Annotated in this window: 52 protein-coding genes (2 of these 52 cut by a window edge); 31 read left to right on the top strand and 21 right to left on the bottom strand. The window is 68.7% G+C overall.

The window, feature by feature from the left end:
• Together AVL48_RS14990 and AVL48_RS14985 are read left to right on the top strand one after the other, a co-directional pair.
• A protein-coding gene (locus AVL48_RS14990) for a transglycosylase domain-containing protein (protein ID WP_082857659.1) crosses the window boundary here: on the top strand, positions 1-1,881 show its 3' portion. It extends 501 nt beyond the left edge of the window; only the last 1,881 of its 2,382 coding nucleotides appear in the window; its start codon lies off the left edge, out of view; its stop codon occupies positions 1,879-1,881.
• 158 nt (positions 1,882-2,039) lie between these two features.
• Positions 2,040-4,574 (top strand): transglycosylase domain-containing protein, encoded by a 2,535-nt coding sequence (locus tag AVL48_RS14985; RefSeq protein WP_061981702.1) that lies wholly within the window; start codon positions 2,040-2,042, stop codon positions 4,572-4,574.
• On the opposite strand, the gene AVL48_RS14980 is transcribed toward AVL48_RS14985, so the two are convergent.
• Positions 4,575-5,624: a Gfo/Idh/MocA family oxidoreductase gene (locus tag AVL48_RS14980; protein WP_074038275.1), complete on the bottom strand. Its 1,050-nt coding sequence runs from the start codon at positions 5,622-5,624 to the stop codon at positions 4,575-4,577. It lies immediately after the preceding gene.
• Positions 5,625-5,679: 55 nt separating this feature from the next.
• Between AVL48_RS14980 and AVL48_RS14975 the strand changes: the two genes are divergently transcribed.
• The gene (locus AVL48_RS14975) at positions 5,680-6,768 is read left to right on the top strand and encodes an ROK family transcriptional regulator (protein WP_061981700.1); all 1,089 of its coding nucleotides are present in this window, start codon (positions 5,680-5,682) and stop codon (positions 6,766-6,768) included.
• A 17-nt stretch (positions 6,769-6,785) separates the two neighbouring features.
• Positions 6,786-8,330 carry a glycosyltransferase family 87 protein gene (locus tag AVL48_RS14970; RefSeq protein ID WP_082857646.1) on the top strand — a complete coding sequence of 515 codons (1,545 nt, stop codon included), beginning with the start codon at positions 6,786-6,788 and terminating at the stop codon, positions 8,328-8,330.
• On the opposite strand, the gene AVL48_RS14965 is transcribed toward AVL48_RS14970, so the two are convergent.
• Both AVL48_RS14965 and AVL48_RS14960 read right to left on the bottom strand, forming a co-directional pair.
• Positions 8,287-8,634 (bottom strand): hypothetical protein, encoded by a 348-nt coding sequence (locus AVL48_RS14965; RefSeq protein ID WP_061981698.1) that lies wholly within the window; start codon positions 8,632-8,634, stop codon positions 8,287-8,289. The two genes, AVL48_RS14970 and AVL48_RS14965, sit on opposite strands and share 44 nt — an antisense overlap.
• 44 nt (positions 8,635-8,678) lie before the next feature.
• The gene (locus AVL48_RS14960; RefSeq protein ID WP_244162614.1) at positions 8,679-9,284 is read right to left on the bottom strand and encodes a hypothetical protein; all 606 of its coding nucleotides are present in this window, start codon (positions 9,282-9,284) and stop codon (positions 8,679-8,681) included.
• A gap of 17 nt (positions 9,285-9,301) precedes the next feature.
• On the opposite strand from AVL48_RS14960, the gene AVL48_RS14955 reads away from it, so the two are divergent.
• Positions 9,302-9,787, top strand: coding sequence for a hypothetical protein (locus AVL48_RS14955; RefSeq protein ID WP_061981696.1), 486 nt, complete (start codon positions 9,302-9,304; stop codon positions 9,785-9,787).
• A 75-nt stretch (positions 9,788-9,862) separates the two neighbouring features.
• On the opposite strand, the gene AVL48_RS14950 is transcribed toward AVL48_RS14955, so the two are convergent.
• The gene (locus AVL48_RS14950) at positions 9,863-10,642 is read right to left on the bottom strand and encodes a deoxyribonuclease IV (protein WP_061981695.1); all 780 of its coding nucleotides are present in this window, start codon (positions 10,640-10,642) and stop codon (positions 9,863-9,865) included.
• Positions 10,643-10,763: 121 nt separating this feature from the next.
• Here AVL48_RS14950 and AVL48_RS14945 point away from each other — a divergent pair, with 121 nt between their 5' ends.
• The 12 genes from AVL48_RS14945 to dnaB all read left to right on the top strand — a co-directional run bounded on the left by AVL48_RS14945 (position 10,764) and on the right by dnaB (position 20,663).
• Entirely contained in the window at positions 10,764-11,600 is an 837-nt protein-coding gene (locus tag AVL48_RS14945) for a hypothetical protein (protein WP_061981694.1), read from the top strand.
• A 123-nt stretch (positions 11,601-11,723) separates the two neighbouring features.
• Positions 11,724-12,617 (top strand): hypothetical protein, encoded by an 894-nt coding sequence (locus AVL48_RS14940; RefSeq protein ID WP_061981693.1) that lies wholly within the window; start codon positions 11,724-11,726, stop codon positions 12,615-12,617.
• A gap of 119 nt (positions 12,618-12,736) precedes the next feature.
• A complete protein-coding gene (locus AVL48_RS14935) occupies positions 12,737-13,624 on the top strand; it encodes a hypothetical protein (protein ID WP_061981692.1) in 888 nt (295 codons plus the stop codon).
• 102 nt (positions 13,625-13,726) lie between these two features.
• A complete protein-coding gene (gene rpsF, locus AVL48_RS14930; RefSeq protein ID WP_177242327.1) occupies positions 13,727-14,047 on the top strand; it encodes a 30S ribosomal protein S6 in 321 nt (106 codons plus the stop codon).
• Between the two features lie 17 nt (positions 14,048-14,064).
• Positions 14,065-14,574: a single-stranded DNA-binding protein gene (locus AVL48_RS14925; RefSeq protein ID WP_061981690.1), complete on the top strand. Its 510-nt coding sequence runs from the start codon at positions 14,065-14,067 to the stop codon at positions 14,572-14,574.
• Positions 14,575-14,662: 88 nt separating this feature from the next.
• Entirely contained in the window at positions 14,663-14,911 is a 249-nt protein-coding gene (rpsR, locus tag AVL48_RS14920; protein ID WP_005168122.1) for a 30S ribosomal protein S18, read from the top strand.
• A gap of 12 nt (positions 14,912-14,923) precedes the next feature.
• Positions 14,924-15,379: a 50S ribosomal protein L9 gene (gene rplI, locus AVL48_RS14915; protein WP_061981689.1), complete on the top strand. Its 456-nt coding sequence runs from the start codon at positions 14,924-14,926 to the stop codon at positions 15,377-15,379.
• A gap of 142 nt (positions 15,380-15,521) precedes the next feature.
• Positions 15,522-15,932: a hypothetical protein gene (locus AVL48_RS14910; RefSeq protein WP_061981688.1), complete on the top strand. Its 411-nt coding sequence runs from the start codon at positions 15,522-15,524 to the stop codon at positions 15,930-15,932.
• A complete protein-coding gene (locus AVL48_RS14905; RefSeq protein ID WP_061981687.1) occupies positions 15,932-16,525 on the top strand; it encodes a DUF3558 domain-containing protein in 594 nt (197 codons plus the stop codon). Before AVL48_RS14910 ends, AVL48_RS14905 begins: the two co-directional genes overlap by 1 nt.
• 3 nt (positions 16,526-16,528) lie before the next feature.
• Positions 16,529-17,884 carry a PPE domain-containing protein gene (locus AVL48_RS14900; protein ID WP_061981686.1) on the top strand — a complete coding sequence of 452 codons (1,356 nt, stop codon included), beginning with the start codon at positions 16,529-16,531 and terminating at the stop codon, positions 17,882-17,884.
• A 97-nt stretch (positions 17,885-17,981) separates the two neighbouring features.
• Positions 17,982-18,779, top strand: coding sequence for an ESX secretion-associated protein EspG (locus AVL48_RS14895; protein ID WP_061981685.1), 798 nt, complete (start codon positions 17,982-17,984; stop codon positions 18,777-18,779).
• A gap of 474 nt (positions 18,780-19,253) precedes the next feature.
• Complete coding sequence (gene dnaB, locus AVL48_RS14890) at positions 19,254-20,663, top strand: replicative DNA helicase (protein ID WP_016338295.1); 1,410 nt, start codon at positions 19,254-19,256, stop codon at positions 20,661-20,663.
• Positions 20,664-20,776: 113 nt separating this feature from the next.
• On the opposite strand, the gene AVL48_RS14885 is transcribed toward dnaB, so the two are convergent.
• The gene (locus tag AVL48_RS14885; RefSeq protein ID WP_061981684.1) at positions 20,777-21,886 is read right to left on the bottom strand and encodes an FAD-dependent oxidoreductase; all 1,110 of its coding nucleotides are present in this window, start codon (positions 21,884-21,886) and stop codon (positions 20,777-20,779) included.
• A gap of 69 nt (positions 21,887-21,955) precedes the next feature.
• Here AVL48_RS14885 and AVL48_RS14880 point away from each other — a divergent pair, with 69 nt between their 5' ends.
• Both AVL48_RS14880 and AVL48_RS14875 read left to right on the top strand, forming a co-directional pair.
• Complete coding sequence (locus AVL48_RS14880) at positions 21,956-22,636, top strand: TetR/AcrR family transcriptional regulator (protein WP_061981683.1); 681 nt, start codon at positions 21,956-21,958, stop codon at positions 22,634-22,636.
• 60 nt (positions 22,637-22,696) lie between these two features.
• Positions 22,697-23,890 carry a serine hydrolase domain-containing protein gene (locus AVL48_RS14875; RefSeq protein WP_061981982.1) on the top strand — a complete coding sequence of 398 codons (1,194 nt, stop codon included), beginning with the start codon at positions 22,697-22,699 and terminating at the stop codon, positions 23,888-23,890.
• Between the two features lie 28 nt (positions 23,891-23,918).
• Here AVL48_RS14875 and AVL48_RS14870 read toward each other — a convergent pair whose 3' ends face one another.
• Positions 23,919-24,347: a MarR family winged helix-turn-helix transcriptional regulator gene (locus tag AVL48_RS14870; protein WP_061981981.1), complete on the bottom strand. Its 429-nt coding sequence runs from the start codon at positions 24,345-24,347 to the stop codon at positions 23,919-23,921.
• A 123-nt stretch (positions 24,348-24,470) separates the two neighbouring features.
• Here AVL48_RS14870 and AVL48_RS14865 point away from each other — a divergent pair, with 123 nt between their 5' ends.
• Positions 24,471-25,247, top strand: coding sequence for a dioxygenase family protein (locus AVL48_RS14865; protein WP_061981682.1), 777 nt, complete (start codon positions 24,471-24,473; stop codon positions 25,245-25,247).
• Here the strand turns inward: AVL48_RS14865 and AVL48_RS14860 are convergent.
• Entirely contained in the window at positions 25,235-26,410 is a 1,176-nt protein-coding gene (locus AVL48_RS14860) for an MFS transporter (protein WP_061981681.1), read from the bottom strand. The two genes, AVL48_RS14865 and AVL48_RS14860, sit on opposite strands and share 13 nt — an antisense overlap.
• 91 nt (positions 26,411-26,501) lie before the next feature.
• On the opposite strand from AVL48_RS14860, the gene AVL48_RS14855 reads away from it, so the two are divergent.
• Positions 26,502-27,695: an ROK family transcriptional regulator gene (locus tag AVL48_RS14855; protein ID WP_061981680.1), complete on the top strand. Its 1,194-nt coding sequence runs from the start codon at positions 26,502-26,504 to the stop codon at positions 27,693-27,695.
• Positions 27,696-27,767: 72 nt separating this feature from the next.
• On the opposite strand, the gene AVL48_RS14850 is transcribed toward AVL48_RS14855, so the two are convergent.
• The gene (locus AVL48_RS14850) at positions 27,768-30,998 is read right to left on the bottom strand and encodes a beta strand repeat-containing protein (protein WP_061981679.1); all 3,231 of its coding nucleotides are present in this window, start codon (positions 30,996-30,998) and stop codon (positions 27,768-27,770) included.
• A gap of 221 nt (positions 30,999-31,219) precedes the next feature.
• Complete coding sequence (locus AVL48_RS14845; RefSeq protein WP_061981678.1) at positions 31,220-32,245, bottom strand: hypothetical protein; 1,026 nt, start codon at positions 32,243-32,245, stop codon at positions 31,220-31,222.
• A 279-nt stretch (positions 32,246-32,524) separates the two neighbouring features.
• On the opposite strand from AVL48_RS14845, the gene AVL48_RS14840 reads away from it, so the two are divergent.
• The 3 genes from AVL48_RS14840 to AVL48_RS14830 are packed head-to-tail and all read left to right on the top strand — an operon-like array spanning position 32,525 to position 35,549.
• Entirely contained in the window at positions 32,525-33,730 is a 1,206-nt protein-coding gene (locus AVL48_RS14840) for an AI-2E family transporter (protein ID WP_061981980.1), read from the top strand.
• A complete protein-coding gene (gene macS / locus AVL48_RS14835; protein WP_061981677.1) occupies positions 33,727-34,893 on the top strand; it encodes a MacS family sensor histidine kinase in 1,167 nt (388 codons plus the stop codon). The genes AVL48_RS14840 and macS overlap by 4 nt, the downstream gene beginning before the upstream one ends.
• Positions 34,890-35,549, top strand: coding sequence for a response regulator (locus tag AVL48_RS14830; protein ID WP_061981676.1), 660 nt, complete (start codon positions 34,890-34,892; stop codon positions 35,547-35,549). The genes macS and AVL48_RS14830 overlap by 4 nt, the downstream gene beginning before the upstream one ends.
• A 1-nt stretch (position 35,550) precedes the next feature.
• Here AVL48_RS14830 and AVL48_RS14825 read toward each other — a convergent pair whose 3' ends face one another.
• Positions 35,551-36,582 carry a hypothetical protein gene (locus tag AVL48_RS14825; RefSeq protein WP_061981675.1) on the bottom strand — a complete coding sequence of 344 codons (1,032 nt, stop codon included), beginning with the start codon at positions 36,580-36,582 and terminating at the stop codon, positions 35,551-35,553.
• Between the two features lie 84 nt (positions 36,583-36,666).
• Between AVL48_RS14825 and AVL48_RS14820 the strand changes: the two genes are divergently transcribed.
• Positions 36,667-37,332, top strand: a complete 666-nt coding sequence (locus AVL48_RS14820) for a DUF1707 SHOCT-like domain-containing protein (RefSeq protein WP_061981674.1) — start codon at positions 36,667-36,669, stop codon at positions 37,330-37,332.
• Here the strand turns inward: AVL48_RS14820 and AVL48_RS14815 are convergent.
• The 7 genes from AVL48_RS14815 to AVL48_RS14785 all read right to left on the bottom strand — a co-directional run bounded on the left by AVL48_RS14815 (position 37,329) and on the right by AVL48_RS14785 (position 45,050).
• Positions 37,329-38,750, bottom strand: a complete 1,422-nt coding sequence (locus tag AVL48_RS14815) for an MFS transporter (RefSeq protein WP_061981673.1) — start codon at positions 38,748-38,750, stop codon at positions 37,329-37,331. The two genes, AVL48_RS14820 and AVL48_RS14815, sit on opposite strands and share 4 nt — an antisense overlap.
• Positions 38,751-38,862: 112 nt before the next feature.
• Positions 38,863-40,497, bottom strand: a complete 1,635-nt coding sequence (ptsP, locus tag AVL48_RS14810) for a phosphoenolpyruvate--protein phosphotransferase (protein ID WP_061981672.1) — start codon at positions 40,495-40,497, stop codon at positions 38,863-38,865.
• A gap of 68 nt (positions 40,498-40,565) precedes the next feature.
• Positions 40,566-41,426 carry a ribokinase gene (locus AVL48_RS14805; RefSeq protein WP_061981671.1) on the bottom strand — a complete coding sequence of 287 codons (861 nt, stop codon included), beginning with the start codon at positions 41,424-41,426 and terminating at the stop codon, positions 40,566-40,568.
• A gap of 323 nt (positions 41,427-41,749) precedes the next feature.
• Complete coding sequence (locus tag AVL48_RS14800; protein WP_244162613.1) at positions 41,750-42,832, bottom strand: hypothetical protein; 1,083 nt, start codon at positions 42,830-42,832, stop codon at positions 41,750-41,752.
• Positions 42,833-42,928: 96 nt separating this feature from the next.
• Positions 42,929-43,855, bottom strand: coding sequence for a hypothetical protein (locus AVL48_RS14795; protein ID WP_244162612.1), 927 nt, complete (start codon positions 43,853-43,855; stop codon positions 42,929-42,931).
• Between the two features lie 312 nt (positions 43,856-44,167).
• Positions 44,168-44,485 carry a hypothetical protein gene (locus AVL48_RS14790; RefSeq protein ID WP_061981668.1) on the bottom strand — a complete coding sequence of 106 codons (318 nt, stop codon included), beginning with the start codon at positions 44,483-44,485 and terminating at the stop codon, positions 44,168-44,170.
• 25 nt (positions 44,486-44,510) lie between these two features.
• On the bottom strand, positions 44,511-45,050 hold the full coding sequence (locus tag AVL48_RS14785; RefSeq protein WP_061981667.1) for a YbaB/EbfC family nucleoid-associated protein: 540 nt from the start codon (positions 45,048-45,050) through the stop codon (positions 44,511-44,513).
• A gap of 190 nt (positions 45,051-45,240) precedes the next feature.
• Between AVL48_RS14785 and AVL48_RS14780 the strand changes: the two genes are divergently transcribed.
• Positions 45,241-45,612 carry a hypothetical protein gene (locus AVL48_RS14780; protein ID WP_061981666.1) on the top strand — a complete coding sequence of 124 codons (372 nt, stop codon included), beginning with the start codon at positions 45,241-45,243 and terminating at the stop codon, positions 45,610-45,612.
• 38 nt (positions 45,613-45,650) lie between these two features.
• Positions 45,651-46,367, top strand: a complete 717-nt coding sequence (locus tag AVL48_RS14775; protein WP_061981665.1) for a TetR/AcrR family transcriptional regulator — start codon at positions 45,651-45,653, stop codon at positions 46,365-46,367.
• Here the strand turns inward: AVL48_RS14775 and AVL48_RS14770 are convergent.
• The 3 genes from AVL48_RS14770 to AVL48_RS14760 form a co-directional block, all read right to left on the bottom strand.
• Positions 46,364-47,101, bottom strand: a complete 738-nt coding sequence (locus tag AVL48_RS14770) for an SDR family oxidoreductase (RefSeq protein WP_061981664.1) — start codon at positions 47,099-47,101, stop codon at positions 46,364-46,366. The two genes, AVL48_RS14775 and AVL48_RS14770, sit on opposite strands and share 4 nt — an antisense overlap.
• A gap of 89 nt (positions 47,102-47,190) precedes the next feature.
• Positions 47,191-50,046, bottom strand: coding sequence for a leucine--tRNA ligase (gene leuS / locus AVL48_RS14765; protein WP_061981663.1), 2,856 nt, complete (start codon positions 50,044-50,046; stop codon positions 47,191-47,193).
• Positions 50,047-50,216: 170 nt separating this feature from the next.
• Entirely contained in the window at positions 50,217-51,368 is a 1,152-nt protein-coding gene (locus AVL48_RS14760) for an esterase-like activity of phytase family protein (RefSeq protein WP_061981662.1), read from the bottom strand.
• A 65-nt stretch (positions 51,369-51,433) separates the two neighbouring features.
• Here AVL48_RS14760 and AVL48_RS14755 point away from each other — a divergent pair, with 65 nt between their 5' ends.
• Positions 51,434-51,865 carry an SdpI family protein gene (locus AVL48_RS14755; protein ID WP_061981661.1) on the top strand — a complete coding sequence of 144 codons (432 nt, stop codon included), beginning with the start codon at positions 51,434-51,436 and terminating at the stop codon, positions 51,863-51,865.
• On the opposite strand, the gene AVL48_RS14750 is transcribed toward AVL48_RS14755, so the two are convergent.
• Positions 51,862-52,443, bottom strand: a complete 582-nt coding sequence (locus AVL48_RS14750) for a YqgE/AlgH family protein (RefSeq protein ID WP_061981660.1) — start codon at positions 52,441-52,443, stop codon at positions 51,862-51,864. The genes AVL48_RS14755 and AVL48_RS14750 overlap by 4 nt on opposite strands.
• A 315-nt stretch (positions 52,444-52,758) precedes the next feature.
• Here AVL48_RS14750 and AVL48_RS14745 point away from each other — a divergent pair, with 315 nt between their 5' ends.
• The 3 genes in view from AVL48_RS14745 to AVL48_RS14735 are tightly spaced (at most 4 nt apart) and all read left to right on the top strand, a layout consistent with a single transcriptional unit that may run on beyond the window.
• A complete protein-coding gene (locus tag AVL48_RS14745; protein ID WP_061981659.1) occupies positions 52,759-53,367 on the top strand; it encodes a YbaB/EbfC family nucleoid-associated protein in 609 nt (202 codons plus the stop codon).
• On the top strand, positions 53,367-53,696 hold the full coding sequence (locus AVL48_RS14740; RefSeq protein WP_061981658.1) for a WXG100 family type VII secretion target: 330 nt from the start codon (positions 53,367-53,369) through the stop codon (positions 53,694-53,696). The genes AVL48_RS14745 and AVL48_RS14740 overlap by 1 nt, the downstream gene beginning before the upstream one ends.
• 4 nt (positions 53,697-53,700) lie before the next feature.
• Positions 53,701-57,671: the 5' portion of a WXG100-like domain-containing protein gene (locus AVL48_RS14735; protein WP_244162611.1), read on the top strand. 3,262 nt of this gene lie beyond the right edge of the window; only the first 3,971 of its 7,233 coding nucleotides appear in the window; it begins with the start codon at positions 53,701-53,703; the stop codon falls past the right edge of the window.

Raw genomic sequence — 57,671 nt, 5'->3', positions numbered from 1 at the left:
ACCAACTCCGGCTTCGACGTCGGCGGCATCCTGCGCGCGGTCTACAACAACGTCACCGGCGGCCAGGGCGGCGGTTCGACGATCTCCCAGCAGTACATCAAGAAGGCCACGGCCAACGAGGCGCCGACGCTCACCCGTAAATGGACCGAGCTGGCCAAGTCCTTCAAGATGAACAACCAGATGTCCAAAGAGGAGATCATCACCGCCTACCTCAACACCATCTACTTCGGCCGCGGCGCGAACGGCATCGAAGCGGCCGCGCAGGCCTACTTCAAGAAGCCCGCGAAGGAGCTCAGCTCCTCCGAAGCCGCTCTGCTGGCCGGCCTGATCCAGGGGCCGAGCCGGTCCGAGAACGACGCCTACGCGCAGCGGCGGTGGAACTTCGTGATGGACCAGATGGTGGCGAACAACTGGCTGCCCGCCGCCGAACGCGCGGCCGCGACCTACCCGAAGCCGATCCCGAAGGCACAGGCGAAGGCCGACGACGCCGGAACGCTGAGCCTGCACATCCGCAACCGGGTGATCGACGAGCTCGAAGCCCGCGGTTACGACCAGGACAGGCTCCACCAGGGCGGCTTCAAGATCACCACGACGATCGATCCCAAGGCGCAGAAGATGGCCGAGGAGTCCGTCGCCGAGGGGATGAAGGGCCAGACCGACGAGAACATCCTGAACGCGCTGGTCGCGGTCGATCCCAAGACGGGCGGCGTGGTCGCCTACTGGGGCGGCCCGGACTGGACGAAGAACGAGCAGGGCCAGGACGTGCAGGCCCACGACTGGGCGAACGTCCCGCACAACCCGGGTTCGGCGTTCAAAGCCTTCGACCTCGCCGCCTGGCTCAAGATGGGCAAGGGGCTCGGCGAGACCTTCGACGGGTCCAACAACCGGAAGTTCGACGTCGGCGGCGGCAACTACCGCACGATCAAGAACGCGGGCGAGAGCGCCAACTGCGGCACCCAGTGCACGGTCGCCGAGGCGATGAAGGTCTCCGCGAACACCGTGTTCTACGACATGGTGATCAACAAGACGAAGGTCGACCCGGTGGCGAAGGCCGCGAAGGAAGCGGGCGTGGAGACGGCGGACGAGGGCGGGACTTCGATCCTCTACCCCGACATCAACATCGCGCTCGGCGGTGGTCGCACGGTGACCACCGCGGAGGACATGGCCGCCGGATTCGCCACGTTCGCCGGTGAAGGCGTCCGGCAGAAGCAGCACTTCGTCGCCAAACTGACCAACTCCCAGGACGAGGTCGAGTTCGACGAGACGGCTCCCAAGGGCACCCCCGCCTTCAGCGATGACGCAGACAAGAGCAAGCAGATCGCCGGCAACGTCACGGACGCGCTCGAGGAGGTCGTCCCGTACTCGAAGCTGAAGTGCCCGTCGGGTCACGATTGCGCCGGCAAGACCGGGACCCAGCAGTACGACTTCAAGGACAGCGACCCGGCGAGCTATCGCGACCGCAACGCGCAGACCTGGATGGTGGGCTACACACCGTCCATCTCGACCGCGGTGTGGGTCGGCGGCGACGGCAACAAGCCGCTGCACGACAAGAACAACAAGCCGATCTACGGCCGGACGATCGCCGGCCCGATCTGGGAAGACTTCATGTCCCGGTACCTGACCGGGAAGCCGGCGGAGAAGTTCGGCAAGGTCAAGCCCATCGGCAAGGACGCCCGCACGGTGGTGACGACCACGGCGCAGAAGCCGCCGGAGAAGTCGACTCCTCCGCCGGAGACGACCTCGTCGACTCCGCCGCCGCCCACCTCCACCGAGCCGACGGAGACGACGCCGACGAAACCCACCAAGCCGACGAAGCCGCCATGGTCTCGTCCGGGGCCGGGAACCTCCGATCCGTTGTTCCCGAACACCGGGGACCCCTGACCGGGCGAAAACGACTGAAGAAGGTGTGCCGACCGAGCCTGGCACACCTTCTTTTCGCCGTACCCGATGAACCTGAACGGATCTGACACGTCTTCTCCAGAAGGAGACCTGCGACCGCAGGACCGCGCTCACCACGGAAAGGTTCGGAGGACGTCCAAGTGAACGACGATCCCCACGGCGGATGGCCAGGTCAGGACCCTGACCCCGCACGTCGTCCGCAACGCCCGGCCGGACCGCCCCGTCGTCCCGCGGGCCCGCCTCCGGGCCACGGACAGCGACCGGGCGCCCACCAGCAAGGTCCCGGGCAAGCGCCGTGGCAACGGCAGCAGGGGCCGCCCCAGCAGCCGCCGCCGCGACGTTCGCAGCGACCACCGGTCGCGCCGCAGCACGAGCCGGACCTCATCACGCATCACGAGCACAACGGCACAGAGCACCGGTACGACGCCGACCGCGGCTACGAAGAGCCGTACGACGACGACCGGCCCGGCCAGGAGACCGACGAGGACGGCAAGCCCGTCCTCACCCCGGCGCAACGCAAGAAGCGCAAGTGGAGACGGATCCGGCGGGTGCTGCTCGCGCTGTTCTGCCTGTTCTTCGTCATCCCGGCGATCGCGTTCGTGATCACCTACTTCCTCGTCGACGTCCCGTCGCCGCAGGCCGTCGCGGCCACGCAGGGCCAGGCGGTGACCTACTACTACGCCGACAACACCGAGATGGGCAAGGACGTGCCCAAGGGCGGCAACCGGCAGATTTTGACGCCGGAGCAGATCCCGGACATCGTCAAGAAGGCCGTCATCGCCACCGAGGACGCCTCCTTCGAGACGAACTCCGGTTTCGACATCGGCGGCATCCTGCGCGCGATCTACAACCAGGTGACCGCGGGCAAGGGCGGTGGTTCGACCATCTCCCAGCAGTACATCAAGGTCGCCAGCGGGGATGACGAATCGTCGCTCTCCCGTAAATGGACCGAACTCGCCAAGTCCTTCAAAATGAACCAGACGTACGAGAAGAAGGACATCATCTCGGCGTACCTGAACATCATCTACTTCGGGCGTGGCGCATACGGGATCGAGTCGGCCGCGCAGGCGTTCTTCGGCAAGCCCGCCGGCGAGCTGAACGCGTCCGAGGCGGCGCTGCTCGCGGGGCTCATCCAGCAGCCCGGCCGCTCGGAGAACCCGAAGGTCGCGAACGACCGGTGGACCGTGGCGCTGAACCGCATGGTGCAGAACGGTTTCCTCTCCGCCGCGGATCGCGCGAACCTTCAGTTCCCGACGCCGATCCCGCAAGAGGACAAGCAGCAGGCCGGGGTGGTCAACCCGTTCATCCGCGACAAGGTCAAGGAAGAACTGGCCGCGAACGGCATCACCGCCGACGTCTATTACCGGGGCGGTTACAAGGTCTACACGACCATCGACCCGAAGGCGCAGGCCGCGGCCGAGCAGGCGGTGGCCGACGGGATGAAGGGCCAGACCGACGAGAACCTGCTCAACGCGCTCGTCGCGATCGACCCCAAGACCGGGGGCGTGAAGGCGTACTACGGCGGCCCTTCCATCGTGAAGGGGCCCGACGGCAAGGATCAAAAGGGCCGGGACTGGGCGAACACGCCACAGAACCCCGGCTCGTCGATGAAGCCGTTCGACCTCACCGCGTACCTGCAGCTCGGCAAGGGCGGCATCAACTCGACGTTCGACGGATCCAACAACCGGCAGTTCGGGAAGCAGACGATCCGGAACGCCGGTCCCGGCAGTTCCTGTTCGGCACAGTGCACGGTGTCCGAGGCGATGCAGCGCTCGGCGAACACTGTGTTCTACGACATGGTCGTGAACGTGACCAAGCCGGGCCCGGTGGCGCAGGCCGCCAAGGACGCCGGGGTCAAACCCGCGCCCGACGGCGCCTCCGAACTGTTCGCCGACAACAACATCGCGCTCGGCGGTGGCAAGACGGCCGTCAGCCCGGAGGACATGGCCGCCGCGTACGCGACTTTCGCGGGCGATGGCCAGCGACGGGACAGGCACTTCGTCGCCAAGGTGACCAACTCGCAGGACGAAGCCGCGTACTCCGCTCCGGAAGAGGCGAAGCCCGCGTTCTCCGACGACGCCGACAAGAGCAAGCAGATCGCCGGCAACGTCACCGAGTCGCTCAAGGGGGTCATCCCGTTCTCGAAGCTCAAGTGCCCCAATGGCCACGAGTGCGCGGGCAAGACCGGGACCCAGCAGCACACCTACCGTCCGGGCGAGCCCGCGTCGGCGAAGGACTCGAACTCGCAGACCTGGATGGTCGGCTACACGCCGTCGATCTCGGCCGCGGTCTGGGTCGGCGGCGACGGTGACAAGCCGCTGAAGGGCAAGAACGGCAAGGCGATCTTCGGTTCGACGATCGCCGGGCCGATCTGGCAGAAGTTCATTTCCCTGTACCTGAACGGGAAGCCGGGCGAGCGCTTCGACAAGGTCAAGATCATCGGCGGGGACGACAACCCCAACAACGTCCCATCGACGCAAGCCCCGCCGGACGAAAACGAGGACCCGGGCGGCGAGACCGGTACTCCGTCGACCGGCCCGTCGACAGGGTCGTCTTCGCGGAACGAGGAACCGCCGTCCAGCTCGCGGAACCCACCGTCGTCCAGTGAGAACAACGGCGAAGAGAGCGGTGGCAACGGTCCCGGCCGTGGCGGCGGCAGAGGCGACAACGGATAGCTAGAGGGTGACGACGCGCTTTTCGGCACCGGAAAGGTGAGCGGCCTCGATGACCCGGAGCGCCTCCACGGCGGAGACGGGATCGACCGGGAAGCTGCCCTTGCCGAGAAGCGCGTCGCGCACCTGGGCGTAGAAGTCCTCGTAACGGCCGACCTCGGTGGGCACGGTCTCGACGTCGTCGTTCACGCCGAGCCGACCGGCGTCCGATGCCGGTTCCACGCCCCAGCCGGGATCGCCGGGCCGCAGCCCGTCCTTGATCTGCGGCTCTTGGACGTCGAGGCCGTACTTCGTGAACGTCGCCTTGTCGCCGAGCACGCGGAACCGCGGGTTCCGGGTTCCCGCGAGCGCCGACGCCCACAGGTGCGAGCGCACACCGTTGGTGTGGTGAAGGGCGACGAAGACGTCGTCGTCGACCGACACTCCGGCACGCCGCTTGTCGACCTCCGCGTAGACCTCGGCGACCGGTCCGAACAGCTGCAACGCCTGGTCGACGATATGCGCGCCGAGGTCGTAGAGCAGCCCGCCCGCCTCGGCGGGGTCACCGAACTCCCGCCAGTTGTCCCGCGGTTCCGGCACCCATCGGTCGTAGCGTGATTCGAAGCGGAAGACGGCGCCGAGGCGGCCGGCGTCGATGAGCTTTCGCACGGTGAGGAAGTCCGAGTCGAACCGGCGGTTCTGGAACACCGTCAAGCCGACGCCCTTGGCCTTCGCGGCTTCGACGACCTTCGCCGCTTCGGCCGCCGTCGGCGCGAAGGGCTTGTCGACGACGACTGGCAGCCCTGCTTCGATCGCCTGGAGTGCGAGCGGGCCGTGCGTGCGGTTCGGCGTGCTGACCACGACCAGATCCAGTTCACCGGCCTTCGCGAACAACGCGTCCGCGTCCGGCAGCACCTCCGCGTCCGGATAGTCGGCGCCTGCCTGCTCGACCCGTTCCGGATTCGAGGTGACGATCGCGGCCGGGGTCAGCCCCGGCGTCGCGTTGATCAGCGGGGCGTGGAAGACGCGCCCGCCGATGCCGTATCCGAAGATCCCCACTCGCAAGTCAGCCATGACACTATTAAACAACAGTGTTGCGTAATCGGCCACTCGTGGCAGGATGCGCGCTATGCCGGAGACCGGGGTCAATCTGCGCGGCCTGCGCCAGCACAACCGCGCGCTGCTGCTCACGCACATCCTGCGCGCGGGCGGCCTCAGCCGCGTCGAACTCGCCGAACGCACCCGCCTCACCCAGCAGGCCGTCTCGAAGATCGTCCCCGAACTGCTCGACGCCGGCCTGCTCGACGAGGAGCGCCAACCCGCCTCCGGGGTCGGCAAGCCGCGCACGCTGCTGCGTGTCCGCGCGGACGCCCGGCACGCGCTCGGCGCCCAGCTCGACCGCGACTCCTTCCGAGTGCTCAGGACCGACCTGACCGGGAAGATCATCGCGTCGGAGGGTGGCGGGCTGCCGCCGGGATTCAGCCCTGACCAGGCCGTTTCCGCACTCGCCGAAGCGACCGAAACGCTGCTTGACGGCGTCGAGCGCGAACGCGTGCTCGGCCTCGGTGTCGGCGCCGTCGGACCGCTAGACCACCGCGAAGGTGTCGTCCGGGACGCCACGAACATGCCGGGCTGGCACCACGTCCCCCTGCGCGACCTGCTCGCGAAACGCACCGGAGTGCCCGTGCGGCTCGACAAGAACACCAACGCCGCCGCGTTCGCCCAGCACTGGCCCGAGGGCGACCGAACCGCGACCGCCGTCGTGCTCGTCGGCACCGGGATCGGCGTCGGCCTGCTGATCGACGGCAAGCTGTACCGCGGACCCCGGACCAACGCCGGCGAGTTCGGGCACACGACACTCGCCTTCGACGGGCCGCGCTGCGCTTGCGGACGCCGCGGCTGCGTCGAGGTGCTGCACAACGCGGCCGCGACCACGGAGGAGGCGGCGGGCCTGCTGGGGACCGGGCTCGCCGACCTCGTCCAGATCCTCGACCTCGAACGCGTGGTCCTGACCGGCCGCGCGGTCCGCGCCGAGCCGGAGAGCTACCGCGACACCGTCGCCGCGCGGCTGCGAGAACTGCTGCCTTTGCCGCACTGGCAACGGATCCAGGTCGATCTCGACGAGATGGGCGACGACGTCGTCGCGTTCGGGGCGGCGGCCGAGGTGCTGGCCGGGTTCTACGACAGCGGCGACATCACCGGATGGTCACCCGGTTAGGCGCTAACATCCGCCACGTGTCCGACCAGACGACCCCGCCGGAGCCCGAGGCCCCGCTCTCCCTCACCCCGGGCGAACGGGTCATCCCGAGCTGGAACGAACCGCTCGTGGCCACGGCCACCCGGCCGATCGGTGGGCCGCTCGGCGAGCACGCTGCCGTAGGACGGCACTGGTTCTGGTCACCGCAGCGAGTCGGGCTGCTGCTGGCCTGCCTCGCGCTGCTGCTGTCGTGGTTCGGCAAGGCGTCCTGCATCCAGCAGTACACCGACGACTCCGGGATGAACCAGCTCGACTGGCGGGCGGGCCGCCCGTTCGTCGCGATGTGCTACTCGGACATCATCCCGCTCTACAGTTCCGAGCGGCTGAACAATCCGGACACCTTCCCGTACGTGACTTCGTGGACCGAGAACGCGGGCACGGTGAAGGAGACCACGCGGTACATGGAGTACCCGGTCGCGACCGGGCTGTTCCAGTGGATCAACGCGAAGCTCACCGAAGCGTGGCTTTCGGTCGCGGAATCGGGCTGGCTGCCCGGCGCGCTCCCGGTCGCCGTCTACTTCAACATCTCCGCGCTCTGGCTCGCGCTGGCCTGGCTGGTGACGGTGTGGGCGACCGGCCGGTCGTTGAAACGCCGCCCGTGGGACGCCGCCCTGGTGGCGATCTCGCCGCTGGTGCTGGTGCACACGTTCACCAACTTCGACGCGATCGCGACCGCGTTCACCGCGACCGCGCTGCTCGCCTGGGCCCGGCGGCGGCCGGAGGTCGCGGGTTTCCTGCTGGGCCTCGGCGCGGCGGCGAAGCTGTATCCGCTGCTTCTGCTCATCCCGCTGTTCTTCCTGTGCCTGCGCGCGGGCAAGGTCAAACAGTGGGCGCTCACCGCCGGGCTCGCCGCGGTGACGTTCGTGGTGGTCAACGTCCCGTTCGCGCTCGCCGCACCCACCGGCTGGTGGGAGTTCTTCCGGCTCAACACCGTGCGTCCGATGGATCCGGATTCGCTCTACAACGTGATCTCCCACCTGTCCGGGTGGACCGGTTTCGACGGCAAGCTCGCCACCGGCGAAACGCCGGTCGTGCTCAACACCGTCGTCGCGCTGTTGTTCCTCGCCGCTTGCGTCGGCATCGGGTACATCGCGCTGAAGGCGCCGCGACGGCCGCGGCTCGGCCAGCTCGCCTTCCTCGTGGTGGCCGCGTTCCTGCTGACCAACAAGGTGTGGAGCCCGCAGTACTCGCTGTGGCTGGTGCCCTTGGCGGTGCTCGCGATCCCGCGCTGGCGGTTGCTGCTCGGCTGGATGCTCATCGACGCGCTGGTCTGGGCGCCGCGGATGATGTACTACCTCGGCGTCGACAACAAGGGGCTGCCCGAGGACTGGTTCCTCGGCACCGTCGTGGTCCGCGACCTCGCGGTGATCGGCCTGTGTGCGCTGGTGATCCGCGAGATCTACCGGCCACGCACAGACCTCGTCCGCCTCGCCGGGGACGACGATCCGGTGGGTGGCTTCCTCGACGGCGCGCCGGACGCTAAGCGCGTTTCAACACCTCAGGCCCAGGGCGCTCCAGCCTGAGCCGCTTGCCGAAGTCCTCCGCGCCGAAGTCCTCGATCTGGACGACGACCTCGTCAGGCGAGGTCTCGACCAGGCGGCAGGCGAACCAGTCGTCACCGTGTTTGACCGACCAGCGGTCGGCGAGGACGGCCAGCCCTTCCGCCTCCAGCAACGCGACGGAGTCGTCGAAGGCGGCCGGTCCGCCGAGCGGGTAGCCGAAAACGGTCAGTGCCTGCCAACGCGCGGCAGCAGCGTCCCGGGCGGGGACGACGTAGCCGACGTGCTCGCCGTCCTCCGCCCGGTACACGGTTCGATGCTTGCTCATGCCGATCAGGTTCGACCCTCCCGCGGCGTGAGGGTCAAGCCGATTCAGCGCACGGTGTAGCCGCCCTCACTGGTCCGAAAGAACGGAACCGGTCCGGTGCAGGGCAGGACGTCCTGCTCGATCGAGCCGTAAGCCCAGCTCCAGCCGATCCAGTCGTGACCGCGCGGTTCGTCACGTACCGAGAAGCCGACTCGGCGGCCGACGACGTTCACCGGGAGCCCGGGAATGTCCGCGCGTTCGATCACGCCGGTCACCATGGCGAGCTCACCGGCGCGCGCGACGCAGTCGACCCGGCCGTCGAAGTCGGCCACGAGCTTCCCCGCCACGGACAAGTGATTCACGTGGAACCGGCCAGAGGACTTCCCAGGCTCGCCGAAAGCCGCGAAGTCGAACCGAACGGGCTCGCCCTCGTAACCGGGGAAGGTCAGCGGGCCTCCCGCCGAGCCCACGACGACCGACCCGGACGGCGAAGCCGCCGTCGCCTGCGTCGCCCCCGACGTTCCCGCGACGACGGCCAGCACCGCGACCGCGGCGATCTTCGACTTGATGTTCATGGCTTCCCCTCCGATACCGGGTGTTTCCCGGTCGAGGTCGAGCCTCGCGGTATCCGCGCGGACGGACTTCCCGCTCGAGAGGGAACGAACTCCCACCTGGGTAGCCTGCGCGCATGGCCTTCCACCTGGCGCACGGCACAGTCGTGTACCGCACCACGACGCTGCACGGATACTCCGCGATCGTCATGGTCGAGCGTTACGCGCGGGGCCGGTGGGAGCTGGCGGCGGAGCTGCCACGCGACACCGAGGAGATCACCGACATCACCGCGCGGGAGAAGCTGGGTGAGGCCGTCGACGAGCCCAGCGCGTTCGCCGGCGCACCGGACGAAAGCGGCGCCGGTGGATTGCACGCGCGGCTGGCTCAGCTCGATTCGATGATCGACACCACGGTGGCCTGGCTGCGGACGAGCGCTGTCGGCACCGACACCGAACTGGCGTGGGCGCGCTACCAGTCGTCGGATCACGACTACGAACTCGACACCAGGGAAGCCTTGCGCGACGCCGCCTCGCTCGTCTCGCAGATGGTCAGGCACCGCGACACCCTCGCGGCGCGCGCCGAGACGCGGCGCCGGAAGCGCGAGGAAGAGAACGCCGACTGACGCGATCAGTCCTCTAAATGCGGTGGGGCGTCACCGCCGTGAACGCATTCAGAGGACTAATTGCGCGGGGTGGGGTCAGGCGGAGGCGACGCGTTCGCGGACGTAGGCGATGTCCGCGGCCTGGCCGCCGGCCGGGGTCTCGACGACCACCGGGGCGCCCGCCTCGGCCGCGACCGCGGCCAGCACCTCGGGGTCGATCGTGCCGTCGCCACCGACGACGTTGGCGTGCCGGTCACGGGTGGAGCCGAATTCGTCGCGCGAGTTGTTGAGGTGCACCAGGTCGATCCGGCCGGTGATGGCCTTGACCTTCTTGACCGCCTCGGTCAGGTCCCAGCCCGCCGCGTACGCGTGGCAGGTGTCGAAACAGAAACCCGCGCCGAATTCCCCGACCTTGTCCCAGAGCCGGGCGATCGTGTCGAGATCCCGGGTCATCGCGTTGTCGCCGCCCGCGGTGTTCTCGATCAGGATCGGCACGGCGAAGCCGCCCTTCTCCTGTTCACGCTCGAAGAGCTTGCGCCAGTTGACGAGGCCTTCTTCGACGTCTTCCGCGGAACCGACGTGGCCGCCGTGCACGACAAGCCCCTTCGCGCCGATCTCGGCCGCGCCGTTCGCGTGCTGCGTGACGTTCTTCCGCGAGGGGATGCGGATGCGGTTGTTCATCGACGCCACGTTGATCAAATACGGCGAATGGATGTACACCTCGACCGGCGACTCTTTGATCGCTTCGCCGTGCGGGTGGGGTTTCGGAGCCTTCCAGCCCTGCGGGTCCGAAAGGAAGAACTGGAGGACCTCGGCGTCGCGTTCGGCGACTGCGGATAGGGGGTCGTCGTCGCGGACATGGGCACCGATTTTCATGCCAGCAAAATACTCTGGGCGAATTCTTTCCCGGCGCGCCCCGGGCCGTCACGCTCGTGGGGTAGCGTGAACGCGTTCTGTGAAAACCGCGTTGGGTCTTGAGGGGCGGAGGACGAACTCGATGGGGAAGACTGCCGGGCGGATCACGGTTTGGGGATTCGCACTCTCGGTGTCGGCCGGGCTCGCGTTCCCGACGATCGCGATGGCCGCGGAGGGACCGAATCCGACCCTTTCCGGCGACTGCGCCACCACGCTGCAGAACGGACAGTCCGGCAACGGCCTCGTGCTCGACGCGGGCGCTCCGCTGAACTCGCCCGAGGCGTTGACCGTCGGGCTCGATTCGAAGGCCAAGACCGCCAAGGGCCGCAAGCCGCTGCTCTCGCTGCCGGTCGGCGACATCGTGAAGGCGACCGGCCTCACCGACAACGCGGTCGGCGACCTCGCCGCGAAGGGGGTCTGCCCCCCTGTGCAGGGCACCGTCAACGCGGTCGGCAACCTGACACAGAACGTGGCCCCCGACCTTCCGGATCTTCCGAGTCCGGACCCGGAAGATCCCCCCAAGGATCCCAAGCCGCCGCAGCAGCCCCAACCCCAACCCCAGCCCCAACCCCAGCCGCAGCCCCCGAAGCCGGCGCCGGGCCAGCCCGGCGGTCCGGGTAGCGAACTCCCGATCGAAACCGGTCCGGGTTCCTCCACCGGCATCAGTGGCGACTCGATCTCCGGCGTGATCAGCAACGCCGCGCTGCTTCCCGGCAACTTCGTCCAGGCGCCGGTGATCACCGAGATCATCCCCGGCGAGGTGCCGCCGCCCACCGTCGACGAGAAGGACACCGGCAGCGCGCAGGCCATCCAGGCGCCGGTCGCCCCGGCCAAGCTGCCGCTGCTGCTCGCGGTGCTGGCGCTGGCCGTCGTCGCCGCGGCCCTCGTCCGTGCCTGGTTGCGGGGCAAGCCCGCCTGATCTCACCCTCGGTGACGCCCACTTCCACTCGAATGCCTCATCTCTTCGGGTGAGCGGGCGTTACTCGTCTCCCTTAGCGTCGTTGTGCAGGTAGGTGAACCCGACGACGGAGGAGTCGAAGGCATGCGCGAACGGACACGGAGGGCGACGGCCCTGGGTGCTTCGGCCTTCATTCTCGCGGGCTCGGCCGCCCTCGCCATGCCGGGTACGGCCGCCGCCGCCGAGACCAAGACCGCCGCCTGCGGTGGATCGGTGACCGCGAAGACCGGTGACACGATCCTCGGCAAGACGCCACTGCTCGGCATTCCGCTCAACCTCGGCCAGGCCGGTCCGGTCTCCGGCGTGCTCACCGGCACGATCAACGCTCTGCTCGGCACGGTCTGCAAGGTGACGGTGACCGTGGTGAACACGGTGGTCGCGCCGGTCCCGGTCGTCGGCGAGCCCGCCGCGGAGGCACTGAACGGCGCCGTCACGGGCACCACCCAGGCGCTGACCGGCGGCGGCCAGAAGGCTCCCGGCGCCCAGCCCGCTCCCGGGAAACCGGCCCCCGGCACCGGCGCCCCGCAGCAGGGCGGCTCCGGCGGCACTCCGGCGCAGGGCGGCAGTCCGGCGAGCGGCCCCGGTATCCCGGCCGCGAACAGCCCGCTGCTGCCCGGCACCTTCACGCCGAATTTCGGCGGCCTGCCCTGGGGCATCAGCACGGGCTACGCCCCGATGCGCGACTACAGCTCCATCCCGATGGCGACAGCCGGGCTCTTCAGCCCTTCGCCCGGGCTGCGCTACGGCAGCCAGATCCCCGGTTACGCGCCGCAGTTCGGCATCGCGGCCGAAGGCGAGAACGGCACCGCGAACCCGGATGTCCACACCGCGGGACAAGCCGAAGCGCTACCGAACGTGAGCGACGGCTTCACTCAGGACGGGAAACTTCCGCTGCTGCTCGCCGTTTTGGCACTCTCCGGAGTCAGCGCGGGGCTGGTCCGGACCTGGGTACTCCGCCGAATGGCCGCTTCACGTTAGTCCTACCGCCTAGTATCTTTCTGCTCACTCTCTCGTTATCCCCGGTGGCTGTGCTTTTTTCGCTGACGAAAACCTGATGCACCGCCACACGCCCCCACCGACCCCGGAGGATCGCGCTCGTGCGGAAGACCACCATCTGGCAGACCACCCGCAAGGCGCTCACCGTCTCCGCACTAGCGGCCATGGTCACCGGCGGCGCGTTACTGGCGGGCGGCACCGCCTCGGCCGCGACCACGCTGGCGAACGCGTGCGGCGGCACCGTCAACGGCGGGATCGGCGACACCGTCGCGATCACCGGCTCCTCGGTCAAGGAACTGGTGCGCGCCGGCGCGAGGGAAGCGGGCACGCTGGCCCTCTACGACGTCGCCGCGAACGACATCGCCAAGGTCAACACCATCTCCGTCGGCACGATCCCGAACGCCGCGGGCGGCTCGGTCCAGGGTGAGGCCATCGGCGCGGCCGTGCGGCAGGCGGTCAAGAACACCAAGTCCTGGGGCCTCGGGCTCGACCCCGAGAAGACCCTCGACTCCATCAAGCACAAGGTCGCCGGAAGCTGCGGCCTGACCACGGTCGCCACGAACTACGTCGCGCCCGCGCTGCCGACCCCGGGCACCACCGGCCCGCAGCAGGGCGGCACCGGCGGCGGCACCCACGCGCTGCCGTCCACCCCGAACCTGCTCCCCGGCGGCAGCAACAACGGCACCGGTCACGCCCCGCCGCGCGACTACGGCAACCTGCCGGTCGCGCAGCCGGGTGTCGCGGTGGCGCCGGGCGTGCGCTACCCGGCCAACAGCCCGCTCCCCGGCGAGGGCGCCCCGCAGTACGGCCTTCCCGGCGAGGGCCAGGCCGGGCAGGGTCCGGACGTCCGCAACGCGGGCAACGCCGAAGCGCTCGCGACCGACGGCATGCCCGGCGACGTCCAGCTGCCGATGCTGCTCGCGGTGCTCGTGCTCGCCGGCGTGACCGCCGCGCTGGTCCGTACCTGGGTCCTCCGCCGCGTCTCCTGACGCCCGTTCGGGACCGGTGTGAAGCCGCCAGGTACGCTTACCTGGACAAACCCTCCTGCCACGGACAGTCCGTGGCCGCGAGCCCATAGGAGGTGAGTGGTTGTGTCACGCCATTACGAGGTAATGGTCATCCTGGACCCCACGCTCGATGAGCGTACGGTCGCACCGACCCTGGACACCTTCCTCAACGTCATCCGCACTTCGGGCGGAAGCGTGGAGAAGGTCGACGTCTGGGGACGCCGCCGTCTGTCGTACGAGATCAAGAAGCACGCCGAGGGCATCTACGCGCTCCTCGACCTGAACTCGACGTCGGAAGCGGTCAAGGAGCTGGACCGTCAGCTCTCGCTCCAGGAGACCGTGCTCCGCACCAAGGTCATGCGCCGCGAGATCAAGCCGGCCAAGCCCGTCGCCGCCAAGGCCTGAGCCGAAGGACTTTTCCGATGGCTGGAGACACCGTCATCACGGTGATCGGCAATCTCACGTCCGACCCGGAGCTTCGCTTCACCCCTTCCGGTGCGGCGGTCGCGAACTTCACCGTCGCGTCCACCCCGCGCACGCTGGACCGCCAGTCCGGTGAGTGGAAGGACGGCGAGGCCCTGTTCCTGCGCTGCAACATCTGGCGTCAGGCGGCCGAGAACGTCGCCGAGTCGCTGACCCGTGGCGCGCGAGTCGTCGTGCAGGGGCGCCTCAAGCAGCGGTCTTTCGAGACCAAAGAAGGCGAGAAGCGCACTGTCGTCGAGCTCGAGGTCGATGAGATCGGTCCCTCGCTGCGCTACGCCACCGCCAAGGTGAACAAGGTCAGCCGTGGCACCGGTGGCGGTGGCGGCGGCTTCGGTGGTGGCGGCGGCGGAGGCCAGAGCGGCCCGCCCGCCGACGACCCGTGGGGTTCCGCTCCGCCCGCCGGCGGTGCCGGTGGTGGCGGTGGCTTCTCCGACGAGCCGCCCTTCTGATCCGAAGTCGCAGCAGGCGTCCACCGCGGGCGAAAGCTCCGCGAGACGCCTAGAGACAACCACTACGTAGAAATCCAGGAGTAGCACCGTGGCCAAGCCACCCATCCGCAAGCCCAAGAAGAAGGTCTGCGTGTTCTGCAAGGCCGAGAAGAAGGGCCGCCCGGAGAACATCGACTACAAGGACACCAACCTGCTGCGGAAGTACATCTCCGACCGCGGCAAGATCCGTGCCCGCCGGGTGACCGGCAACTGCAGCCAGCACCAGCGTGACATCGCCATCGCGGTCAAGAACTCCCGCGAAATGGCGCTGCTGCCCTACACCTCGACCGCACGCTAAGGAGGCACGTCAATGGCGAAGATCATTCTCACCACCGACGTCGCCAACCTCGGTGGACCCGGCGACATCGTCGAGGTCAAGGACGGCTACGCGCGCAACTTCCTCCTCCCGCGCGGCTACGCGATCGTGGCCACCAAGGGTGCGGAGAAGAACGTGCGCACGATCAAGCGGGCGCAGGAGAGCCGTCGCATCCGCGACCTCGACCACGCCAAGGAGATCAAGGCGACCCTGGAGGGCCTCGGCGCCGTCCAGCTGACCGGCAAGGCGGCCGAGGGCTCGAAGAAGCTCTTCGGTTCGATCACCACCGCCGAGATCGTGGACGCGATCAAGGCCGCCGGCGGCCCGCTGCTCGACAAGCGCGTCATCGAGCTGAAGGACCACATCAAGACCGTGGGCAAGCACTCGGTCGGCGCCCGCCTGCACCCCGACGTCCGCGTCGACGTGCGACTCGAGGTCAAGGCGAAGTAACACCGCTTCGGCACAGGGCGGGGTTTCTCCTTCACGGAGATACCCCGCCCTTCGCTTTGCCACGGAACCCCACTCGGCCGGGGCACGTCCTAGGATTGACTCGACGTCGAGGCACGGGGACGCAAAAGGGGATCTGGGAGCAATGGCTTACGACAGCAACGCCGAGCAGAACCGGCAGGAGAAGGTCACGGTGTCCGCGCCGGCCAACCCGGACAAGCCGGCGTCGACGTCCGGTGGGGGTGGCGGCGGCTTCACCTTCGACAAGGACAAGATCGACGGCATCATCAAGAAGTGGACGGACCTGCAGGTCGAGCTCAAGAAGGACTTCCGCGACGCGAACCTGATGGCGAACGTCAAGGCGCCGGGCAAGGAGTTCGCGAGCGGCGACTGGGAGAAGCTGGCCAACCCCTCCGGCAAGGCGTTCCTGGAGCAGAACCAGAAGATGCAGGACTACGTCCAGAACTACATCGACCAGCTGACGGCCGCGAAGCAGAAGATCGCCACGAACGAGGCCGAAACGCAGGCTTCGCTCAACAAGCACAAGGCCCTGTGATGCGCCGTTCCCTCGTCTTCGTTTTCGCCGCCGCCGCGCTGGTCGCGGGCTGTTCGGGCACCAAGACCGGCACGGCGTCCTCCGAGCCGTCGTACACGACCGGTGCCCCGAGCGCGTCGAGCGGCTCGTCCGGCTCCGCGCCCAAGGTGTCGAGCCCGTTGAAGACGTCGTCGATCGAGAGCAACGCGTGCTCCGCCTTGTCTCCGGCGAAGCGGTCCGAGCTCGGCCTCAGTGACGGCGAGCAGGGGACCACGAGCGTCGGCCCCGGCTGCTCGCTGTTCGCGGTGGACGACCGGCTGAACCAGATCGACATCAGCCCGGTGCTCGCGAACAAGAACGGCCTCAGCGACGTCTACGACACGAAGGCCAACGACGAATACTTCGAGCCGACCGAGATCGCCGGCTACCCGGCGGTGTACGCCGCCGCGCTCGACGGCCGCAAGAGCGGCAAATGCGGTCTGTTCGTCGGCGTGACCGACCAGCTGGCCGTGAACATCCTGGTGCAGTACGACCACGGGGCGGGCGCGAGCGATCCGTGCCCGGTGGCGCGCAAAGTGGGGGAAGCGATGATCGAGACGTTGAAGGAGGGCTGAGGCGTGTTCCTGCTGCCGATCATCGCCGGGTACTCGGCCTACAACCTGGCGACGACGAAATCCGGCGACTTCGAAGCGTCGGGCGGCGATCGCAAGATCGATTGCTACAACATCTGGGAGAAGATCGTCACCGGCCCGGGTACCGGGTCGATCCAGGAGGGACAGGCCGCGGCGACCCGGCTCAAGGCCGGTTACCAGGAAAGGCTGACCACCATCGACAACCTGTCGAAGGAGATGGACGCCGCCTGGACGGGTAAGAGCGCCGAAGCCGCGCAGGAGTCCGGCGCGCATCCGCTGCGGGTCTGGATGGAAGACTCCGGCAAGAAGCTGACGGACTCCGACAAGTACCTCGGCGAACAGAACACCGCGTTCACCACGGTGAAGGCGAAGGTCCAGCCGGTACCGAAGGATCCGCCGAAGAACAACCTGCTCAACTCGATCACGCCGTGGACGACCGACACCGACCGCGCGATCCGGGACTACAACCAAAAGGGTCAAGCGAACGTCGACGCGTTCAACGAGTACTTCAAGGCCAGTTCCGAGAACGGCAAGAAGCTGCCCACCTACAGCAAGATGGAGGGGCAGAACACGAACGTCGACGTCAACGGCGGCGGCGGAAACGGCAAGGACAAGGACGGCAACGGGAACGGGCAGGGCGACCGGAACGGGCACAACGGCATGCCGGGCATCTCGACGCCGCCCGGGTCGATGCCGCCCGGTGGGCTGCCGCCCGGCGGGATGCCGAGCATTCCCGGTTCGAACATGCCGGGTATCGGCACGCCGGGTTCGAATCTGCCCGGATCGAACCTTCCCGGAAGCAACCTGCCGGGGTCGAACATCCCCGGCTCGAACCTGCCGGGTTCCAACCTGCCCGGCGGGCAGTACAACCCGAACATCCCCGGCAGCAACTACAAGCCGCCGTCCTGGGACGACGGGACGAACGCCTCCGGCTTCACCCCGCCGAAGATCCCCGGTGCCGGCGGCTTCGGCCCGAGTGGCGGTGGTGGTGGTGGCGCCGGCTTCGGCGGCACCGACATCCCCGGCGCGGGCGGCTTCGGTCCGGACGGCGGCTTCGGCCCCGGATTCGGTCCCGGTGGCGGGAGCGGCGCGGCCCTGCCCGGCAACGCGGGTGCGATGGGCGGTGCCGGTGTGGGCGGTGGCGCGGCGGGTGCAGGCGCCGGAGCGGGTCGCGGCGCGGGCGGCATGATGGGTGGCGGCATGGGCGGCATGGGTGCCGGTGGCGCCAAGGGGAAGGGTGCCGAGGACGAGGAGCGCAGCTCCAAGTACCTCGTCGGCGACGACCCCAACGACATCTTCGGCACCGACGAACTCACCGCACCGCCGGTGATCGGGGAGTAATACGTACTCCCGCGCCGGGCGCGTGCCAAAATTGGCGCCGCGCCCGGCTTGTCTTGTTCCGGGCTGAACGAACATGAACGACTAGGGGGCAGTTCCGGTGCTGGACAAGCAGGTCACGATCACGACCGGCACCCTCATCACGCTGATCCGCCGCCGAGGCGGCGAACCGCACACGATCCTGTCGGAAACACCGACCTGGTACAGCGAGGACGCGCAGCGGACCGAGGACGAACGGGCCAACGAGGAACTGGCGAGCCAGGGCCTCTTCGGCGCCAGGGGATTGCACCCCGGATTCAAGGCGACGCTCGAAGCCATCGCCAGGCCGTCCCTGGAGTACTACGGCTGGGTCGACGGCGGATTCGAGGGCAAGGCGCTGAGCTTCACCCTGCTGGCGGGCAGCAGTGGCGGGGAGGGGTTCGTACTCGCCCGGCACAGCGAACACGACGGCATCGCGCTCGCTTCGGTGCGGCCCGAGGAGCTGCTCACCGAGTTCCTCGACCAGATCCCGAAGCTCGCGCCGGGACGCGGACGCCCGATCGCCGTCCCGAAGAGCGAGATCGAAGCGCCGCGTTCGTCGTCGACGGCGCAGGACGAGGGCTTCGAGGTGCTTCGCAGCGGACGGCAGAGCGCCGGCAGCCAGGAGGCCGACGAGCTTCGCCGCATCCTCGCGCTACGCCGATTGGGCAGCGGCAGCCTTTATGTCGCCGCTCGCGGCCGGAGCGGCGCGCGGCAGCGGATCGAACGCCCGGTGAACTACATCGATACGTCCGAGGGCCGGTGGCTGACCGAAGAGGTACCGGGGAGTGGCGAGCCGAGGATCGCCTTCACACCCGCCGACCAGCAGATTCTCGGAGAACGACTACGGAGCGCACAGGGCAGGTTGTTCGCGTCCTGAGGCACATGCCGGTCCGCCCCGCGGGTGGGCCCTCTACCGTGCGTAGCATTCATCCACAGGGCACCCCTGTGCGCTGCCGTGCGACACGCCGAACGACGGGTTTTGCCCGACACGCCGGACGGATTTGAATAAAGTTCTCCACAGTATGTACACAGGCTCTGACCAGCGGTTTTGTCAGACCCTTCCACCGTTGCCCACAAGTTGTACACAGGCTTTGGGTCACCTGTGAAGGGATGCCCGCAGTCATCCCCAGGTTGTCCACAGGGCGGTCCCCAGGCGAAATTGCGCTGGTCCTTTCGGGGGGCCTACCGTGCCCGCCGGGCCAGTACGCAGTGTTGCTGCCGACGGGTCCGAAGATGAACGCAGGGGAGCTCGGGGAGCCGCGGGAGGGCGGACGGCGAGCACAGGGGACCGACCGGGGAAATTCTGGCATAATCGAACGCGTGTTCGATGCCTGAGGAGGTGGCAGCAGCGGTGGCGCTGACCGACGACCGCAATCCGATGTACGCGGAGTCCGACCCGGGTCCCAGCGACCCCGGGCCGCGTGGCGGTGAATACGACCGCCAGCCGCCGCAGGACATCGCGGCCGAGCAGTCCGTGCTCGGCGGCATGCTGCTGTCGAAGGACGCCGTCGCCGACGTCATCGAAGCCCTCGGCCCCGACGATTTCTACCGGCCCGCGCACCAGGCGATCTACGACGTCATCCTCGACCTCTACGGACGCGGCGAACCCGCGGACCCGATCACCGTCTCCGCCGAGCTGGAACGCCGTGGCGAACTCGGCCGCGTCGGCGGCGCCCCGTACCTGCACACCCTGATCGCGACGGTGCCGACGGCGGCGAACGCCGGGTACTACGCGGAGATCGTCTCGGAGAAGGCGGTGCTGCGGCGCCTGGTCGAGGCGGGCACGCGGATCGTGCAGTACGGCTACGGCGCGGCCGCGGCCGACGGCGCGAACATCGACGAGGTCGTCGACCGCGCGCAGGCCGCGATCTACGACGTCACCGAGCGGCGCACCAGCGAGGACTACGTCGCGCTGGAAGAACTGCTCCAGCCGACCATGGACGAGATCGACGCGATCGCGTCGCGCGGCGGGCAGTCGCAGGGCATCCCGACCGGCTTCGCCGACTTCGACGATCTGACCAACGGGCTGCACCCAGGACAGATGATCATCGTCGCCGCGCGGCCCGGTGTCGGGAAATCGACGCTAGGACTGGATTTCGCCCGCTCGGCGTCCATCAAGCACGGTCTGACCAGCGTCATCTTCTCCCTGGAAATGAGCAGGACCGAGATCGTCATGCGCATGCTCTCGGCCGAGGCCCGGATCCGGCTGGCGGATATGCGCGGTGGCAAGATGTCCGACGACGACTGGACGCGGCTCGCGCGCCGGATGAGCGAGGTCTCCGAGGCGCCGCTGTTCGTCGACGACTCACCGAACATGACGATGATGGAGATCCGCGCGAAGGCCCGGCGGCTCAAGCAGCGCAACGACCTCAAACTCGTCGTCCTCGACTATCTGCAGCTGATGACCTCGGGCAAACGCGTCGAGTCCCGGCAGCAGGAGGTCTCGGAGTTCTCACGGCAGATGAAGCTGCTCGCGAAGGAGATCGAGGTCCCGGTGATCGCGATCAGTCAGCTGAACCGTGGTCCCGAGCAGCGGACCGACAAGCGTCCGATGCTGTCCGACCTCCGTGAGTCCGGTTCGCTGGAGCAGGACGCCGACCTCGTCATCCTGGTGAACCGCCCCGACGCCTGGGAACGGGACGACCCGCGCGCCGGTGAAGCGGACCTGATCATCGCGAAGCACCGTGCCGGGCCGACGGCGACGATCACCGTCGCGCACCAGCTGCACTACAGCCGGTTCGTCGACCTCTCGCACGACTAGGGCGCCGGCTCAGCGAATCCGGCCGACCAGGGCCGTCACCCGTACCTCCTCGATGAACGGCCGATGCGGCCGGAGTACGTCGCCGAGCCGCTCGGCGAACCGCGGGCGTGACTTCAGCCGGGCTGGAAGAACGCGAGCAGTCTCTGGGCGGCGTCGGGCGACATCAGCAGTTCCTGCATGTCCGCGGACATGCGGGCGGCGGCGCTGGTCCGTTCGAACATCTCGCGTTCGTATTCCTTCACCGCGGTCGGGAAGTCGTCCCGATGCGCGGCCAGCGCGAGACCGAGCAGAGCACCGTCGAGCAGCGCCATGTTGGCCCCCTCGCCCACCGGCGGCATCAGATGCGCGGCATCGCCGATCAGGGTGACGCCCGGGGTCGACGGCCAGGTCAGGCCGACCGGAAGCGCACTGATCGACCTCGGCACGATCAGGTCGTCGCAGGCCTCGATCAGCGCGGTGATCCGGGGGTGCCAGCCGTCGAGCAGATCGAGCAGCCGCGCTCGGGCGGCGGCCGGGTCGTCGAAGGGGATGCCGCTGGTGGCGAGCCAGTCTTCGCCGGTGTGGTAGAAGCTGATGCCGATCCGGACGCGGCCGTCACCGTTGCGCTGCGCGCCCAGGGACACTCCGTCGCCCAGCACCCAGTAGTTGCCGCGTCCGACCATCGCCGCGAGGTCGGGACGGGTGTGGTCGATGTCGGGAATGCCGACCTCGACGACGTTCTGGCCGAGATGCGCCGGGCGGGCGTCGGTGACCAGCGGCCGGACCCGGGACTGGGCGCCGTCCGCACCGACCAGCAGGTCACCGGTCGCGCTCGTGCCATCGGCGAAGCGCAACCGGCCGTTTTCGGCGGATTCGAACGCGTGTCCCCAGCGCACCACGCCTTCGGGGAGGGAATCCAGCAGCAGGTCGCGCAGATCGGCGCGGTCGACCTCGGGCCGGGCGAGCGGGGCGTCGTCGGGTGTGTCCTCTTGGAGCAGCAAAGTGCCGTCGGGCTGGAGAAGACGCATGTCCTGCCCTTCACCGCGGGCGATCTCGTGGAACTGGTCGATCAGTCCTGCGTCGCGCAACGCACGCTGGCCGGAGTGGATGTCGAGCATGCCGCCCTGACCGCGCGCGTCGCGGGAGGGTTCGCGTTCGTAGACGACGGCTTCGATGCCGTTCACGTGCAGCACCCTGGCAAGCGCCAAGCCACCCAGACCTGCTCCGACGATGGTGATGGACATGTCGCGCCTCCTCGATACACTGTATCAGTCGATACAGTGTATCGACTGATGCGTTGTATTGTCAGCGCCATGTTGGTGTGGGAAAGGCCGGAACCGCCTAGTCGTCCGGCCCCGGCCTCGCTGAGCCGGGAGCGGATCGTCCGAGCGGCGATCCGGCTGGCCGACGCGGACGGCCTCGAAGCGGTGTCGTTGCGCAAGGTCGCCGCCGCCTTGGACGTCGGCCCGATGCGGCTGTACGGCTACATCGCGAGCAAGGAGGAGCTGCTCGACCTCATGGTGGACGCCGTCCACGCGGAGATCCGGCCCACCGGAGACCACTGGCGAGAGGTGCTGCGGTCTCTCGCCGAAAGCACCCGGCACGTCGCCCACCAGCACGAATGGCTCGCCGACCTCCTCGGCGGCAGGCCCCGGCTCGGACCGAACGCGCTGGCAGGCGGGGAGATAGTGCTGGCCGCGCTGGACGACGTCGGCGTGGACGCCAAGATGCCGGTGGTCTCCGCGGTCAACTCGTACGTGATCGGTGCGGTGCGCCGCGAGATCGCCGAGCGCCGTGCCGAACGGGCCACCGGGATGGACGAGAAGCGATGGCAAAGCGCGCACGGACCCTATCTGGAACGGACCTTCGCCACCGGCCGGTTTCCGGCCTTGGAGACGGTGGTGCGCGACGCCGTCCACCTGGACGCCGACCAGACCTTCCGGATCGGCCTCGACTTCCTCCTCGACGGCATCGAAGCCCGCTTCTCCGGCTGACGGAGGCCGTGTCAGCGCGGTGACTGCCCCGTGTCAGCGCGGCACGCGAACGTGGTCACCATGACCAAGTCACTGAGGGGTACGAAGAACGGAATCCTCCGGCGAGTGGGGATCACGGCGCTGGGTGTCACCCTGCTGGCCGGAGTGGCCGCGCCGACGGCCGCCGCCGGGCAGCATCGGCCGGAGCTGCAGCGCGCCGCCCAGGAATTCGTCGACGCCGGTTTCGGCGGGATGCAGCTGCGGGTGCGCGACGAGCGGGGCGAGTGGACCGGCAGCGCCGGGGTGCGCGAGCTGGGCGGAACGGCGAAGCCGCCGACCAACGGCCACTTCCGGGTCGGCAGCACGACCAAGAACTTCACCGCGACGCTGGTGCTGCAGCTGGTCGCCGAAGGCAGGATCGGGTTGGACACCCCGGTCGCGGGCTTCCTGCCGCAGTTCGGGCTGGACCGGCGAATCACCGTGCGCATGCTGCTGCAGCACACCAGCGGTCTGTTCAACCACACCGGCCAGTACTACCCGGACGGGACGGTCACGCCGGGAATCCCATGGTCCGGCCAGGAATGGGTGGACAAGCGCTTCCACACCTACCGGCCCGAGGAGCTGGTGCGTCTGTCGGTGGCCAAACCGCTGCTGTTCGAGCCGGGGGCGAGCTGGAGCTATTCCAACACCAACTACGTGGTCGCCAGGTTGCTGGTCGAAAAGCTCACCGGCCACTCCTTCGCCATCGAGCTCGACCGACGGATCGTGCGACCGCTCAAGTTGCGGGACACCTTGTCGCCGAATGCCTGGCCGGGGATGCCCAAGCCGTACGCCCACGCCTACTACCGCTATGAAAACGCCGGTCAGTGGAAGACGGTCGACGTCACCCACCAGAACCCGTCCTGGATCTCCAGCGCGGGGGACATGATCTCGACGACCAAGGATCTCCAGACCTATTTCTCCGCGCTCCAGAGCGGCAAGCTTCTCCCGGCCACGCTCCTGGCGGAGATGCGCAAGACGCACCCGCAGAGCGAAAGCCTCTATGGCTACTACGGCCTCGGACAGTTCACTCAGGACCTCGGCCCGGGCTGTGTCGGCACCGTCCTCAACCACAACGGCGGCCTCAACGGCTACGGGTCGCTGATGTACAGCACGCCGGACGGCAGCAAGACGCTGACCGCGTCGATCACCGGCGGGGACGCCGCGAGCGACCCGGCGCAGGCCTTCCCGGCGGCACTGAACAAGCTGCTCAAGACGGTCTTCTGCGGTGAGTGAGGAAAGACGAGACGGCGCGCTCGGGCGTCTACTTCGCGCCGAGCGCGCCGTAGTTCCGGACGAAGGCGGTCAGCAGCCGGGCGAACTCGCGCCGGTCTTCTTCCGGCCAGTCCGCCATCGCCTCGGCGAACACCGAACGACGGAACTCGTGCATCCGCGTCACCGCCGCGCGCCCGCTGTCGGTGAGCACCAAGACGGCCCGGCGGCCGTCACGCTGATCGGCTTCACGCCGGAGGAAGCCCTCGTCGACGGCCCGCGCGACCAGGCGGCTCGCGCGCGGCTGGTCGATGGTCAGCGCCGCCGCGAGGCTCGTGACGGTGCCGGGCTCGCCACTCTCCCCGGCCGCTTCGACGGCGTCGAGGAGACCCTGCAGTGCCTGGTCCGGCATCGATTCGGCGCGGTCGCGGGCGAGCTTCGACAGCGAACGCCTCGCTTGACTCCGCCGGATCGCGATCATCGCGCGCTCCACGTCGGCCACCGCGTCGCTGTTCACACGAGGAGTATCCCCGCCTCGGAATAAGACAGGGGCGGGTGGCGTCGTCTATCCTAGTAGTTGAAAGTTCAAACACTTGGAGCTGACATGGCCGCCACCCCGGTGCTTTACCTCAGCCACGGCGCGCCGCCGCTCGCCGACGACGCCACCTGGACCCGCCAACTCGCCGCCTGGTCGGCGGACCTCGAAAAGCCCAAGGCCATCCTCGTCGTCTCCGCGCACTGGGAAGAGGCGCCGCTCACCCTCGGCGCCACCACCACGGTGCCGCTGGTCTACGACTTCTGGGGCTTCCCTGACCGCTACTACCAGGTGAAATACGCCGCGCCCGGCGCTCCCGAACTCGCGGACAAGGTGCGGAAACTCCTGCGCTCGACCCGAACGCCGGTCCATGACGCGCCTGACCGCGGCCTCGACCACGGCGCCTATGTCCCGCTCGTGGAGATGTACCCGGACGCCGACATCCCGGTGCTGCAGGTGTCCATGCCTTCACTGGACCCGCGGGAGCTGTTCGACCTCGGCCGGAAACTCGCGCCGCTGCGTGACGAGGGCGTGCTGATCATCGGCAGCGGCTTCTTCACGCACAACCTGAGCGCGATGCGCCAGACCGACGGCACCGAAGGCGCGCCGCCGGCATGGTCGAGCGAATTCGATCACTGGGGTGCGGAGACCCTGCGCGAAGGCGACCTCGACGCGTTGCTGGACTTCCAGCACAAGGCACCCGCCGCGGCCATCGCGCACCCCAGGATCGAGCACTTCGCACCGCTGTTCGTCTCGCTCGGCGCGAGCTCTTCCGAAGGAAAGGGCGAGACCGTGATCGACGGCTACTGGTACGGCCTCGCCAAGCGCTCTCTTCAGTTCGGCTGACGAGAGCGGAGCACCCCGGCGCCGGCCACCAGGCCGAGCGCGAGCAGCGTGACCAGCCCGAAGGACACCGTCAGCGACGTCAGGTCGGCGATCCCGCCGATCAGTGACGGCGCGACGAGCCCGGAGGAGTAGGTGATGGTCGCGACGCCCGCGATCGACTGGCTCGGCGTCGGACCACTGCGCCCGGCCGCCGCGAAGGCGAGCGGAACGACGACGGAGACACCGAGGCCGATCAACGCGAACCCGGCCATCGCCATCGCCGGATGCGCGGCGAAGACGACCAGCAGACCGCCCGCCGTCGCGAAAGCGCCACCCGCGCGGACCGTCTTGACCGCGCCGAAACGCCGCACCAGCGCGTCGCCGGAAAGGCGGGCGACCGCCATCGTGCAGGTGAACGCGGTGGTCGACGCCGCCGCGATACCGGGCGAGGTGCCGAGGACGTCACGCAGGTAGACAGCGGACCAGTCGAGGCTCGCCCCTTCGGCGAAGACAGCGCAGAACGCGACGGCACCGATGATCACGGCCGACTTCGGCGGCAACGCGAACCTCGGCGGCGGGTGCTCGTCAGGCGCGCTGCGGACGTCGAGTACCGCTTGGCAGATGAGCGCGCCGGCGACGGTGAGCACGGCGGACGCGATCGCCAGATGCACCCGGGCGTCGAGCGCGGCGTGCGCGGCGAGCGCACCGGCGGCGGAGCCGACGAGCGCGCCCGTGGTCCACATGCCGTGCAGTCCCGACATGACCGACTTGCCCATCTTCTCCTCGACGTCGACACCGAGGGCGTTCATCAGCACGTCCGAGGTGCCCGCCGCGGTGCCGAAGACGAACAGCGCCACGCACAGGGTGAAGAGGTTCCCCGCCAAGGACGGCAGGATCAGCGCCAGCGTCCAATACGCGAGCAGCACTCGCAGTCCCTGCCTGCCACCGAGCCGGTGCCCGATCCGGGCGGCGAGCGGCATGGTGAGCGAGGCACCGATGGCGGGGAAGGCGAGCGCGAGACCGAGCTGCCCCGCGCTGATCCCCGCGTGTTCCTGGATCCACGGGATCCGGGTGGCGAAACTGCCGGTCACCGCGCCGTGCACGGCGAAGATGGCGGCGATGGCGATCCGCGCCCGCCGCACCCGCCGCGTCGGCCCGCCGACGGTTTCCACTGCATTACTCACTGGGCCCCCAAGGTCCACGAGACAACCCGACGAGCGTCAGCGTAAACTATCAGGAAGGGAACCTGATAATTAATTCTGGGAGGATCTGCCGGTGAGTCTCATTCGGACGCCGTCCGCCTCCCCGAGTACCGCGCGGGCCATCAACGACAGGCTGGCCCTCGACCTGCTCCAGCGCGAGGGTCCGCTGACGGCCGCCCAGCTCAAGACGTCGACCGGGCTCTCCCGGCCGACCGTCGCCGACCTCGTCGAACGGCTGCAGGACGCCGGGCTGATCGCCGTCGTCGGCGAGGCGGGCGCCGAGCGCCGAGGCCCCAACGCGAAGCTGTACGGCATCGTCGCGGAACGCGCGTTCCTCGCCGGCCTCGACATCCGTACGCACGGAATGGCCGTTTCGGTCGCCGACCTGCTGGGCCGGACCCGGGCGGAGGCCTCGCTCCCGTTCGACCTGGACGTCGACACCGACGTGGCCGTCGAGCGCGCGATCACGCTGCTGGAGAGCACCACCGCCGAAGCGGGTGCGACCGTGCTGCACACCATCGCCGTCGGCGCTCCCGGCCTGGTCGATCCGGCGACCGGCGGGCTGCGGCCGGCCGGGGGATTGCCCGCGTGGCACGGCAGACTCGTCTTCGAACTCCGGCGACGGCTGGGCATCCCGGTACTGCTGGAGAACGAGGTCAACCTCGCGGCCGCGGCCGAACAACGACTCGGCGCCGCCCGCGACCGGGACACGTTCGTCTTGCTGTGGCTCGGTTTCGGCGTCGGCGCGGCCGTCGTTCTCGACGGTTCACTGCGACGGGGCGCGTCGGGCGGCGCGGGGGAGATCGGGTTCCTGCCGATGCTCGGCCCCGGCAGACTTCCGACGGCGACCGATTGCGACGGCGGCTTCCACACCCTCGCGGGCAGCGCCGCGATCTGCGAACTGGCCCGAGCGCATGGCATCCCGGCCTCACCGGCCGACAACGCCGAAGCGGCCGAAGCTGCTGTTGGATACGCGATCGACGCGGACGCCGAAGACTTCCTGGAGATCGTCGCGGAGCGGATCGCCATCGGCTCCGCCGCGGTCACCGCGGTGCTGGACCCGGGCTGTGTCGTACTCGGCGGCGAAGTCGGCCGGGCAGGCGGCGACGCGCTGGCGGACCGGGTGAGCCGCCGGCTCGCGGAGATCTCGCCGCTGCGGACCGAGGTCCGCGCGGGGACCGTCGGCGGCGGCGCGGTGCGGGAAGGCGCGGTGCTGACCGCGATGGGCGCGGCACAGGACGCGCTGTTCGGAAAAACTCGTGAGTGACGAACAGAAACGGGCCCGGGAGTCGCCTCCCGGGCCCGCTTCTCATTCAGTGGCGTGAGCCGACTGGCAGGTTCACATGGTGTGGAACTTCTTGCCGGTCAGGGTGCCCACGAAACGCTGGAACATGCTCATCGGCGCCGAGTCGACGTTCGCCAGAGCCGGAACCTGCGCGGTCGGCAGCGCCGGGGTGCTGGTCACGACGGGCAGGGTGCCCGTGGTGGGCAGCTGCACCGGCGGCTTGCCGTCGGTCGGCAGCTGGCCGACCGGGAGGGTGCCCGTGGCGGGCAGGTCCATCGGCAGGTTGCCGACGGCGGGCAGCTGACCCACCGGCAGGTTGCCGACGGCGGGCAGCGACGGAAGCTGCGCGAGCTTCGGGGCGTCCGCACGACCGGTGCCACCGGGCAGACCCGGGGTCTTCGGCAGGGCCGGGACACCGGGCAGGCCCGGGGTGGCGGGCAGCTCGGGCAGGTCGGACTTCGGCAGCTGGACCGGGATGGTCCGGACCTGCTTCAGCGCGGTCTGAGCGGCCATCTGCACCGGGAGGGTGGCCATCTGGGGACCGTCGGCGCGGGCGCCACCGATCTCCGGGATGGCAGGCAGGGCGCCGGCACCGGTCAGCGACGGAACGGCCGGGACACCGAAGGGCAGCGCGGGCAGCGCGTCGATCGGCATCTCCGAACCGACCGAGTCGGTGAAGACGCGGGTGAGGTCTTCACCGTTCATCACGGTGGAGTCTTCCGAGTTTTCCTCCGCGATCGCCAGGATCGGGATCTCGAGCTCGTTCAGCGGGATCACGAACATGAACGGGTGGTGGAAGTTGAACCCGGAAAGGGCCTCTCGGCTGCCGTCGGTGCTGCTGTCGCCACCGGTCTGGCCAGTGATCATGCTGGTCGCTTCGGTCTCGGACACGCCGCCGACCGCCGCGATGGCGTTGCCGAACACCTCGGGGTCGACCGCGGCCGGGAGGTCGAGGATGTTGCCCGAAAGCGATCCGTCGAGGCCCGAGGTCTCCACGTCGCCGCCCGAGATGGCGTCGACGGTGTTGGAGCCTTCTGCGTCGGCGAGACCGGCGACCGCGACCGCGTCGTGCGTGATCGGCACGATCGGCAGCACCTGCGCGCCGATGATGTTGCCCGAGACCGCGCCCTCTTCACCGGTGGTGGTGGCGTCGCCGCCTGCCTCCGAGAGGACGTCGCTGACGCTGTCGCCCTCGGCGATGCCCGCACCGGCGATGCCGTGCCCGGTCACCGGGACCGCGCCACCGATCGGCGTCTGGACGATGTTGCCGGCCAGCGCGCCTTCTTCACCGTTGGCGGTGGCGTCGCCACCGGCCGACGAGTCGGTCAGGTTCGAGCCCTTGCCCGACGCGATTCCGCCGAGAACGGCGGCGAAGTTGTGCGCCTGGACCGGCAGGGACACCGGGCCGTAGACCAGGTTGCCCGCAGCCGCGCCACCGTCACCGGTCGCGTGGACGTCGCCGCCCGCGTTGGAGGTGGTGTCACCGTCGGCGGCACCGTGGCCCTGGCCGAGCAACGCGCCACCGATCCCGAACGCCTGCACCGGCAGCGAAACCGGCACGGTGCCCAGGTTGGAGCTCACGAAACCGTTGTCGTCGTTGGTGTTTCCACCGCCGCCGCCGGAGATGACCTTGGTCTCGTCGGCGGTACCGGAGCCCTGGCCGATGAAAGAGCCACCGACGCCGAAGACCTCGACCGGGCCCGCGACCGGGACCTGGACGACGTTGCCCGAACCGGACGAGTCGTCGCCCGTGGTGCCGTCGTACCCGCCGGCGGTCACGGTCTTCGTCTCGGTCGCCTCGGCGACGGCCTGGCCGATGTGCGAGCCGCCGACGCCGTAGACCTCGGGGGCCAGCGCGGCCTGGGTGTTGACGATGTTCCCGGCGAGGGTGGAGTCCTCACCGGTGGTGTGGCTGCCGCCGCCGGCGTTGCCGTCGACGGTGTTCTCGCACGACGTGGCGTTGGCGTTGCCGATGTAGCTGCCCGCGATGCAGGTCACCTCGGCGGGGGCGGCCACGGCCGGGTCGATGATGTTGCCACCGGCCGCGGAGCCATCGCCCTCGGAGCTGACGAACCCACCGGCGTCGACGGCGCTGGACTGGCTGGTGCCACCGTCGGTGCCGGTGTTCGCCAGTCCGATCCAGCTGGCGGCCACGCCACCGACGTTCGCGACGTCCGCGGTCTGCGGCACGACCGCGTTACCCGCGAGGAACGAGTCCTCGCCCTCGGTCTGCACGTAGCTGGGGACGTTGCTCCAGCCGGGTGTGGTGTCGCCCGCGGTCGCGTCCGCGGAGGAGCTGCTGTTGGAGTTCGCGAGCGAACCCCACGCGGCGGCCGCGTTGTCGTTGACCTTCACCGGCAGGGCGACCGGTACCGCGACGACGTTGCCGCCGACCGAGGAGTCGTCACCGTCGGTCTTGATCCAGCCGCCTGAGGTGGCGTCGGTCTCGGCCTCGTAGCCGGAGCTGTCGGCGTTGCCGAGGATCCAGGACGCGGCGTTGCCGGTCACCTGGACCGGGGTGGCGAACTGACCGGCCACGACGTTGCCGGAGGTGGCGGAGCCCTCGCCGTCGGTCGTGATGTCGCCGGTCTCGGTGGTGCTCTGGTTGGCGGAGCCGCCGACCACGCGGCCGGTGCCGCCGGCGAGCCCGCCGCCGTTGCCGGCGATCTGCACGGGCAGTGCCCAGTCGAGGGACACGACGTTCCCGGCGATGCTTGAGTCCTCACCGGTGGTCTCGACGTCCTGGTGGTGCGACCAGGTCTGCTGGTGTTTCCCACCCTTGACCTCGGCGTCGCCGACTACGCCGATGGCGTTGTCGACGATCTGGATCGGGACGACCACGTCGCCGACGACCTTGTTGCCCTTGAGGATGTCGTCCGTGGTGGTGAAGCCACCCGGGGTCAGTCCGCCGCTGTGCTGAGGGGCGGGCTCACCCTTGGCCAGCGGGGCGGGGATGGCGCCCTTGCTGGAGAGCTGGGGCAGTCCTCCGCCGACGCCGTCGATGCCGCTGCTGGGCGAAGAAGCCGAGGCGAGCGCGTCGGGGACGGGCTTGGTGACGGTCTTGGTGCTGAACTCACCCTCGTAACCGGGGAGGTCCGCCTGGCCGAGGGGCGTGCCGATGGCGTTGTTGCCGATCTCGATGGGAACGGTGACGTTCGCGTCGAGCGGTGAGGCAGGGGTGTCGGGGTTGACCTGTTCGTCAGCCGAGGCGATGCCGGTACCCAGCATCAACAACCCACCCGTGACCAACGCGGTCTGGAGTCCGCGCTTTGCCCAGGATTGCATGGGGTTTTTCTCCTTCATTTCGGGTTCCCTTTCGGGTTCAAGGAGGTGCCCTCGACGAATGTCGAATGAGTGGCACCAGAGGGGGTGGAGCGAATGCGGGCGCACGCAGTGTCGAATCAAATGCGGCGCACCGCCGTTTCGCGGGGATCAGGAGCGGACGCGAAGCCAAGCCCGGAATCGGGAGGCGTAGGGCGCGTCGGCTACCCCGCGGAGGGAGGTGTTCAGTCGGGAGTGACGCCGGGCTGCGAACCCGGGGTGAGCGGCATGTACCGCGTACCGGCCAGCGTGGTGCCGGCCAGCGAACGCTCCACGGCGGAGGCGACCCAGGAGGGAACGCCATAGGTCAGGCCGTCGAGGTGACCACCGGGGGCGGTGCCGCCGCCGGGGACAGTCGGGATGGACGGCGCGACGGGAAGCGGCGCCGGGGAGAGCGGACGCGGGAAGTCACCGTGGTGACCGTCACGCGCCGGAGCGTCCTGGACCTGATCGAAGGCACCGTGCTGCTGCACGAAGGCCGGCATCGGCAGGACGGTCTCGGCGGAAGCGGGGAACTGAGTCGTGGCCAGCTGGGCGAAGTCGGTGACCTGTTCGCCGGCACCGCCGGTCTCCAGCGGGGACCTCGGGTCGAGTGGAACGCCGCCGACCGGGAGGTCCGGGAGGTCGCGGTGCCCGCGCGGGTCGAGGAAGTTCCAGACCTTGCGGCCGAAGTCCTGCGCCTCGGGTGTTCCGGCGAAGGTCTCGTCCAGCACCTGGCGGGTGTCCTGCGGCTTGCGCACGATGTGCTCGACGGCCCCGAGGGTCCGCTCGGTCGGGGTGATGACCGCGTGGTCCGCGAAATCGGAGACGGCGCCGCTCACGCGGGTGGAGACTTCGTGCTCGTCGGCACGGATGTCGCCGCAGTGGTACTTCGCGGAGGCGGGCTTGTCCTCACTCGGCATCGACCACGTGGTGGCTTCCTGGTGACGGTTGCCGCACATCGCGCCGGCCACGTCGCCCGCGAACTTCGAAGTACCGCGCGAAACGTCGGTCAGCCCGGCCGCGGTGGCGTCGGTGACCGGGGTGACGCTCGTTCCGGGAGTGGAGATCACCGGAGCGGAGGGAACGACGTCGGCGGAAGCGGAAGCGCCGGAAACCACCCAGGCCGCGGCCGAACCGGCGACGGCGCCGCCGAGCACGAACAACGTACGCGAAGCGAGACGGCCGAAGCGCGCCGCGCCCCGCCCCTCGTTCTTCGCCGCGTTCGCCACTCAGTCTCCTGCTCGCCTCGGTGTGCCGGTTCGTCGTTACGGCACCGACATAAGCAAAGCGGGGAAGGCCCGCGCGACTTCGGAGCACCTTGATGGCACGATCGTGTGAAAAACACAGGGTGTAGGCCGTCATGACGATCAGTGATCACTCCTGGCGGGCCCAGGTTACTCGTGAGTTGATCATGCGACGGTGTGTCAAGCGTCGCTTCGGGCGAATCCACCCATGGCGCGTAGCCCGGAATGTTCAACAACGTCGCCCCGGACCGATACGGTGAGCGCGTGAGCGAGCCCCAGCGCAAGCAGCCGCAATTCGACCCGGCGAACCCCTTCCTCTCCGAATCCAACGAAGACGTCACCGGGCTGGTCCCGCGCGGTCTGCGGATCGGCGCCGCGCTGTCGTGGCGCTTCATCGTGGTGATCGCCGCGCTCTACGTCATCGTGTTCCTGATCGGCTACCTGTCGGTGGTCGTCATCCCGCTGTCGATCGCGCTGCTGCTCGCCGCGCTCCTCGCCCCGGCGGTCTCCAAGCTGACGATGCTGAGATTCCCGCGCGGGCTCGCGGCCGGGATAGTGCTGATCGCCGGGCTCGCGGTACTCGGCGGACTGCTGACCTTCGTCGTCGCGCAGTTCTCCTCCGGTCTGCCGGAATTGCAGAAGCAGCTGACGGAAAGCCTCAACCAGATCAAGGTGTGGCTCATCGACGGCCCGCTGCACCTGCGCCAGGAGCAGATCCAGGAGTTCATCAACCAGGCGATCGGCTTCCTGCAGAACAACCAGGCGTCGATCACCACCACGGCGCTCACCACGGCGGGCACCGTCGGCGAGATCGTCACCGGGTTCATCCTGACCCTGTTCATCCTCATCTTCTTCCTCTCCGGCGGCGACGGGATCTGGAAGTTCCTCGTCCGTGGCGTGCCCGGCCGGGTGCGCAACCGGGTCGACGTCGCCGGGCGGCGCGGGTTCGCCTCGCTGGTCAGTTACGTCCGCGCGACGGCGGCGGTGGCCGTGGTCGACGCGGTCGGCATCGGCGTCGGGCTGGCGATCGTCGGCGTGCCGCTGGTGATCCCGCTGGCGACACTGGTCTTCCTCGGCGCGTTCATCCCGATCATCGGCGCCGTGATCGCCGGCGCCGTCGCCGTGCTGATCGCGCTGGTGACGAAGGGGGTCGTCGGCGCGCTCATCGTGCTGGCCATCGTCATCGGCGTCATGCAGCTGGAGAGCCACGTGCTGCAGCCGATCCTGCTCGGGCGCGCGGTCAAACTGCATCCGCTCGCGGTGGTGCTCGCGATCACCGCGGGCCTGGTCGCCGCCGGGATCGCGGGCGCGCTGCTGTCGGTGCCGCTGCTCGCGGTGCTCAACGCCGGTATCCGATCGCTGCTGCACGAACACGATCCCGACCCGGCCGAGGTCGACGTCCTGAAGGATCAGGCGGCGGAGCCGAACACAGCCGGCTCGCCGGATGAAGAGGCCGAAGCCAAGCCGTGACCGAAGCCCCGCTCTGGCGCGCCGTCTCGGCACTGGGCACGCGGGACCCGGCCACTCCGCTGTGGCGCGGGGTGATCGTGCTTCGCGTGGCGACACTGCTCTTCGCGCTCGGCTCGTTCGTCGTCCACTACGGCGGCTACGCGAACCAATGGCTGGCGTGGGCGGCGTTCGGGATGATGACGGCGTGGACGGTGGTCAGCAGCGTGTTCTACGCGCGGCCGTCGAGCCGCTGGCCGTGGCTGGTCGGTGTCGATCTCGTGCTGACCGTGGTCCTCATGTTCACCTCGGCGTGGATCTTGTCCACCGCTCAGTTCGACGCCAACACGCCGCTCATCACGACGGTGTGGGCGGCGGTCCCGCCGGCGGCCGCCGGGACGCGGTTCGGCGCGCTCGGCGGGGTCCTCGCCGGGTTGGTGGTCTCGGTCGTCACCGGGCTGGTGCGCTGGCGCTTCGACGTCGACGTCGCGCGGGACGGCTTCCTGCTGACCGCGAGCGGGTTCGTGATCGGGCAGGCCGCGACCATGGCGCGAAGGTCCGCGGACGCGCTGACCAGGGCCTTGCGCATGGAGGCCGCGACGGCCGAACGGGAACGGCTCGCCCGCTCGATCCACGACAGCGTCCTGCAGGTGCTGGCGCGGGTGCGCAAACGCGGTGCCGAGGTCGGCGGAGAAGCCGCGGAACTGGCGAAGCTGGCGGGCGAACAGGAGATCGCGCTGCGCGCGCTGGTCACCACCGAGCCGACGCGGCCGAGCGCGAACGGCACCACCGATCTCCGGGCCGCGCTGCAGTTGCTCGCGACCCCGTCGGTACAGGTCTCGACGCCGGCGGGCGAGGTTCAGCTGCCCGAGCACGTCACCACGGAACTCGTGGCGGTGGCGCGTGAAGCGCTGTCGAACGTGGAGAAACACGCCGGCCCCGAGGCGCACGCCTGGGTGCTGCTGGAGGACCTCGGCACCGAGGTCGTGATCAGCGTTCGCGACGACGGTCCCGGAATCGCGCCCGGCGTGATGGAACGCGCGAGCGCCGAAGGACATCTAGGTATCGCGGAGTCCATCAAGGGCCGCGTGCGGGATCTGGGCGGAAGCGTCGCCCTCGACACCGCGCCGGGCCAGGGCACGGAATGGGAAGTCAAGGTTCCAGTCGCGGCGAGGGGAAAGCGATGACCGGTGCACCCGGAGTGTCGGTGATGGTGGTCGACGACCATCCGATGTGGCGGGACGGCGTCGCGCGCGACCTGACCGAGCACGGCTTCGACGTGCGGGCCACCGCGCCGGACGCGCCCGCCGCGGTGCGGATCGCGCGGACGGTCCGGCCGGACGTCGTGCTGATGGACCTGAACCTCGGTGAGACGTCGGGCGTCGACGCGACCCGCGAGATCACCACGGAACTGCCGTCGACGAAGGTGCTGGTGCTGTCGGCGAGCGGTGAGCACAGCGACGTCCTCGAAGCGGTCAAGGCCGGCGCGTCCGGTTATCTGGTGAAATCGGCTTCGGCGAGCGAACTGGTGGACGCGGTCAAACGGACCGCCGCCGGGGATCCGGTGTTCACCGCCGGGCTCGCCGGACTCGTGCTCGGTGAATACCGCCGCATGGCCGACGCGCCCGACGACGGGCCCGCACCTCCGCGGCTGACGGAGCGCGAGACCGATGTCCTGCGACTGGTCGCGAAGGGGATGACGGCGCGGCAGATCGCCGAGAAACTCGTGCTGTCGCATCGGACGGTGGAGAATCACGTCCAGTCGACACTGCGGAAACTCCAGCTGCACAACCGCGTCGAACTCGCCCGCTACGCCATCGAGCACGGGCTCGACGAGGAGTAGCTCAGCCCTGGGCGACGGTCACCACCGACCGGTTCCGCTCGGCGGGCAGGGGTGTCCTGACGACCGTCCAGTGTGGACGGTCCAGGCGCCAGTGCGCGACCACGTCGGTGGTCAGCACCAGACCGTCGTCTTCGGTCCATTCGATCGCGACCTGTTTGAGCGGGGTCGCGATCGGCATCGAGGGCGCCCGTGTCCAGGTCAGCGTGTCGAGAGCGAGCACCCAGACGTCGGCGGTCTGCGTCGCCGTCCCGGCCCAGGCCGGATCGCCGAACAGCACGGCGACCCGGTAGCCGTCGCGGCTCGGCACCACCGGTCCCGGCGTGCCGTTGGTCACCGGCCGCTCGACCGGCGTGCGTTGATCGTTGCGCAGGTCGAGCACGGAGAACTTGGTCAGCTCGGCGAGCAGCATCCGGTCCTTGGTGACCGCGAGCACCCGAGGGAACTGGTGCACGGCGCGACCAGTGGCCGGGTCGATGAGCACGTCCTCGGCGCTGGCCGTCCCGCTGTTCACCGAGATCAGCAGCCCCTTCGGCGCTTCTCGGCGCACCGCCGTCGTACAGCTCGCCGGACGGCCGCGGTCGCGTTCGACGCCGAGCAGGGAGACGTACTGGAGACGGCAGAGGTCGTCGCCGTCGTCGCGGATCAGCCAGACGCCGGTTTCGTCGGCCGACGGGGCGACACTGCGTGCTTTCCCCAGCCGCCACGGCTGATTCCGGGGATCCCCGTAGACGAGTACCTCGGACGGTTCAAGGCACGACGGCCCGCAACGGGCGGCCGACAGCACGACCGGGAACTTGCCGACCCGGACGACGTCGTTGACCCTGTCCCCGCCCGGGGCACCCGGAAGCGGTGTGGTGGCGCCAGTGGCGGGATCGAGTATCGAAGGCGGTGAAGTCGCCATGACCAGACGGAAGCCGATGAAGTCGACCGGCTCGCCTTGGAGCCGCGACGGCGGTGGAGTCGTCGGCGCGGGAGGAGGCTGCGGAGGCTGGGCGTCGACGGTGCAACCGGCCAGCAGAAGGAGCGCCGCCACCAGGACGGCTCCGGGAAGAAATGCGGGTCTGTTCAGGGTATTTCCCCGATCTCGCGCGTGAGATCCGGTTCTACCATTCCAGACATGGGCGAGGAAGAGCAGTCGACGACCGAGACCAAGCCGTTGAGCGGACGGGACATCCGGGTCTCGGACGCGGAACGCGAACACGTCGTCGAAGTACTGCAGAAGGCGATCGGCCTCGGGATGCTGAACCTCGACGAGTTCACCGAGCGGACCGACCGCGCCCTCGCGTCCAGGACCCGCGGTGAGCTGAACGCGGTCCTCACGGATCTGCCCGGCCTGGTGCATCCCGAAGCGGGAATGGTGCCGCGTCAGCAGCAGAACCCGTGGGTACCGCCGTCACCGCAGTACCCCTACGGGGCACCGTCCGGGCAGCCCATGGAACTCAACGGCAAGTACTCGGCGTTGCAGCGCAACGGGAACTGGCTGGTCCCGGAGTCGATGGTGATCCGGAACAAGTACGGCGCCACGAAACTGGACTTCTCCCAGGCGGAGATCCGGTATCCGGTGGTGTACATCGAACTCCAGGTCAAATGGGGTTCGGTGGAGCTCACCATCCCCGAAAACGGTGCCGTCGACACCAACTCGATCACCGACATCAAGTTCGGCAGCCTCGACGACCGGACCGGCTCGAACGGCCGCCCCGGCACGCCCCGGTTCATCATCACCGGGCGCGTGCACGGGGGGACGCTGATCATCAAGTACCCGCGACGGGGCTTCTTCGGTTAGTCGGTACCGACCGGGCGCACGTGCCGCAGGTGCCTGAGCACGAAGTACGCGATCGCCGCCAGCACCAGCGCGGCCAGCGCGGACACCGCGTGCATCCCGGTGGCGAAGGCGTCGTGCGCGGGGACCGCGTCGGCGAGCCGGGCCCGGGTGACGGCGTTGCCCAGCGTCCCGACGGTCGCGATGCCCAGCGCGTAGCCGAACTCGTTGCCGGTCTGCGACAACGAGGCCGCCGAACCGGCCTTCTCCGGCGGCACGGAGCCGACGACCAGATCCGTGCCGAGGGTGACCAGCGGGCCGCCGCACAGGCAGGTGATGGCGAACGCGATCGACGGGAGCACCGGACCGGCGCCCGCCTCGACCTGCGTCAGCAGCAGGAATCCGGCGATCGCACCTGCCAGCCCGCCGGCGATCAGGGTCGCGGGACGGAAGCGGCGGGCGAGGATCGGCGCGGTCAGGAAGCTGACGGTCGACGCGAGCATGCCCGGCAGCAACGCCAGCGCGGCACCGACCGGTGAAAGCTCCAGGACGATCTGGAAGAACTGCGCGACGAACAGCATCGTCGTGCCACCCAGCATGGTGAACGCGCACATCCCGCCCAGTGCCGTCGTGAACGCGCGGCTGCGGAACAGCTTCAAGTCGATCAGCGGGTCGGCGAGCGTCCGCTGACGGCGCACGAAGACCACGCCGAAGCCGAGGCCGATCAGGAGCGAAGCCACCGGGACCAGGTGCACGCCTTCACGGGCGAGTTCTTTGATGCCATAGACCGCGGGCAAAATCGTGACCAGCGAGAGCGCGACACTCGGCAGGTCGACGCGGCCGGCGTTCTCGTTGCGGTATTCGGGCAGGAACTTGGGTCCGACGACGAGCAGCAGGACCATCGCGGGCACGCCGAGCAGGAACACCGAACCCCACCAGAAGTGCTCCAGCAGCACGCCGCCCACCATCGGGCCGACGATCGCGCCCACGGTGAAGCAGCCTGCCCAGATACCGATCGCGAGCGAACGCTGACGGCTGTCGAGGAACAGGTTGCTGATCAGGGCGAGCGTCGAGGGCGCGAGCGTCGCACCGGCGATCCCGAGGACCGCGCGGGCGGCGATGAGCATCAGCGCGCTGGTCGAGAACGCGGCCAGAACGGACGCCAGCCCGAACGCCATGGCACCGATCAGCAGCAGCCTCCGGCGGCCGATCCGGTCGCCGACGGTCCCCATGGTGACCATGAAGCCGGCGATCATGAAGCCGTAGACGTCCATGATCCACAGCTGCTGGGTGCTGTCGGCGCCGAGGCTCTGGCTGAGTTTCGGCAGCGCGAGGATCAGGACGAAAACATCGAGGGAGACCAGGAAGGTGGGCAGGGCCAGTACGGCCAGCCCGACCCACTCCCGGCGTCCCGCCCGCGCCCGCGTCATGGTGGTCGTCATGGTCCGGTCCTTTCGTCACCTTGGCTGTCTTCACCAAGGCGTCGAACCCGTGGACCGGATTTCGACATGCCTCCCCGGATCTTTTCCGGAGCCGGGGAGCAAGGGACCTTTGCTATCGCTTGGCGGCCGCCGCGCGGGCCTCGACCGGGTCCGCCGTGGCCAGGACGGCCTCGGCGAGCGCCTCGCATTCGGCGAGTGTCGTGGCGGCCAGGCTCGCGCCGACCGCGCGCACGGCGGGCGCGTTCATCGACAGGCTGGTCAGGCCGAGCCCGGCCAGTACCAGCGCGAGCCGCGGGTCGGCGGCGGCCTCACCGCAGACGCCGGCGGGTTTGCCGGTGTCCTTGGCGGCCTGGCCGATGATCTTGAGCAGGCGCAGCAGTCCGGGCTGCCAGGGGTCGTTGAGCTTGGCGACCGCGCCGAGCTGGCGATCGGCGGCGAAGGTGTACTGCGCGAGGTCGTTGGTGCCGACGGAGACGAAGTCGACCGCGTCGAGGATCTCGCGGGCGGTCAGCGCGGCGGCCGGGATCTCGATCATCACCCCCGCACGGGCGAGACCGGCGGCACGGACCCGCTCGGCGAACCAGGCGGCCTCGGCGGCGGTGGCGACCATCGGCGCCATCACCGAAACCTCGGCGCCGGAGTCCTGCGCGGCGCCCGCGATGGCTTCGAGCTGGCGGTCGAGGATCTCGGGCCGGTCGAACGCGACGCGAAGGCCGCGTACGCCGAGCGCCGGGTTGGGCTCGACCTCGGGCTCCAGGAAGGCGAGAGGCTTGTCGGCGCCCGCGTCGAGCGTGCGGACGATGACCGGCTTGCCGCGGAACGGCGAGAGCACGGCGGTGTAGGCCTTGCGCTGCTCTTCGACGCTCGGCTCGGCGGAGGCGTCGAGATAGCAGAACTCGGTGCGGAAGAGCCCCACGCCTTCGGCACCCGCTTCGGCGGCGGCCTGTGCGTCGATGGCGGAACCGACGTTGCCGAGCACCTTCACGCGGTGGCCGTCGGCGGTCGCGCCGGTGCCGTTCCAGTCGATCGCGCCGACCTTGGCGGCCGCGACGACCTCGGCGCTGGGGTCCGCGAGCGCGACCACCCCGGTGTCACCGTCCACCGCAAGCGCTTGCGCGTCGAGCGCGAGGATCCCGCGCACCGCGACGACGGCCGGAATGCCGAGCGCGCGGGCGAGGATGGCGGTGTGACTGGTGGGGCCGCCCTCTTCGGTGACGAGCGCGAGCACCTTGTCCGGATCGAGTCCGGCGGTGTCGGCGGGAGCGAGGTCGCGCGCGACGAGCACGCTCGGCGAAGCCAGCTCAGGAACGCCAGGAGGCGCGATGCCGAGCAGTTCGGCGACGAGCCTGTCCCGCACGTCGCGGACGTCCCGGGCGCGCTCGGCCATGTAGCCGCCCGCGGCAGCGAGCGCTTCGGCGAACTTCTCCGCCGCCTCGTGCACCGCACGCGGGGCGGGCAGGTTCCGCGTCTTGACCAGTCCCTCCGCCGAGGAGACGAGAGCCGGGTCCGCCGCCATGGCCGCGGTGGTGATCAGGATCGTCGCGGCTTCGCCGGTCGCGGTCTCGGCCAGCTTCTCGAGCCGGGCCGCCACGAGCTGGGCGGCCGGCTCGATCCGGGCGGCCTCGACGGCGGGATCGGCGGGCGCCGGTGTGCTCGCGGGTTCGCCGAGCGGTTCGGCGACTCGGACGACAGGACCGCTCGCGCGGCCGGGACTGACGGCGACCCCGGTCAGTGACTCAGACGGCATGGTCTAGACCATATCTCATAGGCGGCGTGACCTGACTCATAACCAACAGCACAACACAGAAGAAGACATCATTCCAGTTCGGACGCCTTCGGATACGAGGGCTGAGCGCCTTGCCGGGTCACCGTGATCGCGGCGACCTTCACCGCCCTACGCGCCGCGTCGGCCAACTCCTCGCCCTTCGCGAGTGACGTGGCGAGCGCGCCCGCGAAGGCGTCCCCGGCACCCGTCGTGTCCACGGCGTCGACCTTCGGCGAGGCCACCTCGACCACGCCGTCCGCGGTCACCACCGCCGCGCCCTTCGCGCCGAGCGTCACGACGGCGGCTTTCGGGCCGAGGTCGAGCAGCTTGGGGAAATTCGCTTCGCCACCGAGAAGGAACGCGGCCTCGTGCTCGTTGACCAGCAAGACGTCGAGGTTTTGAAGCGTCTCAGCGGAAAGCTCGGCCGCCGGCGACAGGTTCAGCAGCGTCCGAACTCCCGCCTCGGCCGCCTTCGCGACGGCGTGCTCGACCGTCTCGAGTGGAATCTCGAGCGACAACACCACGATCTCGGCGCCATCGAGGTCGACGTCCTCAGGCCGCACACTGGAATTGGCGCCCGGCGAGACGAGAATCGAGTTCTCCCCGTCGGGCGTCACGGTGATGTACGCGATGCCGGTCGGACGCTCGCTCGTGCGCAACCGTCCCGTGTGCACACCGGACTCGGCCAGCGACCGCTCGAGCAGTTCGCCGTACGGGTCGTCGCCGACCGCCCCGAGCAGCGCGACGTCGGCCCCCAGCCGAGCCGCGGCGACCGCGGTGTTGGCTCCTTTGCCACCCGGCGACAAGACCGTGTCGCCACCGAGTACGGTTTCGCCACCCGCAGGTCGCCGGTCGACCGGCACGACAAGATCGGCGTTGGCGGAACCGATGACCAGTACCTGAGAAGTCATGGAGGAAACGATCCCATGACCAGCTGTTGTCCGGCGATGTCCCCACCGTCGGCGAAGATGTGAAGAACTTTGTAACTTTCCCGGTGCCTGATGCGACAATCAGGCGAGCAGCGGAACGCCGTCACTCTTTCGGGGGATAACCTTCCTCCGGACGTCACTTCGGCGAACACCCCCGCTCTTCAGATGCGTTGCCGCGTTCACGCGGTGACGTTGTCCCGGTCCCGGCGCGAGCCGAGGTCGGGGCATCGGGTCGCCGGCGTCGATCACGTAGCCCCCCGAGTGATCGGCGCCGGCGGCGCCCCGCTTCGTCCTGGTGGGAACCGTCAGTTCAGGACGGCCGTCTCCCGGAACTCCACGCGTTCCGATTTCCGCATGCTGCTTTCGAACTCCCGTCGCGCGTTCACGGAAAACGGCCTGTCCAACCGATACCAACCGCCGTCGAGGATTCCGGACTCGGCGTTGTACGGATCACTCCTGGTCAGCTTCGCCAACCGCGGGTGGCGAATCGCGAACATGTCCGAGCTCGGCAGGAAATCCAAGTAGGTGGAGCCGTGGTCGACTCCCCACCGGACCGCGTCGATCTCGTGCCACCACACCCCTACGAAGGTGCCGTAAGTCCGGAAGTAGAAGCCCCGAGGCCCAAGCTCGAGTACGACCTTCCGCTTCTTCTCGTGCGTTGCGCCTTCCAGCCCTTCGACCACCATGGTCACCGCGAAGAGGGCGAAGAGCACCACGAACGCGAACACCCGCACCACGGTGCCGGCGGCCGCCGCGGCGACGACCAAGGCACAGACCTCAATCGTCAAGGAGACGAACCGGAAGGCCCACATCTTGCGTTTGTCCCAGCCGTTCACGTGAATCTTCACCGTGTCATCCACGACTTCGAGGGCTTCCTCTCGGGCCGTGGTCACCACCGGTTCATCGGGCACAGTCCGTACAGCGGTGTTGTCGTCCTCGACCGCGACATCCACGTACCTGACCAGAAGCGGCAACAACGACTCGACGTCGCGAGGTCTGAGGTCGATATCCGAGACCTGGAGATCTCCGTCGGGCTCACGGGCGAAACCCGCGGCTTGAGCATCGAAGTCAGCTCCCGGTCGAATGATCAAGGTGAAATCGTCGGCTCCGCGACTGTATCGGGTGTACTCGCGGAACTTGAGGCTCAAGCAGACTTTCTCGATGTCTTCCCACCGGGCGACCCATGCCACCACACCGTTTTTGAGGCGGATGATTCCGGTCGGTTCGAAGATCAGCTCGTCAGCGGGCGGAGGGGTACGGTAGTTGCGGAACTCGATGGTTCCGCAGTAGAGGAAAACCGCGCAGAGCACTCCGGCGACGATGCGTACAGCCGGCTTGTAGTCACCGAACACCCCGAAGGCCATTACCGCGGTCAAGGTGCCGAACAAACCGACGAGCACCAGGTGACCGATGACCCCCGGCGTTCGCGAGATCACCAAACGATCGTCTGTCACTTCGATTTCCTGTCGAGGTCGCCGGCAGCTCTAGAGAGAACCTGAGATTCGCTGGCCACCGTGCTGGTCGAAGATCGGCGCTTCGGCGGGCTCGTCTTCCCGTTCGGCTGAGGTCTGCGGGGCTCCGTTCGCACTGTACGGACCCATGACCCCGGCAGAAGACGGTGCTTTCCTGCTCGGTGGTTCCTCATCCTCACCGAGCACGTCTCCAGTCGTCTCGTCGATCTTCTTCCCGATGAACTTCCGCTTTTCCTTTGTCAGGTTCGACTGGAAGTCCTCGCCGTAGCGGTCCTTGAGCCTGTCGGTCAGATTTTCCTTCACCTGAGACAGGTTTTCGGTGAGGCTCTTGTCCTTGGTCGTATTCTCCAAGCCGAAGATGTGCTTACGCGAATCGGGCAAATCCTTCCTCGCCTCAGCGACCTTCGATGCGAAGGTAGTGGTCTCTCCAGCCCCGTCGACCGCGTTCTTCCCGCCACCGGTGAACTTCTTCAGCGCCTTCGGCGTCAAGGCATCCTTGATCTTGTCGAAACCGTCGGTGAGGCGTTTGAAGAGGCCCTTCGCCTTGTCGAACGCCTTGGTCAGCTTCTTGATCCAGTCAAGGCACCGGCGGGCGTAGCTGATGGCCTTCGGGGTTCCCTCCGCGGCGATACCGGCAGGCATCGCCGGCCCGGGATAACGCATCGCGATACTGACGAGCTTCCCGAGACACTCCGCGATCAAGTCGCGGACGATGGTCCGTACGACCGCGAGGATCATCTTGCAGACGCTGACCAAAGTCCCGATGGAGTTCGCGCCCGAGGCTATACCCGCGTACAGGTCGGCGCGGTTCTTGGCGAAGGCCCTGTAGGCATCCGCGGCTTCACCGGTCCAATTCGCGCTGTCGCGCTCCGTGGCCTTAGTCAGGTCTTCACTGACGGATTCGAGCTCCTTCCCGACGTTCTCCCAAGTCCCGATCATGTTGTCCAGCGCGACCTGATCACCGACTAGCCAGTCCAGTGGTTCACGGAGGAACGGGACGTGCTCGATGATCCAACCGAAGGCCGACGCCGCCAGCGTCCCGAGCGGATCGGCTACGAAATCGGCCAGGCCACTCACACCGTTGACGAAGTTCGCCAACCCTTCCGCCCAGTCACCACTCGCGATCTTGGCGCCGGTGTCCCAGAAGTCTTGGAGGATTCCCGCACCTTCGAGCGAGCTCTCATCCTGAGCGGCGTCCGTCTTGATCAAAGGATTGGGGCCCTGGGCCACGACGGGGGTTTCTGCCATCGGTCAGTCCTCCACCTTGAAGAGGCTCTTGAACTCGTCCTCCTGCATTTGTTTCCTCTGTTGCCAGGTGTGCACACGATCCGCATGATCCGCCGAGGCGTCCACAGCGGACTCGATCGCGCTCCTCGCCAGGCTCTGGACGGTGGCGCAAATCGCGGCAAGGGGAATTCCGATCAAGCCGAACGCTTCATCACCCATCGCCGCGTCCGCCGCGGACCCGGTCAGCGCGACTCGCTGCCCGAGGTGATCGATTGTGCTGCGATGCGCGGCGAGCTCCGCGGGATCGACGTTGAAGCCCTGATCGCCTTGTGGCTGCACCATGGTTTCCCTCCCTCAGGTACCCCGCTCAGCGCAGGAAGTCGCCGCCGGTGAAGTAGTCGTCCTCGTGGTCCGTCTGCTGCCTGCGCGCGGCGCGAGGCGGGGCGGGCGGAGCGGGCGGCTTGGGAGCAGGCGGGGGAGGCGGGGCGTCGAGTTCGTCTTCGGCGACGAAGCGGTCGTCTTCGTCCACGTCCCGGTGTCCGCCCTCGACGAAGCCTGTCGGCTCGGGCTCCGGGTACTCGTTGTGCAGCTGGTCGACCAGCTCGTTCATGGTTTCGGTGCCCGCGATGGACGGGACGCCGGTCTGCACCGCGCTCGCCAGCTTGCTCTGGGCAGTTCGGACGACGCGGAGGATCTCCTGCGCGAGCGCCGGGTTGTCGCGCACCGAGGGGCCGATCTCCAGGCCCACCAGGTTCCCGGCGTGGTTGACCTTGACCGAGATCTGGCCGTCCTTGCTGCGTTCGGATACGGAGACGCTTTCGATCTCGGTCCGCATCTGATTCGCCTTTCGCTGGGCGTCGGCCAGCTTGGCCTCGAAATCAGCGAAGAGCTGCTCAGGGTTCGACACGCGAACCTCCCCTGTTCACGTCGTAGCCGTTCGGCGACCGAGTGTGGCATATCCGTCCGACGTCGGGGAACGTTTCCCGCGCATCCGCACGCCGGTCGTGTGGATCACCACAATGACCTCCGGTTTTCCCTACCCGGGTCGGCGGCTGACCCGGTGTTCTCGCAGCTCAAAGCTCCATAGCGTGCCGGTTATGACGATTTCGGACTGGAAACGCGCGATTTACGCGCTTCTCGCACTTCCGGCGTATTTCGGTGGTGCGAAGGCCCAGCGCGGGCTCGCGCGGCGCTGGCTCGGGCAGGAGGGCGGGGCGCGGCCGCGATTCGTGGCCGCTTTCGGTCCGAGTGTGCTCGCGTTCCTTCTGGCGTTGCTGCTCTTCTATCTCGTCGGGCGCATCGCGACCTACGGTCTGTTCTGGACGGGAAGCGATCCGGAGGGCACGTGGGGTGGTCCGACGCCGGCAGGGGCGTGGATCGTGCACTTCTTCGTCGCGCTCGGGATGGCCGTGCCGATTTTCCTGGCGCTCCGGCCGCTCACGCGGCTCCAGGCTCGCCTTCTGGGTTGATCCCCGGTTTCGGGGCGCTGGCCACCTAGAATGCCCGGATGAGCAACACCGGCCGCAGGGGTCGCGAGCGGGCGGCGACCGATCAGGACATCCGCCGGACGGCGCGGGCGCTCCTGGTCGAGCAGGGCCCGGAGGCCGTGACGCTGCGGGCGATCGCGCGCGAGCTCGGTATCACGGCGCCGGCGTTGTACCGCTACTACGGCTCACGCGACGATCTGGTCGAGCATCTGCGGGCGGACGTCGTCGCGGATCTCGCGGCCGAGCTCGCCGAGGACATCGCGCAGCTGCCGGACGAGGGCGCGCTGCAGCTTTTCGCCATCTGCAAGGGATTTCGGCGGTGGGCGCTGACGCACACCAAAGAGTTCACTTTGGTCTTCGCGTCGCCGGCGGGAGACGCGGGGAACAGGCTGGACGAGCCGTTCGGGAAGATCTTCCTCGCCGCGGCGGGGCGGGTCCTCGCGATGCACGATCTGGTGACGCCGTCGAACGACGTCGTTCCCGCCGAACTCCGCGACGACCTCACGTCGTTCCGGGCGGAATTGCTCGCCGTGCTGGAGGAGTCCGGCGCGACGTTCCCGTTGGAGAAGCTCGACCTCGGCGTGACGTACCTGATGATCCAGTTCTGGGCCCGGCTCTACGGGCACGTCACGCTCGAGGTCTTCGGCAATTATCCGATCCCGTTCTCGAAACCGGACGTCCTCTTCGACGCGATGCTGGCCGATCTCGCGCGCGAGATCGGCCTGTCGATCGACTAGGCCGCGTGCCCGCCGTCGACCGAAACGGTCGTCGCGGTCACGTACTTGCTTTCCGGCCGCGCCAGGAACGACACGGTGGCGGCGACCTCCGTCGGCGAGCCGTAGCGGTCGAACACCGTCAGGCTCCGCTGGTCGGCCGCGTACGGGCCGTCGGCCGGGTTCATGTCGGTGTCGGTCGGGCCGGGGTGGACGAGGTTCACGGTGATCCCGCGCGGACCGAGTTCCCTGGCCAGACCCTTGGTCATGCCGAGCAGCGCGGTCTTGCTCACCGCGTACAGCGACATTCCCGGGCCGGGCACCCGATCCGCCACGCAGCTGCCGATGGTGATCACGCGCCCGCCGTCGGCGAGGTGCCGGGCAGCGGCCTGCGTGGTCACGTAGACACCGCGGACGTTGACCGTGAGCACGCGGTCGATGTCTTCCAGGCTCGTCTGGTCGAGCGGGCCGACGAAGCCGACACCCGCGTTGTTGACCAGCACGTCGAGCCTGCCGAACTCGGCGACCGTCGTTTCGACCGCGGCGGCCACGGCCGCGGCGTCGGCGCTGTCGGCCTGGATCGCCAGCGCACGACGGCCGAGCGCCTTGATCTCGTCCACGACGCCGGCCGCGAGTCCGGCGTTGTTCTGATAGGTGAGTGCGATGTCGGCGCCGTCCTCGGCGAGCCCGATCGCCGTGGCGGCACCGATCCCGCGGCTGCCGCCGGTCACCAATGCCACCTTGCCGTCGAGGGTCATGCGGTGTTCTCCGTTCGATTTCGTTGTCCTTGAACAACTCCATCGAATCGCCTCATGACCCTCGACGCTGGCGTCTTTCCGCCACGGCGCTACAGCACGATGTTGACCAGCCGTCCCGGCACGACGATCACCTTGCGCGGCGTGCCGTCGCCGACCAGTGCGGCGATCTTCTCGTCGGCCAGTGCGGCCGCCTGCACGGCGTTCTTGTCCGCGTCGGCCGCCACGGTGATCCGCGAGCGCACCTTGCCGTTGACCTGGATCGGGTACTCCGCGGTGTCTTCGACCAGGTACTTCTCGTCGACGACGGGGAACGGCCCGTGCACCAGGGAATCCGCGTGGCTCAGGCGCTTCCACAGCTCCTCGGCCAGGTGCGGGGCCAGCGGCGCCAGCATCAGCACCAGCGGTTCCACCAGCTCACGCGGCGTCGCTTCGGCCGAACCATAGGTCTTGGTGACGTAGTTGTTCAGCTCGATCAGCTTCGCGCCCGCGGTGTTGAACCGCAGTTCCGCGTAATCCTCGCGGACACCGGCGATCGTCTTGTGCAGCTGCTTGCGGTCCTCGTCTTTCGCGTCCACATTGGACACGCGCAGGTCGCCGGTTTCCTCGTCGACGACCAGCCGCCACAGCCGCTGCAGGAACCGGTGTGCCCCGACGACGTCCTTGGTCGCCCACGGCCGCGAAACGTCCAGCGGGCCCATCGACATCTCGTAGAACCGGAAGGTGTCGGCACCGTAGTCGGCGGACATCTGATCAGGCGTGACGACATTCTTCAGGCTCTTGCCCATCTTGCCGTATTCCTGCTTGACCTCTTCGTCCCCGAAGAAGAACTTGCCGTCGCGTTCCTCGACCTGATCGGCCTGGACGTAGACGCCGCGGGAATCGGTGTAGGCGTAGGCCTGGACGTAGCCCTGGTTGAACAGCTTCCGGTACGGCTCCTTGGACGACACATGGCCCAGGTCGAACAGCACCTTGTGCCAGAACCGCGAGTACAGCAGGTGCAGCACCGCGTGTTCGACACCGCCGACGTACAGATCCGTGCCGCCGGGGTCGTCGACACCGTGTTCGGCGGGCCGCGGACCGACCCAGTACGCCTCGTTCTCCGGCGCGACGAACACGTCCGGGTTGGTCGGGTCCAGGTACCGCAGCTGGTACCAGCAGGAACCCGCCCAGTTCGGCATCGTGTTGATGTCACGGCGGTAGGTCTTCTTGCCGTCGCCCAGGTCCAGTTCGACCTCGACCCAGTCGGTGGCGCGAGCCAGCGGCGAGGACGGCGTGCTGTCCTTGTCCTCCGGATCGAAGGTCACCGGCGAATAGTCGGCGACCTCGGGCAGTTCGACCGGCAGCATGCTGTCCGGCAGCGCGTGGACCTGACCGTCCTCGTCGTAGACCACCGGGAACGGCTCGCCCCAGTAGCGCTGGCGCGAGAACAGCCAGTCGCGCAGCTTGTACTGGACGGTGCCGCGGCCGTGGCCGTGCTCCTCCAGCCAGCCGATCATCGTCTGCTTGGCCTCGTCGACGCCCATGCCGTCCAAGAACCCGGAGTTGACGGCGGGTCCGTCGCCGGTGAACGCCTTGCCGTCGAAGCCGTCCGTCGGCTGGACGGTGCGGATGATCTCCAGACCGAACTTCTCGGCGAACTCCCAGTCGCGGGTGTCCTGACCGGGCACCGCCATGATCGCGCCGGTGCCGTAGCCCATCAGGACGTAGTCGGCGACGAAGATCGGGATTTCCCTGCCGTCGGCCGGATTCACCGCGTAGGAGCCGGTGAAGACGCCGGTCTTCTCCTTGTTCTCCTGACGGTCCAATTCGGACTTCCGCGAAGCGGCGTTCCGGTAGGCGGCGATGGCTTCGGCCGGAGTGGCGGCCTCGCCGGTCCAGCGGGCGTCGACGCCTTCCGGCCACGTCGGGGCGGTCAGCTCGTCGACCAGCGGGTGCTCGGGCGCGATCACCAGATAGGTGGCGCCGAACAGGGTGTCCGGACGGGTGGTGAAGACCTCGATCTTCTTGTCGCCGGAATCGAACGACACTCGCGCGCCGTGCGAGCGGCCGATCCAGTTGCGCTGCATGGACTTGACCTTTTCCGGCCAGTCCAGCAGATCCAGATCGTCGACCAGCCGGTCGGCGTAGGCGGTGATGCGCATCATCCACTGCCGCAGACTGCGCCGGAACACCGGGAAATTGCCGCGTTCACTGCGGCCGTCGGCGGTGACCTCTTCGTTGGACAGCACCGTGCCCAGTCCGGGGCACCAGTTCACCGGCGCCTCGGAGATGTAGACCAGCCGGTGCGAGTCGATGATCTCCAGCTGCTCGGCGCGGGTCAGCTCGCACCAGTTGCGGCCGTCCGGCGTGCGGCGCTTGTCCTGCGCGTACTCGGTCTCCAGGTCGACGATGGGGCGGGCCTTGCCTGCCTTCTCGTCGTACCAGGAGTTGAAGATCTGCAGGAAGATCCACTGCGTCCACTTGTAGTAGTCCGGGTCGATCGTGGAGATCCGGCGGCGCTCGTCATGTCCCAGGCCCAGGCGCCGGATCTGGCGCAGGTAGGTCTGCATGTTCTCTTCGGTCGTCTTGCGCGGGTGCTGCCCCGTCTGGACCGCGTACTGCTCCGCGGGCAGACCGAAGGCGTCGAAGCCCATCGTGTGCAGCACGTTCCGGCCGATCATGCGGTGGTACCGCGCGAAGACGTCGGTCGCGATGAAGCCCAGCGGATGCCCGACGTGCAGGCCCGCGCCCGAGGGGTACGGGAACATGTCCTGGACGAACAGCTTGTCCGAGGGGACGGACGAGCCGCTGTCGCTCTCGTCCGCGAGCGGCCCGACCGGGTTCGGGGCGTGGTAGGTGCCGTGGTCGGACCAGTAGTCCTGCCAACGCTGCTCGATCTGACCCGCCAGCTCCGCGGTGTAGCGGTGCTGAGGGGCCGAGTCGGCGCCTTCGCTCGCCTGGTTCATCGCCGAAATCCTCCGTGCTCATCCACGTCAAGCCACTCCAGAAACAACTCGACCCCTCAGCCCGGAGGGCATGAGGGGTCGCCGCGCTGGTCCCGGCCGTTGGGCCGAGATCAGCGCGGCAGGCTAAGGAGCAGCCGAGCCGTGTCCATGAGTCCAGTCTAACTCGCTGGTCAAAGCCGTTCCGAGGGGACCGCCAGAGCGATGAACTGGGTCACCTGCGTCGCCGAAAAGTTGTTGTCGCTGACCAGCACGAGACTGCGCTCCCCGGTGGACAGGCGCGGACCCCACGTCATCCCCTCGACGTTGTCCACTGTGGACAAGTTGAAGTCGGCGAGGTCGGCGAGCAGGCGCTTCTTGACCGGCTTGACGTTCTTGGCGTCGGCCAGCGAAGGCGTCTTCGCGATATTCGTGGCGCCCTTGGTGTCGATCTCGTAGATCCGGATCTTGTTGCCGACGCCGGTGACGAACGCGCGCTCCATCACCAGGTAGCGCGTCGGGTCGGCCTGGTCGACGGCCAGCAGCGACGAGACGCCGGTGGTCGCGAACGCGCCGGGCGGGTTCGGTGACGCGAAGACCTTGTCCTGCGGATACGCGTACTGCGCGAGCACCGGGCCGAACCGCGACTGCAGGGTGATGCGGGAAAGGGCGCCCGAGGTGGTGGTCGGCTCCGGACCGTCCGGCAGGAGCGGTCCCTCGACCGAACTGGCGACGAGCGAGCCGAAGCCGGCGAAGGTGAGGCCTTCGAGGACGAGGTTCTGCCGCGGCCCGGCGGTCGCGGTCATCTTCTCGTTGGCGGGGATCGGCAGGTCACGGACATAGGAGCCGTCGCGGTCCGCCTCGCGGATCGACGGATCGATCAGCGCGGCGGCGGAGCGCTCGCCCTCCTGCGACCAGAGGTAGTGGCCGGTCCACGGATCGACACGGAGCTCTTCGGGGTCGATCGTCCGCATGTTCTGCGGCTGCGTCTGGTCGTTCTTCGCGAGCGGCGGATACGGTGTGCCGTCGGGACGCAGGAGCGGCTTGGTGCCGGTGAAGGTGACCGGGCCGAGTCCCTTGGCGTCGAGGGAGAACTTCGCCGTGTAGAACCGGGCCGGGTTGATCGCGGACCGGTCGTCGCAGATCAGCGCGTACTCGCCGGTGCGGGGGTCGTAGTCGATGCTGGACAGGCCACCGACGACGGTGCCCTCGTAGGGCACGGCGTTCGGAACGGTCTGTGCACCGATCAACCGCAACGGACGGTGCTCGGCCTTTGCGGCCGGGGCCGTCGTCAGAGTGAGGGGAACGGCCCCGATCAGGGCGGCTGCTATAACTCGGCGTGACATGGCCTGTAGCACAGTCGATCAGGGTATCCGGCAGGTTGCCGGAACGTCACGCTTATCCTCGTGGAGTGTTCGTCATAGCGCTGGTCCCGATCGTGCTGGGTGTCCTCGTCGGCTGGGGCGGTTTCCTCGGTCTGCGTGAGAAGCTGCCGCGTGACCGCGGCGCCGGCGTGCGTACCGCCGCCACGATGCGCAGCGAGGACGCCTTCCGCCTCGGCAACAAGGTCGCCGGGCTCCCGACGCTGGCCGGTGGCGTGATCGCCGTGCTCGCGGGCGCCGCCGCGCTGGTCATGCCGACGACGTTCGGGCTGCTGCTGGCCTCGGTCGTGGGCATGGTCGGGATGATCGCGCTGGTCGCCGCCGGGGGAGTGCTCGGCAACCGCGCGGCCGCGACCGTCCCGGCGCCCGAACCCGCCGCGCCGGAAGCGCCCGCTGGATGCAGTGGCTGCGCCTGCGGGACCTGCGGGGTCTTCAAGAAGGCCGACACGGCCACGGCCTAATTGCGCTGGAGGTCTCCCGGATGGGTGGCCAGCAACGCCAGCGGAATGCCCTGACGACGCAGCACCTGACCCCACAGATCGTGGTGCGGCGAGGCGAGGACGTCGCTGGGCAGCGCCGGGACGATGACCCAGTCGTCGCGTTCGATCTCGCTCGCGAGCTGACCGGCGTCCCAGCCCGCGTATCCGGCGAAGACCCGCACGCCGCGGACCTTCGGGACCAGGATCTCGGGATCGGTGTCGAGATCGACCAAGGCGACCGGACCGCGGACGGCGATCACGCCGGGCACGCTGGACGCCGTCTCGCCGGTCCGCAGCGCGGCCAGGCACAGGGCGGTCTTCTTCTCCACCGGGCCGCCGACGAACACCGACTGCGGCTCGGCGACGTGTCCACCCCAGTTGGGGAGCACGTCGTACACCGGAACGTCACTCGGCCGGTTGAGCACGACGCCGAGCGTTCCCTCGTCCCGGTGATCTATGACGAACACGACGGTCCGCCGGAAATTGGGATCGAACATCGTGGGGGCGGCGACCAGGAGCGTTCCCGGTTCGACCTCGGCGTCCGCTGGCACATCCGCCATGATCCCACTTCGAGCCGAGACAAATCGTCCGGCCAGGGAACAACAGCATCACGAGCATCGTTGGACACACAGGTCGGTGCGCTTTCCGTGTCCCCCGGGCTCACTGAAGAACCGCCTTTGTGGAATACCGTCCGGCTGGAGCCACACTGCGCATAGCCGCCGAGAGGCGACCTTTGAGCGCACCGACCTCCTTCTTCAGGCTTCCGCGGTACGAAAACGCCGGTTACGGCCATCTGGCGCCTCCGTTGGCATTAGGGTGACGCCTACCGACGCCGGGTGACGTATGCCCGGGATCAAGTACTTCCGGGGGCTCAAGTGACGACGGCAGGCGACGACAGCGCGCGCCTCGAAGCGCGCAATGCCGCCATGAAGGATCAGGTCGACACGCTGCTCGAACAGTTCGAGCGCCAGACGGCCCAGCTCCGGGACGCGCAGGAAGCCGCTTCGCAGATGTCCGCGACCGTGGTCTCGCAGGACGGTCTAGTCCGCGCCACCATCGACGCGACCGGCACACTCGCCAAACTCGAGATCCAGCCGAACGCCTTCGAACGCACCAACCCGGCGCAGCTGGCCAACACCGTGCTGACCCTGGTGCGCCAGGGATCGCTGCAGGTCAAACAGCAGGTCGCCGACCTGATGGCCCCGATCACCGAAGGGCTGCCGGACCTCTCGGACCTCATCGAGGGCGCGCCGTCGCTGCAGGGGCTGATGCCGGCGATCCCCGACTTCCTCGCCGAGGAAGAGCAGCCGTCCACACCGGCCAAGTCCGACGACGACTTCGAGGATCCGCTGCTGCGCAAGGACGACGCTCCGCCACCACCACCTCCTGCGCCGCCCGCGCCGAAGCCGGTTCCCAAACGGGTACGCCAGCAGGACGATGATGAGGAAGAGCCGCCTTCGAGCTGGCTGACCAGGGGAGTCTGATGCCGAACGGTGGGGGCGGTGGCGGATTCACCGCGGATCCGGACGCGGTCAAAACGGCCGCGGCCAAACTGGGGCTCGCCGCGGATCAGCTGGACGACGTCGGCAAGGAACTGCTGGCCGCGATCAACTCGCTCGGCCAGTGCTGGGGGAACGACGACGCCGGCAAGGAGTTCGCGAAGGACTACGAGCCGGGCGCGAAGGGCTCGTCCGAAGGGTTCGCGAACATCGTCGAGGCGCTGCGCGGCATGCAGCACAACGTCGAACGGTCGATGACGGCGTTCACGAACGCCGAAGAAGAGATCAAGTCGACGCTGGACAAGAAGGCATAGCGCCATGGGTATGGAGATGCCCGACGCGGTCAAGTGGCTCTTGCCGATCGTCGTCGGGGAAAGCTGGCCCGAAGGCGACGAAGACAAGCTCCGCGAGCTGCGCGATGCGTGGCACAACGCGTCGAGGGCCGTCCAGCCGATCGCCGACACCGCGACCAAGGGCGCCACCGAGGTCCTCGGCGGCTGGACCGGCGAAGGCGCGGAGAAGTTCGCCGAGGCGTGGAAGAAGTTCATCGAAGGCGACGAGGCCTACTTCAAGTCGCTGGCCGATTCTTCGAAGGCACTCGGCGACTCGTGCAACGCGACCGCGCTCGACGTCGAGTACACGAAGTACATGATCATCATCTCGCTGGTGATCCTGGCCGCGCAGATCGTCGCGATGCTCGCGGCCGCGGCGGTGACCTTCGGTGGCTCGACGGCCGGGATCGCGCCCGCGCAGATCGCCACCCGCATGACCGTTCAGATGATCTTCCGGCAGCTGATGCAGAAGCTCGCGCAGGAAGGCTTCAAGAAGGTCGCGAAGGAACTCCTCGAGAAACTTCTCAAGGAGGGCCTGAAGAAGATCGGCAAAGAGGTCCTGCAGAACACGGCGATGAACCTCGCCATGGACGCGGGCATCCAGGGCCTGCAGATGGCCAAGGGTGACCGCGACAGCTGGGATTTCAGCAAGACCAAGGACTCCGCGATCAGCGGCGCGGTCGACGGTGTCGTCGGCGCGGGCAGCAGCAGTATCGGCAAGGGCGCGACCAAGGGGCTTTCGGACAGCGTCGGCGGCCAGATCGTCGACAGTGCGGCGCGAGGTGCCGTACGGGGCGCGGCCGAAGGTGTCGCCAGCACCGTCGGACAGGCCGCCGTCACGGGTGACCTGGACAAGCTTTCGGCCAAGGACCTACTGATGGGCGCGTCCGGCGGAGCTGTCGGTGGCGGTGTCGACGGGGCGAAGAGCCAGATCGGCGACATCCGTACCGCGAACACGCCCGGTGCCGCGACGGCGGGCGACGGGCCGACGACGCCGGATGTCGATTCGGGGGATTCCGGGACGCCTTCGCGTACGCCGGACACTTCGTCGAGCCGCAATTCGTCCTCTGATGGCGATTCTCCGGAACGCAATTCGTCCTCTGATGGCGACAACTCGTCGCGGAGTACGTCCGACGCGCCTCAGCAGGCTTCGCAGCGCGCGGGGGACGGCGACCGGGTCAGCCAGTCTTCGACGCAGGCTCCGGAACGACCCGCGGACGCCCCGGCGAACACCGGCGAACGCGCCGGTTCGCCCGCGCAGACCCAGCATGCTCCGGCGGCGGCCGACAACGGCGCCGGTTCCGGGCAGCAGCAGGCCGCTTCGGCCAATCAGCAGCAGGCACCCGCGGCGGGGGCCCAAGGACCGGCACAGACCCCGGCGGCGAGTCCGGCTCAGGGACCGGCTTCGAGTCCGGCCCCGAGTAGCGCACAGTCCGGCATGCCCGCCTCGACCGGATCACCTACCTCGACCGGATCACCAGCTTCGTCCGGCGCCCCGGCTTCGTCAGGGGCGCCCGCATCGGCGGGAGCGCACTCTTCGGCCGGAGCACCCGCCTCGACGGGGGCGCCTGCTTCGTCCGCACCGGTCAGCTCCGGAGGCTCGTCTTCCGGCGGGTACGGCATGGCGCCCAACTCGGGTTCGAGCACGCCCGGCTCGACGAGCGGCTACGGCATGGCTCCCGGCGGCACTCCGCCGGGCAACGGTCCCGCCCCCGGTGGTTTCCCGCCGGGTGGCCATGATCCGGTCCGGCAGAACCGGCCCCAGGACGGCGTCCAGGCCGCCGGGTTCGCCGGCGCGGGCGGCCCGCAGCAGCCGCGCTTCGACCAGCCGCCCGGCCAGCAGCCGTTCCAAGGCCAGCCGCCGACGCAGCCGCCGCCCGGCGGTTTCGCTCCGCCGCCGCCGCCTCCGCCCGGTGGTGGTCATGGCCCCATGCCCTCTCGCGGGCAACAGGGTCCGATGGGGCCGCGGCCCACCGGACCGCAGCCGCCGCCTCCGCACCCTGGCGGACATCCGCAGGACCGTCGTCAGGACCGCGGACCGCAGGAACGGCCGCAGCAGCGTCCTCAGCAACCCCCGCCGCCTCCGGGCCGGCAGCAGGGTCTTCACGGCCAGCAGCCGCCTCGGCCGCACCAGCCGCCGCAGGGCTATCAGGGCAGGCCGGGGCCCGGTCTCGGGCCGAACGGCGGTGTCCCGCCGCGTCCGCACACGCCTCCGCCGGGGCAGCACCCCGGCCACAACCGCGGCCCCGCGGGCTATCCGCCGCCTCCGCCGCGCCCCCCGCATCCGGGCAACGGCCCGTTCCCTGGCAATCGTGGCCCGGTGCCGCCGCCTCCGCCCGGACAACACCCCGGACAGCAGCCTGGTCCACGCCCAGGTCAGCGGCCGATGCCGCCGGGCGGCGAACCGCCGCGCTTCGGTGGGCAGCAGCCGCAACGTCCGCCGCAGGTCCCGGCACCGCGCCCGGGGCACGACGGAAACGCGGGCCCGCAGGAACGGCCGCAGCACCAGCAACGTCCACAGCAGCAGCCCGAACCGGTCCAACCGGTGGAGCGCGCGCCTCACCGCGAGGAAGCACCCGCCTACCGCGGCAACCTCGAAGACGGCGCCGAGCTGCCCAAGGACAGGGACGCCGACGCCCCCACCGAGACCGAGGCGCCCAAGGACGTCACGCCCGAGGACAAGACCGCCGACGACGGCGGTTCCCCGATCGACGAGCGGTACCTGACGGACCCGGACTTCCACACGGACGACCCGGCGGCCTACCGCGCGCTCGCCGAAACACAGATCGACAAGCGTGGTTTCGACGCCGAGACCGGGGAGGCCCGTAGCGAACAGGTCCGCCGCGAAGCCCTCGACAAGCGCAACGCGCACGAAGATCCGCGCGTCAAGCAGATGTCGGATCAGGGCGCGTACGCGGTGCACAGCTACACGCGCACCGACATGGCCGAGAGGATCACGCACGCCCAGCGTCACGGCGGGCCTGAGCTGGAGGCGCTCCGCCCGCATATCGAGGCGATCACCTCCGGCCTCAACGAGATGCCCGTCTACGAGGGCGTCGTCTCGCGGCGGGTGAACTTCCACGGCAACGAAAGCGCCATTCAGGGCTTCCTGGCCGCGCACGCCGAGGGCAAGGTCATCGTCGACCCGCAGATGCTGAGCACGTCGCGGGTCACCCCCGAGCATCCGCACAGCACCTTCCCCGGCGAAGTCGAGCTGCGCATCCAGTCGAAGACCGGACGTCACATCGAGGATCTCGCCTCCAAGAAGGAAGAGCGCGAAGTCCTGATGAAGTCGGCGACGCAGTTGCGCGTCACCGACGTCAAGATGGGTCCCGGGCATCCCGAGCACCCCGACTACAAGGCACGGCTGGACGACGGCACGGTCAACGACCTTCCGAAGTGGATCGTCGAATGCGAAGAGGTCGTCCCCGGTGACGACGGCCACCTGACGCCGGAGCAGGTCCAGGAGAAGGTCGCGGAGCGGCGCGAGTACAACAACGCCGAGCAGGAGCGGCTGGCCAAGGAAGAGGCCGACCGCGACGCGCAGCTGCGCCGCGATCACCCCGAACTGTTCAACAACCAGGGTTTCGCGGGACTCGAAACCAAGATCGCCGACGGCAAGGGCGGCTGGATCGACGCTTCCGACGCTCCGGAAAACCACGTCCCCAAGCCGAGGGAGCACGTTCCCGACGGCGGCTGGTCGGAGCTGGCGAAGCCCCTCGACGACGGTGGGCCGCCCGCCATCCACGCCGGTTCCACCGACACCCCGCACCAGCAGGTCCGCCTGCTCATGGACGAGCTTCCGGCGGTCGGCGAGGTCAACACCCGCAACTACTACGCGCCCGAATCGTGGAAGGACGGCTACCAGACCAACTCGGCCGAGGCGCTGGTCGCGTTCGAGAACCGGATGAACGGTGGTGACGCCGTCGCCGGACCGTCGACCGGCGGCTCGCCGCT

It is taken from the genome of Amycolatopsis regifaucium, assembly GCF_001613935.1.
GTDB lineage: Bacteria > Actinomycetota > Actinomycetes > Mycobacteriales > Pseudonocardiaceae > Amycolatopsis > Amycolatopsis regifaucium.
This window is presented reverse-complemented; position numbering and strand designations above follow the sequence as displayed.

Bases quoted from the DNA above. Each gene is read 5' to 3' on its own strand.
- AVL48_RS14980 (WP_074038275.1), bottom strand. From the start codon at position 5,624: ATGGCTGACTTGCGAGTGGGGATCTTCGGATACGGCATCGGCGGGCGC.
- AVL48_RS14975 (WP_061981700.1), top strand. From the start codon at position 5,680: ATGCCGGAGACCGGGGTCAATCTGCGCGGCCTGCGCCAGCACAACCGC.
- AVL48_RS14965 (WP_061981698.1), bottom strand. From the start codon at position 8,634: ATGAGCAAGCATCGAACCGTGTACCGGGCGGAGGACGGCGAGCACGTC.
- AVL48_RS14955 (WP_061981696.1), top strand. From the start codon at position 9,302: ATGGCCTTCCACCTGGCGCACGGCACAGTCGTGTACCGCACCACGACG.
- AVL48_RS14950 (WP_061981695.1), bottom strand. From the start codon at position 10,642: ATGAAAATCGGTGCCCATGTCCGCGACGACGACCCCCTATCCGCAGTC.
- AVL48_RS14945 (WP_061981694.1), top strand. From the start codon at position 10,764: ATGGGGAAGACTGCCGGGCGGATCACGGTTTGGGGATTCGCACTCTCG.
- AVL48_RS14940 (WP_061981693.1), top strand. From the start codon at position 11,724: ATGCGCGAACGGACACGGAGGGCGACGGCCCTGGGTGCTTCGGCCTTC.
- AVL48_RS14925 (WP_061981690.1), top strand. From the start codon at position 14,065: ATGGCTGGAGACACCGTCATCACGGTGATCGGCAATCTCACGTCCGAC.
- rplI (WP_061981689.1), top strand. From the start codon at position 14,924: ATGGCGAAGATCATTCTCACCACCGACGTCGCCAACCTCGGTGGACCC.
- AVL48_RS14910 (WP_061981688.1), top strand. From the start codon at position 15,522: ATGGCTTACGACAGCAACGCCGAGCAGAACCGGCAGGAGAAGGTCACG.
- AVL48_RS14905 (WP_061981687.1), top strand. From the start codon at position 15,932: ATGCGCCGTTCCCTCGTCTTCGTTTTCGCCGCCGCCGCGCTGGTCGCG.
- AVL48_RS14885 (WP_061981684.1), bottom strand. From the start codon at position 21,886: ATGTCCATCACCATCGTCGGAGCAGGTCTGGGTGGCTTGGCGCTTGCC.
- AVL48_RS14880 (WP_061981683.1), top strand. From the start codon at position 21,956: ATGTTGGTGTGGGAAAGGCCGGAACCGCCTAGTCGTCCGGCCCCGGCC.
- AVL48_RS14875 (WP_061981982.1), top strand. From the start codon at position 22,697: ATGACCAAGTCACTGAGGGGTACGAAGAACGGAATCCTCCGGCGAGTG.
- AVL48_RS14870 (WP_061981981.1), bottom strand. From the start codon at position 24,347: ATGATCGCGATCCGGCGGAGTCAAGCGAGGCGTTCGCTGTCGAAGCTC.
- AVL48_RS14865 (WP_061981682.1), top strand. From the start codon at position 24,471: ATGGCCGCCACCCCGGTGCTTTACCTCAGCCACGGCGCGCCGCCGCTC.
- AVL48_RS14850 (WP_061981679.1), bottom strand. From the start codon at position 30,998: ATGCAATCCTGGGCAAAGCGCGGACTCCAGACCGCGTTGGTCACGGGT.
- AVL48_RS14830 (WP_061981676.1), top strand. From the start codon at position 34,890: ATGACCGGTGCACCCGGAGTGTCGGTGATGGTGGTCGACGACCATCCG.
- AVL48_RS14820 (WP_061981674.1), top strand. From the start codon at position 36,667: ATGGGCGAGGAAGAGCAGTCGACGACCGAGACCAAGCCGTTGAGCGGA.
- AVL48_RS14815 (WP_061981673.1), bottom strand. From the start codon at position 38,750: ATGACGACCACCATGACGCGGGCGCGGGCGGGACGCCGGGAGTGGGTC.
- ptsP (WP_061981672.1), bottom strand. From the start codon at position 40,497: ATGCCGTCTGAGTCACTGACCGGGGTCGCCGTCAGTCCCGGCCGCGCG.
- AVL48_RS14805 (WP_061981671.1), bottom strand. From the start codon at position 41,426: ATGACTTCTCAGGTACTGGTCATCGGTTCCGCCAACGCCGATCTTGTC.
- AVL48_RS14795 (WP_244162612.1), bottom strand. From the start codon at position 43,855: ATGATCGGGACTTGGGAGAACGTCGGGAAGGAGCTCGAATCCGTCAGT.
- AVL48_RS14790 (WP_061981668.1), bottom strand. From the start codon at position 44,485: ATGGTGCAGCCACAAGGCGATCAGGGCTTCAACGTCGATCCCGCGGAG.
- AVL48_RS14780 (WP_061981666.1), top strand. From the start codon at position 45,241: ATGACGATTTCGGACTGGAAACGCGCGATTTACGCGCTTCTCGCACTT.
- AVL48_RS14775 (WP_061981665.1), top strand. From the start codon at position 45,651: ATGAGCAACACCGGCCGCAGGGGTCGCGAGCGGGCGGCGACCGATCAG.
- AVL48_RS14770 (WP_061981664.1), bottom strand. From the start codon at position 47,101: ATGACCCTCGACGGCAAGGTGGCATTGGTGACCGGCGGCAGCCGCGGG.
- leuS (WP_061981663.1), bottom strand. From the start codon at position 50,046: ATGAACCAGGCGAGCGAAGGCGCCGACTCGGCCCCTCAGCACCGCTAC.
- AVL48_RS14760 (WP_061981662.1), bottom strand. From the start codon at position 51,368: ATGTCACGCCGAGTTATAGCAGCCGCCCTGATCGGGGCCGTTCCCCTC.
- AVL48_RS14750 (WP_061981660.1), bottom strand. From the start codon at position 52,443: ATGGCGGATGTGCCAGCGGACGCCGAGGTCGAACCGGGAACGCTCCTG.
- AVL48_RS14740 (WP_061981658.1), top strand. From the start codon at position 53,367: ATGCCGAACGGTGGGGGCGGTGGCGGATTCACCGCGGATCCGGACGCG.